This window comes from Chromatium okenii, from assembly GCF_002958735.1.
GTDB classification, from domain to species: domain Bacteria; phylum Pseudomonadota; class Gammaproteobacteria; order Chromatiales; family Chromatiaceae; genus Chromatium; species Chromatium okenii_A.
Window position 1 is genome coordinate 17,501 of the sequence record NZ_PPGH01000010.1, and the last position, 57,148, is coordinate 74,648.

General features: G+C 50.8%; 59 protein-coding genes, 2 tRNA genes and 3 pseudogenes (2 of these 64 cut by a window edge). 32 read left to right on the forward strand and 32 right to left on the reverse strand.

Going from position 1 to position 57,148, the window contains the following annotated elements:
* From trmD to surE, 3 genes are all read left to right on the forward strand, one after another.
* A protein-coding gene (trmD, locus tag CXB77_RS00975) for a tRNA (guanosine(37)-N1)-methyltransferase TrmD (RefSeq protein WP_105072452.1) crosses the window boundary here: on the forward strand, positions 1–138 show its end. Its footprint begins 594 nt before the window's first position; the window shows 138 of its 732 coding nt (coding positions 595–732); the start codon falls outside the window, past its left edge; the stop codon is at positions 136–138.
* Positions 139–171: 33 nt separating this feature from the next.
* A complete protein-coding gene (gene rplS / locus CXB77_RS00980; RefSeq protein WP_105072453.1) occupies positions 172–516 on the forward strand; it encodes a 50S ribosomal protein L19 in 345 nt (114 codons plus the stop codon).
* 170 nt (positions 517–686) lie between these two features.
* Positions 687–1,451: a 5'/3'-nucleotidase SurE gene (surE, locus tag CXB77_RS00985; RefSeq protein ID WP_105072513.1), complete on the forward strand. Its 765-nt coding sequence runs from the start codon at positions 687–689 to the stop codon at positions 1,449–1,451.
* 63 nt (positions 1,452–1,514) lie between these two features.
* Here surE and CXB77_RS00990 read toward each other — a convergent pair whose 3' ends face one another.
* Entirely contained in the window at positions 1,515–3,350 is a 1,836-nt protein-coding gene (locus CXB77_RS00990; RefSeq protein ID WP_105072454.1) for an asparagine synthetase B family protein, read from the reverse strand.
* Positions 3,351–3,462: 112 nt separating this feature from the next.
* On the opposite strand from CXB77_RS00990, the gene CXB77_RS00995 reads away from it, so the two are divergent.
* The 3 genes from CXB77_RS00995 (at position 3,463) to CXB77_RS01005 (ending at position 7,256) form a co-directional block, all read left to right on the forward strand.
* Positions 3,463–5,055: an NADH-quinone oxidoreductase subunit C gene (locus CXB77_RS00995; RefSeq protein WP_105072514.1), complete on the forward strand. Its 1,593-nt coding sequence runs from the start codon at positions 3,463–3,465 to the stop codon at positions 5,053–5,055.
* 107 nt (positions 5,056–5,162) lie between these two features.
* Positions 5,163–6,575 carry a BCD family MFS transporter gene (locus CXB77_RS01000; protein ID WP_105072455.1) on the forward strand — a complete coding sequence of 471 codons (1,413 nt, stop codon included), beginning with the start codon at positions 5,163–5,165 and terminating at the stop codon, positions 6,573–6,575.
* 105 nt (positions 6,576–6,680) lie between these two features.
* On the forward strand, positions 6,681–7,256 hold the full coding sequence (locus tag CXB77_RS01005) for a Tll0287-like domain-containing protein (RefSeq protein ID WP_105072456.1): 576 nt from the start codon (positions 6,681–6,683) through the stop codon (positions 7,254–7,256).
* A 58-nt stretch (positions 7,257–7,314) separates the two neighbouring features.
* Here the strand turns inward: CXB77_RS01005 and CXB77_RS01010 are convergent, their stop codons facing one another.
* The 5 genes from CXB77_RS01010 to ychF form a co-directional block, all read right to left on the reverse strand.
* Complete coding sequence (locus CXB77_RS01010) at positions 7,315–7,794, reverse strand: hypothetical protein (RefSeq protein ID WP_105072457.1); 480 nt, start codon at positions 7,792–7,794, stop codon at positions 7,315–7,317.
* The gene (locus tag CXB77_RS01015) at positions 7,781–8,278 is read right to left on the reverse strand and encodes a J domain-containing protein (RefSeq protein ID WP_105072458.1); all 498 of its coding nucleotides are present in this window, start codon (positions 8,276–8,278) and stop codon (positions 7,781–7,783) included. Before CXB77_RS01015 ends, CXB77_RS01010 begins: the two co-directional genes overlap by 14 nt.
* Positions 8,279–8,337: 59 nt before the next feature.
* Entirely contained in the window at positions 8,338–8,502 is a 165-nt protein-coding gene (locus CXB77_RS01020; protein WP_105072459.1) for a rubredoxin, read from the reverse strand.
* Between the two features lie 158 nt (positions 8,503–8,660).
* Positions 8,661–8,737, reverse strand: a tRNA-Met gene (locus CXB77_RS01025).
* A gap of 57 nt (positions 8,738–8,794) precedes the next feature.
* Complete coding sequence (ychF, locus tag CXB77_RS01030) at positions 8,795–9,886, reverse strand: redox-regulated ATPase YchF (RefSeq protein ID WP_105072460.1); 1,092 nt, start codon at positions 9,884–9,886, stop codon at positions 8,795–8,797.
* 171 nt (positions 9,887–10,057) lie between these two features.
* Here ychF and dapA point away from each other — a divergent pair, with 171 nt between their 5' ends.
* Genes dapA through CXB77_RS01060 form a run of 6 tightly spaced genes read left to right on the forward strand, consistent with a single transcriptional unit; the run spans position 10,058 to position 14,536 of the window.
* Complete coding sequence (dapA, locus tag CXB77_RS01035; protein WP_105072515.1) at positions 10,058–10,933, forward strand: 4-hydroxy-tetrahydrodipicolinate synthase; 876 nt, start codon at positions 10,058–10,060, stop codon at positions 10,931–10,933.
* A complete protein-coding gene (gene bamC, locus CXB77_RS01040; protein ID WP_242445308.1) occupies positions 10,933–12,159 on the forward strand; it encodes an outer membrane protein assembly factor BamC in 1,227 nt (408 codons plus the stop codon). The genes dapA and bamC overlap by 1 nt, the downstream gene beginning before the upstream one ends.
* Before the next feature lie 25 nt (positions 12,160–12,184).
* A complete protein-coding gene (locus CXB77_RS01045; RefSeq protein ID WP_105072517.1) occupies positions 12,185–12,430 on the forward strand; it encodes a BolA family protein in 246 nt (81 codons plus the stop codon).
* Between the two features lie 12 nt (positions 12,431–12,442).
* On the forward strand, positions 12,443–12,931 hold the full coding sequence (gene lspA / locus CXB77_RS01050) for a signal peptidase II (RefSeq protein WP_105072461.1): 489 nt from the start codon (positions 12,443–12,445) through the stop codon (positions 12,929–12,931).
* 43 nt (positions 12,932–12,974) lie between these two features.
* Positions 12,975–13,955 carry a FecCD family ABC transporter permease gene (locus CXB77_RS01055; RefSeq protein ID WP_105072462.1) on the forward strand — a complete coding sequence of 327 codons (981 nt, stop codon included), beginning with the start codon at positions 12,975–12,977 and terminating at the stop codon, positions 13,953–13,955.
* The gene (locus tag CXB77_RS01060) at positions 13,952–14,536 is read left to right on the forward strand and encodes an ABC transporter ATP-binding protein (protein WP_242445309.1); all 585 of its coding nucleotides are present in this window, start codon (positions 13,952–13,954) and stop codon (positions 14,534–14,536) included. Before CXB77_RS01055 ends, CXB77_RS01060 begins: the two co-directional genes overlap by 4 nt.
* A 101-nt stretch (positions 14,537–14,637) precedes the next feature.
* Here CXB77_RS01060 and CXB77_RS01065 read toward each other — a convergent pair whose 3' ends face one another.
* Positions 14,638–15,081: a cobalamin biosynthesis protein gene (locus CXB77_RS01065; RefSeq protein WP_242445321.1), complete on the reverse strand. Its 444-nt coding sequence runs from the start codon at positions 15,079–15,081 to the stop codon at positions 14,638–14,640.
* A gap of 73 nt (positions 15,082–15,154) precedes the next feature.
* Between CXB77_RS01065 and CXB77_RS01070 the strand changes: the two are divergent.
* The 3 genes and pseudogenes from CXB77_RS01070 (at position 15,155) to CXB77_RS01080 (ending at position 18,227) form a co-directional block, all read left to right on the forward strand.
* Positions 15,155–16,467, forward strand: a pseudogene (locus CXB77_RS01070) (cobyrinate a,c-diamide synthase).
* A gap of 107 nt (positions 16,468–16,574) precedes the next feature.
* Positions 16,575–17,812 (forward strand): annotated as a pseudogene (locus CXB77_RS01075) (glucose-1-phosphate adenylyltransferase family protein).
* Complete coding sequence (locus tag CXB77_RS01080; RefSeq protein ID WP_172452475.1) at positions 17,805–18,227, forward strand: hypothetical protein; 423 nt, start codon at positions 17,805–17,807, stop codon at positions 18,225–18,227. The pseudogene CXB77_RS01075 and the gene CXB77_RS01080 overlap by 8 nt, the downstream one beginning before the upstream one ends.
* Before the next feature lie 80 nt (positions 18,228–18,307).
* Here CXB77_RS01080 and CXB77_RS01085 read toward each other — a convergent pair whose 3' ends face one another.
* Entirely contained in the window at positions 18,308–18,634 is a 327-nt protein-coding gene (locus CXB77_RS01085; RefSeq protein ID WP_242445310.1) for a cyclic nucleotide-binding domain-containing protein, read from the reverse strand.
* A gap of 32 nt (positions 18,635–18,666) precedes the next feature.
* Positions 18,667–18,792, reverse strand: a complete 126-nt coding sequence (locus CXB77_RS22740) for a hypothetical protein (protein ID WP_277949319.1) — start codon at positions 18,790–18,792, stop codon at positions 18,667–18,669.
* Positions 18,793–19,234: 442 nt separating this feature from the next.
* On the opposite strand from CXB77_RS22740, the gene rpsF reads away from it, so the two are divergent.
* From rpsF to dnaB, 4 genes are all read left to right on the forward strand, one after another.
* On the forward strand, positions 19,235–19,621 hold the full coding sequence (rpsF, locus tag CXB77_RS01090; RefSeq protein WP_105072464.1) for a 30S ribosomal protein S6: 387 nt from the start codon (positions 19,235–19,237) through the stop codon (positions 19,619–19,621).
* 52 nt (positions 19,622–19,673) lie between these two features.
* The gene (gene rpsR / locus CXB77_RS01095) at positions 19,674–19,898 is read left to right on the forward strand and encodes a 30S ribosomal protein S18 (RefSeq protein WP_105072465.1); all 225 of its coding nucleotides are present in this window, start codon (positions 19,674–19,676) and stop codon (positions 19,896–19,898) included.
* 40 nt (positions 19,899–19,938) lie between these two features.
* Entirely contained in the window at positions 19,939–20,388 is a 450-nt protein-coding gene (gene rplI / locus CXB77_RS01100; protein ID WP_105072466.1) for a 50S ribosomal protein L9, read from the forward strand.
* 190 nt (positions 20,389–20,578) lie between these two features.
* Positions 20,579–21,976 (forward strand): replicative DNA helicase, encoded by a 1,398-nt coding sequence (gene dnaB, locus CXB77_RS01105; RefSeq protein WP_105072467.1) that lies wholly within the window; start codon positions 20,579–20,581, stop codon positions 21,974–21,976.
* 65 nt (positions 21,977–22,041) lie between these two features.
* Here the strand turns inward: dnaB and CXB77_RS01110 are convergent.
* Positions 22,042–22,129 (reverse strand) — tRNA-Ser (locus CXB77_RS01110).
* Positions 22,130–22,231: 102 nt separating this feature from the next.
* On the opposite strand from CXB77_RS01110, the gene pmbA reads away from it, so the two are divergent.
* The 3 genes and pseudogenes from pmbA (at position 22,232) to CXB77_RS20665 (ending at position 28,364) form a co-directional block, all read left to right on the forward strand.
* Positions 22,232–23,581, forward strand: a complete 1,350-nt coding sequence (gene pmbA / locus CXB77_RS01115; protein WP_105072468.1) for a metalloprotease PmbA — start codon at positions 22,232–22,234, stop codon at positions 23,579–23,581.
* A 103-nt stretch (positions 23,582–23,684) separates the two neighbouring features.
* Positions 23,685–26,093 carry a DNA topoisomerase (ATP-hydrolyzing) subunit B gene (gene gyrB / locus CXB77_RS01120; protein ID WP_105072518.1) on the forward strand — a complete coding sequence of 803 codons (2,409 nt, stop codon included), beginning with the start codon at positions 23,685–23,687 and terminating at the stop codon, positions 26,091–26,093.
* A 109-nt stretch (positions 26,094–26,202) separates the two neighbouring features.
* A pseudogene (locus CXB77_RS20665) lies at positions 26,203–28,364 on the forward strand (YgiQ family radical SAM protein).
* Here the strand turns inward: CXB77_RS20665 and tolB are convergent.
* From tolB to CXB77_RS01220, 19 genes are all read right to left on the reverse strand, one after another.
* Positions 28,284–29,723, reverse strand: coding sequence for a Tol-Pal system beta propeller repeat protein TolB (tolB, locus tag CXB77_RS01130; protein WP_105072469.1), 1,440 nt, complete (start codon positions 29,721–29,723; stop codon positions 28,284–28,286). The pseudogene CXB77_RS20665 and the gene tolB overlap by 81 nt on opposite strands.
* A gap of 8 nt (positions 29,724–29,731) precedes the next feature.
* Entirely contained in the window at positions 29,732–30,634 is a 903-nt protein-coding gene (tolA, locus tag CXB77_RS01135; protein ID WP_105072470.1) for a cell envelope integrity protein TolA, read from the reverse strand.
* Positions 30,628–30,807 carry a cell envelope integrity protein TolA gene (locus CXB77_RS01140; protein ID WP_105072471.1) on the reverse strand — a complete coding sequence of 60 codons (180 nt, stop codon included), beginning with the start codon at positions 30,805–30,807 and terminating at the stop codon, positions 30,628–30,630. Before CXB77_RS01140 ends, tolA begins: the two co-directional genes overlap by 7 nt.
* 3 nt (positions 30,808–30,810) lie before the next feature.
* Positions 30,811–31,254 carry a protein TolR gene (tolR, locus tag CXB77_RS01145; protein ID WP_105072519.1) on the reverse strand — a complete coding sequence of 148 codons (444 nt, stop codon included), beginning with the start codon at positions 31,252–31,254 and terminating at the stop codon, positions 30,811–30,813.
* An 11-nt stretch (positions 31,255–31,265) separates the two neighbouring features.
* Positions 31,266–31,940, reverse strand: a complete 675-nt coding sequence (gene tolQ, locus CXB77_RS01150; RefSeq protein ID WP_105072472.1) for a protein TolQ — start codon at positions 31,938–31,940, stop codon at positions 31,266–31,268.
* Positions 31,941–31,980: 40 nt separating this feature from the next.
* Entirely contained in the window at positions 31,981–35,448 is a 3,468-nt protein-coding gene (locus CXB77_RS01155; protein WP_105072473.1) for a GAF domain-containing protein, read from the reverse strand.
* Positions 35,449–35,561: 113 nt separating this feature from the next.
* Positions 35,562–36,626, reverse strand: a complete 1,065-nt coding sequence (gene fba / locus CXB77_RS01160; RefSeq protein ID WP_105072474.1) for a class II fructose-bisphosphate aldolase — start codon at positions 36,624–36,626, stop codon at positions 35,562–35,564.
* A gap of 79 nt (positions 36,627–36,705) precedes the next feature.
* A complete protein-coding gene (pyk, locus tag CXB77_RS01165) occupies positions 36,706–38,148 on the reverse strand; it encodes a pyruvate kinase (protein ID WP_105072475.1) in 1,443 nt (480 codons plus the stop codon).
* A gap of 51 nt (positions 38,149–38,199) precedes the next feature.
* Positions 38,200–39,381: a phosphoglycerate kinase gene (locus CXB77_RS01170; RefSeq protein ID WP_105072476.1), complete on the reverse strand. Its 1,182-nt coding sequence runs from the start codon at positions 39,379–39,381 to the stop codon at positions 38,200–38,202.
* A 94-nt stretch (positions 39,382–39,475) separates the two neighbouring features.
* A complete protein-coding gene (locus CXB77_RS24250; protein ID WP_105072477.1) occupies positions 39,476–39,697 on the reverse strand; it encodes a type II toxin-antitoxin system RelE family toxin in 222 nt (73 codons plus the stop codon).
* A gap of 53 nt (positions 39,698–39,750) precedes the next feature.
* Positions 39,751–39,948, reverse strand: coding sequence for a hypothetical protein (locus tag CXB77_RS01180; protein WP_105072478.1), 198 nt, complete (start codon positions 39,946–39,948; stop codon positions 39,751–39,753).
* Positions 39,949–40,020: 72 nt separating this feature from the next.
* On the reverse strand, positions 40,021–40,701 hold the full coding sequence (locus tag CXB77_RS01185) for a DNA-methyltransferase (RefSeq protein WP_197710943.1): 681 nt from the start codon (positions 40,699–40,701) through the stop codon (positions 40,021–40,023).
* A 221-nt stretch (positions 40,702–40,922) separates the two neighbouring features.
* The gene (locus CXB77_RS01190; protein ID WP_105072480.1) at positions 40,923–41,108 is read right to left on the reverse strand and encodes a type II toxin-antitoxin system HicB family antitoxin; all 186 of its coding nucleotides are present in this window, start codon (positions 41,106–41,108) and stop codon (positions 40,923–40,925) included.
* Positions 41,109–41,239: 131 nt separating this feature from the next.
* Positions 41,240–41,860, reverse strand: a complete 621-nt coding sequence (locus CXB77_RS01195) for a tetratricopeptide repeat protein (RefSeq protein ID WP_105072481.1) — start codon at positions 41,858–41,860, stop codon at positions 41,240–41,242.
* 161 nt (positions 41,861–42,021) lie between these two features.
* Entirely contained in the window at positions 42,022–42,309 is a 288-nt protein-coding gene (locus tag CXB77_RS01200) for a hypothetical protein (RefSeq protein WP_105072482.1), read from the reverse strand.
* A gap of 3 nt (positions 42,310–42,312) precedes the next feature.
* Positions 42,313–42,621 carry a hypothetical protein gene (locus CXB77_RS01205; protein WP_146108630.1) on the reverse strand — a complete coding sequence of 103 codons (309 nt, stop codon included), beginning with the start codon at positions 42,619–42,621 and terminating at the stop codon, positions 42,313–42,315.
* 15 nt (positions 42,622–42,636) lie between these two features.
* Positions 42,637–43,638, reverse strand: coding sequence for a type I glyceraldehyde-3-phosphate dehydrogenase (gap, locus tag CXB77_RS01210; RefSeq protein ID WP_105072484.1), 1,002 nt, complete (start codon positions 43,636–43,638; stop codon positions 42,637–42,639).
* A gap of 96 nt (positions 43,639–43,734) precedes the next feature.
* Entirely contained in the window at positions 43,735–45,741 is a 2,007-nt protein-coding gene (gene tkt / locus CXB77_RS01215) for a transketolase (RefSeq protein WP_105072485.1), read from the reverse strand.
* Between the two features lie 379 nt (positions 45,742–46,120).
* On the reverse strand, positions 46,121–46,678 hold the full coding sequence (locus CXB77_RS01220) for a thioredoxin family protein (protein WP_105072486.1): 558 nt from the start codon (positions 46,676–46,678) through the stop codon (positions 46,121–46,123).
* A 166-nt stretch (positions 46,679–46,844) separates the two neighbouring features.
* Between CXB77_RS01220 and metK the strand changes: the two genes are divergently transcribed.
* Together metK and ubiT are read left to right on the forward strand one after the other, a co-directional pair.
* Positions 46,845–48,035, forward strand: coding sequence for a methionine adenosyltransferase (gene metK / locus CXB77_RS01225; protein WP_105072487.1), 1,191 nt, complete (start codon positions 46,845–46,847; stop codon positions 48,033–48,035).
* A gap of 198 nt (positions 48,036–48,233) precedes the next feature.
* A complete protein-coding gene (gene ubiT, locus CXB77_RS01230) occupies positions 48,234–48,698 on the forward strand; it encodes a ubiquinone anaerobic biosynthesis accessory factor UbiT (protein WP_105072488.1) in 465 nt (154 codons plus the stop codon).
* A gap of 113 nt (positions 48,699–48,811) precedes the next feature.
* Here the strand turns inward: ubiT and CXB77_RS01235 are convergent, their stop codons facing one another.
* Both CXB77_RS01235 and CXB77_RS01240 read right to left on the reverse strand, forming a co-directional pair.
* A complete protein-coding gene (locus CXB77_RS01235; protein WP_105072489.1) occupies positions 48,812–49,465 on the reverse strand; it encodes a cytochrome b/b6 domain-containing protein in 654 nt (217 codons plus the stop codon).
* Positions 49,465–51,102, reverse strand: coding sequence for a tetrathionate reductase family octaheme c-type cytochrome (locus tag CXB77_RS01240; protein ID WP_105072490.1), 1,638 nt, complete (start codon positions 51,100–51,102; stop codon positions 49,465–49,467). The genes CXB77_RS01235 and CXB77_RS01240 overlap by 1 nt, the downstream gene beginning before the upstream one ends.
* A 228-nt stretch (positions 51,103–51,330) precedes the next feature.
* Here CXB77_RS01240 and CXB77_RS01245 point away from each other — a divergent pair, with 228 nt between their 5' ends.
* Positions 51,331–51,867, forward strand: a complete 537-nt coding sequence (locus CXB77_RS01245; RefSeq protein WP_105072491.1) for a TIGR00645 family protein — start codon at positions 51,331–51,333, stop codon at positions 51,865–51,867.
* A gap of 69 nt (positions 51,868–51,936) precedes the next feature.
* Here CXB77_RS01245 and CXB77_RS01250 read toward each other — a convergent pair whose 3' ends face one another.
* The gene (locus tag CXB77_RS01250; RefSeq protein WP_105072520.1) at positions 51,937–52,125 is read right to left on the reverse strand and encodes a YgaP family membrane protein; all 189 of its coding nucleotides are present in this window, start codon (positions 52,123–52,125) and stop codon (positions 51,937–51,939) included.
* A 398-nt stretch (positions 52,126–52,523) separates the two neighbouring features.
* Here CXB77_RS01250 and CXB77_RS01255 point away from each other — a divergent pair, with 398 nt between their 5' ends.
* The 7 genes from CXB77_RS01255 to CXB77_RS01280 all read left to right on the forward strand — a co-directional run.
* Positions 52,524–52,739, forward strand: a complete 216-nt coding sequence (locus CXB77_RS01255) for a hypothetical protein (RefSeq protein WP_105072492.1) — start codon at positions 52,524–52,526, stop codon at positions 52,737–52,739.
* A gap of 165 nt (positions 52,740–52,904) precedes the next feature.
* Positions 52,905–53,528 (forward strand): class I SAM-dependent methyltransferase, encoded by a 624-nt coding sequence (locus CXB77_RS01260; protein ID WP_105072493.1) that lies wholly within the window; start codon positions 52,905–52,907, stop codon positions 53,526–53,528.
* Between the two features lie 237 nt (positions 53,529–53,765).
* A complete protein-coding gene (gene ftsY, locus CXB77_RS01265) occupies positions 53,766–54,968 on the forward strand; it encodes a signal recognition particle-docking protein FtsY (protein ID WP_172452477.1) in 1,203 nt (400 codons plus the stop codon).
* Between the two features lie 12 nt (positions 54,969–54,980).
* Positions 54,981–55,649, forward strand: coding sequence for a cell division ATP-binding protein FtsE (gene ftsE, locus CXB77_RS01270; protein WP_105072494.1), 669 nt, complete (start codon positions 54,981–54,983; stop codon positions 55,647–55,649).
* A gap of 3 nt (positions 55,650–55,652) precedes the next feature.
* Positions 55,653–56,618: a permease-like cell division protein FtsX gene (gene ftsX, locus CXB77_RS01275; RefSeq protein ID WP_105072495.1), complete on the forward strand. Its 966-nt coding sequence runs from the start codon at positions 55,653–55,655 to the stop codon at positions 56,616–56,618.
* A gap of 107 nt (positions 56,619–56,725) precedes the next feature.
* Positions 56,726–56,830, forward strand: coding sequence for an SMR family transporter (locus CXB77_RS18985; RefSeq protein ID WP_146108631.1), 105 nt, complete (start codon positions 56,726–56,728; stop codon positions 56,828–56,830).
* Between the two features lie 289 nt (positions 56,831–57,119).
* A protein-coding gene (locus CXB77_RS01280; protein ID WP_242445311.1) for a DMT family transporter crosses the window boundary here: on the forward strand, positions 57,120–57,148 show its 5' portion. Its footprint extends 220 nt past the window's final position; 29 of the gene's 249 nt are visible here — the first part of the coding sequence; it begins with the start codon at positions 57,120–57,122; the stop codon falls past the right edge of the window.

The window sequence follows — 57,148 nt, forward strand, 5'->3', positions numbered from 1 at the left end:
GATCATGTCGCAATTGCCCGCTGGCGACTGCGCCAAGCATTGCGACGAACTTGGTTGCGCCGTCCCGAGTTACTCACCCGCCGTGGATTGAGCGCCAGCGAGCAAGCGTTACTCGATGAAGAACTGCAAAATCAGTAGCGGCGTTAAACATAAAAATCTGAGGAAATATCAATGAGCAACATTATTCAAGCAATCAATCAAGAACAAATGACGCGTCAGGTTCCGAACTTCGCGCCCGGCGATACCGTCGTCGTGCAAGTGAAGGTCAAAGAAGCCAATCGTGAGCGGCTTCAGGCCTTTGAAGGCATTGTCATCGCCATTCGCAATCGTGGACTCCATTCCGCATTTACCGTGCGCAAAATTTCTCACGGCGAAGGCGTCGAGCGCGTGTTTCAAACCTATAGCCCAGCGATTGGCGACATTGAAGTCAAGCGCAAGGGCGATGTGCGCCGCGCCAAGCTCTATTATTTGCGCGGACTCACCGGCAAGGCAGCCCGTATCCGCGAAAAGATTTAACGCAATTCGCCATTGTTGGCGCGATGACGCGACCCGCATGTTTCATGGGTCGCATCATTTTGATTTTCCGCTTATTCCTGCAATTCTTTTCGATCAATCCGCTGCCTCGCGCCAGCGCACAATGCGCAGCTTTTCCGGTCTAAACTTCTGTTTTTTTGATGGAAATCCCGATGAAAATTCTGGTCAGCAACGATGATGGTTATCAATCGCCGGGGCTGATTGCTTTGGCAGATGCACTTCGCACCATCGGTCAAGTGATGGTCGTCGCACCAGATCGAGATCGCAGCGGGGCGAGCAATTCATTGACGTTAGATGTGCCGCTGCGAGCGAGCCGAATGCCTAACGGCTTTTTGCGCGTGAATGGCACACCGACCGATTGCGTCCACCTCGCGCTCACTGGTTTAGCAGAAATTGACCCGGACATCGTGGTTGCCGGCATCAATCACGGACCAAATCTCGGTGATGACGTGCTGTATTCGGGAACAGTCGCTGCCGCGACTGAGGGGCGATTTCTCGGTTTGCCCGCAATGGCAATTTCCATCGCGTCCCACTCACCGCAGCATTTGGAAACCGCAGCGCGAGTCGCAGTGCAATTGGTCAAACGCCTGCGCGATCAACCACTGGAAGCCAGCATCATTCTCAATGTGAATGTGCCCGACTGTCCGTATGCGCAGTTGCAGGGATTTGTTGCCACGCGGCTGGGCAATCGCCACAAAGCCGAACCGCTGGTTCAGGCTGAAGACCCACGCGGTCAATGTATCTACTGGATTGGTGCTGCGGGACCGGAACAAGATGCTGGCGTGGGCACTGATTTTGATGCAGTGCGCAACGGTTTTGTCTCTATTACGCCACTGCAAGTTGATCTGACCCGTTATGCCGCGCTCACCACGCTGGGCAGTTGGCTGGTGAATTGCTGCGAAAAACCTGAAAATTGAATGATGTAGCGTTCAGCACCGCCATTTCAGCCAGCGGTGCAAGTTTGCGTTATTGTTTGAAATTCAGCGTGATTGACCGTGCGCTTCCAACCACTCCTCCAGCGTCACCAGCAGCCACAACATCCGCCCGAAATAGGTCGCGTGTTCGGTTTGATGTGCATGACGAATCCGCTCGATGTGTTCCGGCTGCAGCCAGCCGCGCCGACTGAAATCTGCCAACCGATCCGCCACTCGCTCGCGCAGCGGGGCGTGCTCGCGCAGCCATAATCCAAACGGCAGCCCAAAACCGTGTTTTTCCTTTTTGATAATGGCATCAGGCAGATAGCCGGTCAGCGCCCTTTTGAAAAACCAGCGCAGATATTGCCCCTTCACTTTCCAATCCGGCGGCACTTCGCCAGAAAAATCCATCAACGCATCGGACAGCAGCGGATAACGCACTTCCATTCCGGCTGCTTCTACCATTCCCGTGACTTTACGTAAATCGTTGTCTGCCAACGTGAATTTAATATCCAGATGCAGCATTTTATTGATGAAATGCGTCGTGGCAGCGCGTTCATACGGCTCTTTTAATAACAGCGCCGGAATCCCGGGATTGATCGTGGTGAGGAAATCAGGCTTGAACATTTCCGCCAGCGGCTGGCGATAAATGGCGTTGTACGATTCCATCCGTTCCGGCAGCGGAATCCGCGCTTGGCGCACATAACTTTGCAATTTGCGCGTCGGCAGAAACCGCGCCATGCCGGACAAACCGGCGATGGGTTCAATCAGCCCTTCGCGCAGCAGCGCCGGAAGCGCATGATAATGTTCAAATATCCGTTGTTTCGCGTAGCGTTCATTGCCGCCAAAAATCTCGTCACCGCCATCGCCGCCGAGCATGACGCTGTAGCCATCCGCTTTTGCCAATTTCGCGCAGAAATACGCGGAAACGGCGGATTCGTTGGCAAATGGTTCATCATACTGCTTGGCAATCAATGGGATAGCCGCGAGCACGTCATCCGGCGTCAAATAATACTCCTGCGCATCCAAACCAAAATGCCGCGCTGCCAATCGCGCATATTCCATTTCATCGAAACCGTCGGCAGCGAAGCCAATCGAATACGTCCGCGCTGGTTTCCCTTGAATTTCAGTGAGTAATCCCGCAACGGTGGAGCTGTCAGTCCCGCCAGAGAGAAACGCTGCCGTTTCATCATTACCTTTTGCTTGCGCTACGCCGTCGCGCAGCAGTTGTTTAAACCGCGCAGATTGTTGTTTGAAATCATCACGCGGCGCGTCGCGGTATTGCAGTTGCCAATAAAATCCACGTTCGAGCTTGCCGGCAGTGGCGCACACCCATTCGCCGGGCAGTAATTTGCTGACACCCTGAAAAATCGTGCCCGGCGCTGGCACGACGAAAAAGTAGAGATAATTAAAAATGCCTTGCGGATCAATGGCGGCTGCAACTGCCGGATGCGCGGCGACAACATCAGCGCGATTGGAAAATGCCAAACCCTGCTCGGCAGTCGGTGCAAAAGCGAGCGTTTGAATGCCGACGCGATCAATCGCCAAAAACGTGGTCTGGGTGCGGGTGTCGATCACCGCCAGCGCAAAGTTGCCGTGAATGTGTTGCGGCAATTCGCGTCCGTGATTGCGCCACAATCGCAACACCGATTGCGCTGAATTTTCATGGGCTTGCCGGCTGCCGGAGGCAAATTCCGGTCGTCCGACGATGAGCGCCAGCACGCCGTTTTGTTGCGCGAGACTGGCGTTGATGCCGGTGGCGACCACTGCGCCGTTGGCATGTTTCACGATCTGCGCCAGCGCCGGATTTGCGCCGCGCACCGCCAGCAGCCGGTCGAGCGTGTCCTGAACTGCCGATTCAGCTTGCGCTGCCGGAGTAAACCACCCGCAAAAGTCCTGCATGAGATAAGCCCTTGAGGTTATTATTGATTTGTACAAACAGCGGTCAAGCGTACTGCGCACCGACTGCTGCGACCCAAACATTGCCAATGATCCCAATTTGGAGGTTAAGCGATTGAAACGCTTTGATTGGCTTTCGGAATATCTCGCCCGTTTGGAAGATGAACACGTCATCGCGCATCACGGCGATGCGCAGATTATCGCCCCAGCACATCGGTTGATGCTCGATCCTGAAGATTGGGCGAGCGCCGCCAAACAAGCGGCGCGTCTCAACCTGCGTCATGCCGGGCTGTGGGTTGATCCGCACGATACCGATGCTGAACCGATGCTCTGCGTTCGCGCAGGTTTCGAGCACGGCGGCGATTATCTGGTGTTGGAAACCGTCGTCTCCTGCGAACGCCCGCACCTTCCTTCGCACACGCCGCATTTTCCCGGCGTGAATCGACTTGAACGCCATGCCCAAGATTTAACCGGCATTGTGTTTACCGATCATCCCGACAATCGCCGTTGGACGCGCCATCAAGCATGGTCGGCGGAACATTTCCCGCTGCGCCACAATTTCCCCGCAACGCCGCGCCAGCGCACACCGGCAGATGCGGATTATCCGTTTGTACGGGTGCAGGGCGCTGGCGTTTATGAAATTCCCGTTGGACCCGTTCATGCCGGCATTATTGAACCGGGGCATTTTCGGTTTCACGCGATGGGCGAAGACGTGCTGCGGTTGGAAGAGCGACTCGGCTATGTCCATAAAGGCATTGAAAAATTGGCAGTTGGACGCGATCCCAGCGCACTCATTCGACTGGCTGGGCGCGTGTCTGGTGATTCCACCGTCGCCCACGCTTGGGCTGCCTGCCAAGCGATAGAGCGAGCGACCGGTTGCAGCGTACCGCCGCGAGCACTGCATCTGCGGGCGCTATTCGCCGAACGCGAGCGCATCGCCAACCATCTCGGCGACATTGGCGCGATTTGTAACGATGTCGGTTTCAGTTTCGCGCAGGTGCAATGTTCGCGGCTGCGCGAGCAGTGGCAGCGGCGCAGTCAGTCATTATTTGGACATCGGCTACTGATGGACAGACTGATTCCCGGCGGTGTTGCAGTCGATCTCAGCGCCGAAGGTTTGCGGGAATTGCGCTTGGATCATGCCGCGCTGCGCAAAGCGATTGAACCGCTGTTTGACATTATTGACGATCATCCATCGCTCGATGATCGCCTGCTCACGACGGGCATTTTGTCGCTGCAACATGCCCGCGAACTCGGTTGCACCGGCTATGTCGGCAAAGCCAGCGGACTGTCATTTGATGTACGCCGCGATCACGCCTATCCGCCGTATGACCAACTGCGGGTTGAAGTGCCGGTGCAGCGGGAAGGCGATGTGGCGGCGCGAGTGCGGGTGCGCGTTGCCGAAGTGCGCAGCAGTTTATGGATGCTTGATCGCCTGCTCGACGCTCTGCCGAATGGCGACATCGTCGCGCCACTGCCGCCGGCAGCAGCGGGCGCGATTGGTTTGGGCATGATCGACGGCTGGCGCGGCGAAATTCTGTGTTTCATCCGTTTCGACGCTGCCGGACGCATTGCCCGCTACTTCCCGCGTGACCCGAGTTGGTTCACTTGGCCGGCGCTGGAACGACTCATTCTCGGCAACATCGTTCCCGATTTTCCGGTCTGCAATAAATCCGTTAACGGCTCCTACGCCGGACAGGATTTATAAATAAAACAATTGGTTGTTAATTCTAGCGCGTCCGATTGTGTAAAATAGCAGCGGTCGGTTAGACTGAAATCACGTTAATCTCAATTGGTATTTCATCGCAGGACATTATGAACAAACAGAAGATTATGAACTTTTTAATTGCACTTCCTTTTGCGGATGCTGCAACGACAGAATTACCTTTATCGCGGTTATTGCGCTTATCACTTTTTCAGATTTCTGTCGGCATGGCAATGGTGCTGTTATACGGCACTTTAAACCGCGTCATGGTCGTTGAATTACACGTTTCTGCATGGCTCGTTTCATTGATGGTGGCATTGCCGCTGGTATTCGCTCCATTACGCGCATTAATTGGTCATCGTTCCGATTATCATCATTCAGCATTTGGCTGGCGGCGTGTGCCTTATATTGCCTACGGCAGCATGTTGCAATACGCCGGTTTTGCCATCATGCCGTATTCCATTCTGATTTTATCGGATGAAACGAATAAGTTGATGGTGGTCGGTCAATTCTTTGCCGCAGCGTCGTTTTTACTCGTCGGCGCAGGATTGCATACGGTGCAAACCGCAGGATTAGCATTGGCCACTGATATTGCGCCAGTTGAAAAGCGTCCACGAGTTGTGGCGTTATTGTATGCGATGCTGTTATTAGGCATGGTTGCCAGCGCATTATTATTCGGTCATCTCCTGCAAAATTTCACGCATCAACGTTTAGTTGAAGTCGTTCATGGCGCAGCATTGGCGACAATTATAATGAACGTTATTGCGCTGTGGAAACAGGAAGCCATTGATCTAAAACGCGCTGTGGCAGATATTCCGCGCCCACCATTCCGCGAAACTTGGCAAGCCTTCATTCGTGGTGGTCGCGCTACGCAATTGCTGATTGTAGTCGGTTTAGGTACAGCGGGATTTAGTATGCAGGAAATCTTATTAGAGCCTTATGGCGCACAGGTGCTGGGTTTAACCGTATCGGAAACCACAGCATTAACCGCAATTCTTGCTGGCGGTACGTTTGCAGCTTTTGCATTGTCCGGTTATCTATTAACACGCGGCGGCAATTCGTATCAACTTGCAGCGGCTGGCGCATTCATTGGCATTATTGCGTTTGCCTTGGTCATTACTTCCGGCAACATTGAATCACCGCTGTTATTTAGAATTGGTACGGGCTTTATTGGATTCGGCGCGGGATTACTTGGTGTCGGCACGCTCACTGCCGCAATGGGATTGGCACAAAGCGGACACACCGGATTGGCGCTGGGCGCGTGGGGCGCAGTGCAAGCAACCAGTCAAGGTTTAGCGATTGCGATTGGTGGCGCATTACGCGACATCATTTCAGGCTTGGCGGTGGCGGGCGATTTAGGATCAACCTTAATTTCTCCGTCACTCGGCTATCGCTTGGTCTATAGCATTGAAATTGGTCTATTAGTTGTGGCGTTGATCGTGATTGTGCCGCTGGTGTTGCGGTCACGCCGTGAGGATGAGAAAACGGCTCCATCACAATTCGGTCTGGATCAGATGCTGTGAGTGGAATCTGAAAAATGCGATTTATCAAAGGATTGGCGGTGCAAATCCGTCACAATTATTCGCACAATCTGACTTGATCACAACCCAACGAGAAATCTAAACGATATGAAGAACTTGATCCGTTTGACCGCTGTTTCTGCCGTACTGAGTGCTGGGCTGGCGTGGGCCGACGAAGTGCCAACCAATCCCAATGTGAATGAGGCGAAGGAGGTCATCAAGACGTTCTCGATGCAGCTCAAAGGCGAGCTAAAACATGCACTTGAAGAAGGTGGTCCGCTCAAAGCCATCGCAGTGTGCAAGGAACGCGCTCCTGCCATTGCAACCGAAGTGGGCGCGAAAATGGGTTGGCAGATTGGACGCACCACGCTGAAACCGCGTAATGCCGAACTCAATACGCCGGATGCGTGGGAACAGAAGGTGTTGGAGGATTTCGCCAAGCGCAAGGCGGCTGGGGAAGATGTGCAGACGATTGCATTCGGGGAAGTGGTTGAAACTGAAGCAGGAAAAACGTTTCGGTTTATGAAGGCGATTCCGACGGTGGAGCTGTGTTTGGCGTGCCACGGAACGCAGGTTGCGCCTGAAGTCGCCAAAGCGATTGATGAAAGTTATCCGCAAGATCAAGCGCGTGGCTACAGTGAAGGCGATTTACGCGGCGCGTTTAGCGTTTCCAAACCGCTGTAATTGCTGATTAAAAATCGCCTGCGCCCGCCTAATTTGCAGGTTTGGCGCAGGCGGTTTTTTAATAACGCATTCTTAAAATGTGAAACGTCGCTGCCTGTTGTTCAAATAAAAATACAATCAATCCAACCCGCGTGATTTGCTGCAACTGTTCGTTTTGATAATTGACTTCGTAATTCGCCATCGCCAAACAATGGATGTTATCGGCAACAGATTTAATGCGCACCTGCGTAAAATGAATACTCCGCACCGAAGTTTTCTGAAACAATTCTGCATACGCTTGGCGAATACGCGACCAATCAGTTAATTCATTTTCCTGTGCTTCCGAGCTATACAGCGCCATTAACGCATTTAATTCGCCAGCGCGATAAGCGCGTTGAAAGTTGATCAATGGCAACAGAACGCTATTGCAATCCATGGTGCTGGCGCAGCAGTAATCATCGGCGGTGGTGCAATCAGTTTGGGCGGTGTATTCAGCAGCAGCGCAACGCTGCCGATAGCGACGCCAATCAGCACTAATCCCAGCGTCAAATGTCGCCAATATGGGCGCATCTGTTGCCACAATTGCTGCAACTGCGCTTGGCGCAGCGCGACAATTTTTGATAACGCGTCGGATGCGCCCAGCCGTGAGAGCCGCGTCGATGCGCATCAAACGCGAGGTTAATCCGTTCGGTGCGCTGCGTTGCCCACAGCGGTTTGGTGGCGTGGCGATCTGGGTGATACACCTGCATCAGGCGGCGATACCGCTGTTTGACGATTTCTGGCGCAGTGTTCGGCGCGAGACCGAGCGTCGTTGGTGCTGGCGGTGAACCGGAAAAAAGCTGTTGATCGAGAAGGGTATAGATGCGCCGCGAAGCAGTGTCACGACTGAGATCAACGCGAGAAAATGCTTCAGTTAAATCAGCGGACTGGGGATTTTCGGGATGACTGAGCCACAGCAGAATTGCGTCGAGATGCGCTGGCGGAAGGCGCTTTAACTGTTCGCGGCGCAGTGCTTGTGCGAATTGTTGAGTCCACAATGACATCAGAATTCAACATGATGCGCTGAAGTGGCGCAAGATGTGCGCCACCGAGAACTCAATCGTCACACGTTAACCAATTCAAATTCGTCTTTGCCAACTCCGCATTCTGGGCATTTCCAACTGGCGGGGACATCTTCCCAGCGTGTTCCTGGTGCGATGCCTTCTTCTGGCCAGCCTTTTTCCTCGTCATAAATCAAACCGCATACGACACATTGGTAGGCTTTCATGCACAACTCCTCAGCAGTTGACGATCAATGGCAGCAAGTATAGCGATTCCAGTTTAGGTTTCGCTGTAGGTATTAGTATTGCTGTTGTCAAAGATGGCGGCGCATTATTACAGACAAACAAAAGCCGCTTGAAAGCGGCTGATGGTTTTATTGAAAACTGGTGGCTACAGGTGGACTTGAACCACCGACCCCCGCATTATGAGTGCGATGCTCTAACCAACTGAGCTACGTAGCCAAGCAAGGTCGCGTATTCTATGCAGCTTTGATCTCAACGTCAACGCGCCAGCGCCAGCTACACGTTAAATCGAAAATGCACAATGTCACCGTCTTTGACGACATATTCCTTACCTTCCGAGCGCAATTTACCCGCCTCTTTCGCGCCTTGTTCGCCCTTGCAGGTCACGAAGTCGTCATAACCGATGACCTCGGCGCGAATAAAACCTCGTTCAAAATCAGTGTGAATTACTGCGGCAGCTTTGGGCGCTTTGGCATTTTTCGGAATCGTCCAAGCGCGAACTTCTTTCGGCCCAGACGTGAAATAGGTATCCAATCCCAGCAGACGATAACCCGCACGCACCACGCGATTTAATCCCGGTTCGTTCAGACCTAAATCCGCTAAAAATTCAGTGCGTTCGGCTTCTTCCAATTCAACAATTTCCGCCTCAATTGCCGCGCACACCGCGACCACTTCTGCGCCTTCCTCGGCAGCGAACGCAGCGACTTTATCCAGCAGCGGATTGTTCACAAAACCATCTTCAGCGACGTTGGCGATATACATCGTGGGCTTGGCGGTCAACAAAAACAGATCGCGCAATTCCAGCATTTCGTCTTCATTCCAACCCAGCGAGCGCACCGGCTTTCCGGCGTCTAACTGCGCTTGCGCCTGTTCTAACAGGGCTTTACGGGTGAGAATTTTTTTATCGCCCGTTTTCGCGGTGCGCTGGGCGCGATCCAACGCCCGCTCCACCGATTCCAAATCTGCCAGCGCCAGCTCGGTGTTAATCACTTCAATGTCATCGAGCGGATCAATCCGTCCGGCGACGTGCACCACGTCATCATCCACAAAGCAGCGCACAACATGCGCAATCGCATCGGTTTCGCGGATATTGGCCAGAAATTTGTTACCCAGCCCTTCGCCTTTGGACGCGCCAGCGACTAATCCAGCAATGTCCACAAACTGCATCGTGGTCGGAATAATTTTCTGCGGTTTGGTAATCGCCGCAATCACGTCGAGACGCGGATCAGGCAGCAACACCACGCCCACGTTCGGATCAATGGTGCAGAACGGATAATTCTCAGCCGCAATCGTGGCTTTAGTCAGCGCATTAAAAAGAGTTGACTTGCCCACATTCGGCAAACCGACGATGCCGCATTTGAATCCCATGATTTGAGCGTCCGCTTCAGAAAAGTTGCCGATCCTACAGGATTTGGGCGTGAATTTGCTAGAACTGCACTGCTTGCAGCAAACGATGATCGTTCTGCGCATTGGTTGTATCAGCATGGTTTGACAGGCTACCATGCCCACTTTCATCCAATTGTTACTTGGAGTTGGCGCATGTTTCGCGGCAGCATCGTTGCACTGATAACGCCCATGCACTCGGATGGCGAAATTGATGAAGTCAGTTTGCGACGTCTCGTTGATTTCCACGTCGCGGCAGGCACTACGGCTGTCGTCGCCGTTGGCACGACTGGCGAATCTGCCACGCTCGACGAGGATGAGCACTGCGCGGTTATTCGTCATACCGTCGAATATGCCGCCGGACGCATTCCGGTCATCGCTGGCACTGGCGCGAATTCCACCCGCGAAGCCATCGCTCTGACCCGCTGCGCGAAAGCTGCTGGCGCAGTCGCCGCGCTGTTGGTCACGCCGTATTACAACAAACCCACGCAAGAAGGGCTGTATTTGCATCATCGCGCTGTCGCCGAAGCAGTGGATATTCCGCAGATTCTTTATAACGTGCCGGGGCGCACCGCTTGCGACATGCAGCCGGAAACCGTCGCTCGGTTGTCCGTCATCGACAACATCATTGGTATCAAAGAAGCGACCGGCGATCTGACGCGAGTGGCGCGACTGCGGCAACTGTGCGGAGAGCAATTTCTGCTTTACAGCGGCGACGACGCGACCGGTTGCGAATTCATGCTGCTCGGCGGCGACGGCGTGATTTCAGTGACATCCAATGTTGCGCCGCAGCAGATGCAGGCGATGTGCGTTGCGGCACTGACTGGTGATCGGGAACGCGCCCAGACGCTCAATCATCCGCTAAATGTGCTGCATCAGGCGCTGTTCGTGCAATCCAATCCAATTCCGGTGAAATGGGCAGCGATGGCAATGGGATTGTGCGGCGTGGGAATTCGGTTGCCGTTGACGTGGCTGTCCGACGAATGCCAACCGCGAGTGCGTGAAGCACTGCAAGCAGCGCACCTAATTTAATGCTGCAAATCAACATGATGGCGCAATTTTTGACTTTGAACTCCAACCACAAACGCCTCGGCATGACGAGCGTACTGCTGGCAATGGCGGTTTTGACCGGTTGCAGCGCACTGGGTGTTGATGAGGCGCTGCCGGATCAGCGCCTGATTTACAAACAGCAGCGCGAAGCGGGCGTCAACCTCGAAATTCCACCCGATCTGGCGGGCAGCACTTTTAACGATGCACTCGATATTCCCGCCACCGGCAGCGCCACTTTTTCGCAGTATTCCGACACTCGCGCCCAGCAGCAGCCGCAAGTTGCCGCCAACAACGCCGTATTGCCGACCGTCGAAAATGTGGCATTGAAACGCACGACAACTGACCGCTGGCTGGAAATCCAAGTCTCGCCGCAGCAGGTGTGGCCGAAACTGGTCGCGTTTTGGCGCGAGCAGGGAATTTTATTGGTAGAACAAAATCCGGCGGTGGGGTTGATGCGCACCGATTGGCTCGATAATCGGGCGGAAATTCGCAAGGATTTCGTCACGCGAATGATGAGCAAAGTCATCGCTGGCGCGTATTCCACTGGCAACCGCGATCAATACAGCCTGCAAATCGAAGAAAGCACGCGCTCCGGCGCGACCGATATTCATCTGCACCATCGCGGAATGACCGAAAAGCTGCGCAACACCGCCATCGGCGATGTCGGGCAAACCATTTGGGAACCCAGCGGCAGCGATGCAGCGAAAGAAGCGGAAATGTTGCGGCGGCTGATGGTGTTTCTCGGCGGATCAAAATCGGCGGCGCAGGCGGTGACAGCGAACGCGGGCGCGGCTGAAACTGCGTCAGGCACTGCGCCAGCGCCAACGTCACGCGCCAAATTGGTGACCGAAAACGGCGAACAGCGCCTGCTGCTGGCGGAAGAATTGCGCAGCGCGTGGCGGTTAACCGGCTCGGCGTTGGATCGCGCTGGGTTTGCGGTGGAAGACCGCGATCAAAGTCACGGGCTGTTTTATGTGCGCTACGCGGGCAAGGATGAGGCGGAAAAATCTGCGCCCACCAAACCCAGTTGGGGATCGCGGCTGGCGTTCTGGCGCAAAGATGAGCTTGATCCCATTCAGAAATATCAGATTCAGGTCACGGGCACGGCGACCGAATCGCGGGTCAGTGTTCTGGATGCCAACGGCAAGCCCGACCAATCCGCCAGCGGGCGGCGCATTCTGGTGCTGATGCAAGAGCAAATGCGTTAATCGCTTGAATTATCAGGAGCATTCTGTGGAAATTGAAACCATTGCCCAACGCATCCGCGCTGGCATTCCCGATGCCGAGGTTCAAATCAGCGGCGACGACGGCAGCCATTTTTCGGCGCTGGTCATCAGCGATGAATTTGAAGGGTTGAGCCTGCTTCAGCGCCAGCGCCGCGTCATGGACACCGTCAAAGCCGAATTGGCCAGCGGCGAATTACACGCGCTGTCGCTCAAAACCCAGACGCGAGCGCAGGCAGCGGCGCTCGGCGCATAAACGGAGCGCATCGTGAAATCTTGGCTGTGGCTTTCGTTCGTGGTGCTGGCGCTCGATCAAGCGAGCAAGTGGTTGATTCTTACCACACTTGCGCCGTTTGAACCGCTGGCGCTGCTGCCGAATGTCAATTTCACGCTGATGTTTAACAGCGGCGCAGCGTTCAGTTTTCTCGCTGACGCGGGCGGTTGGCAACGCTGGTTGTTTGCGGCACTGGCGCTGGTGGTCAGTGGCATCCTAACGATTTGGTTGCTGCGACTGAAACCCAGCGAACGCTGGCTCGCCGCTGGGCTGGCGCTATTGATCGGCGGCGCGATTGGCAATTTAATCGACCGTGTGTTATTCGGTCATGTCGTTGATTTTATTCAGGTCTATTTGCCAGTGATTCCGCTGGCGCTGTTCAATCCCTGGCCCGCATTTAACCTCGCCGACAGCGCCATCACGCTCGGCGTTACCATTTTGTTGATCGTTACCCTCACCACCAACGACATGCCAAGTCGTTAACTTCAAACGGCATTTCCGTTCGTCCATTCGCTGTTTTTTCCACATGAATCTCAACCGCACGTTGCTGGCGCTGCTGCTGGCATTCAGCCTGCTATCGCTGGGTTTTGGCGCTGCGCCGCTCACGCTGCGCGAAGTGATCGCCGGATTATTTGGCGTCGGCAACGAACCACAGCAATTGATTATTCAGCAGATTCGATTGCCGCGAGTGGTGCTGGCGTGGTTGGTCGGCGCGGCACTGGGCGCGGCGGGCGCGGCGCTGCAAGGTTTACTGCGCAATCCGTTGGCCGAACCGGGTTTGCTGGGGATTTCGGCGAGCGCCGGATTTGGCGCAGTGCTGGCGCTGTATTTCGGCGCGACCACGCTGAGTTTATGGCTGCTACCGACGGTGGCGATGGGCTTTGCGCTGCTGGCAACGGCGCTGCTGTATGCGTTGACGCGAGTCGGTTCAACCAATTTAACGTTGATTTTGGCGGGAGTGGCGCTGTCCGCACTCGCCGGAGCCTTGACTTCGCTGGCGCTCAATCTCGCACCCAATCCCGCTGATTTACAAGACATTGTGCTGTGGCTGCTCGGCTCCATCAGCGACCGCAGCTTTGACGATGTGCGGCTGTGCGCTCCCTTCGTCATCATCGGATTGGCGCTGTTATTCAGCACCGCGCCCGCGCTCGATGTGCTGGCGCTGGGCGAAGACGAGGCGCGAACACTCGGCGTTGACGTGGTGCAAATACGCGGCTTGATCATCATCGGCGCGGCACTCGCAGTTGGCGCAACGGTCGCCGTGAGCGGAACGATTGGGTTTGTCGGTTTGGTGGTTCCGCATGTTTTACGGCGCTTTGTCGCCTATCGTCCGGGGCAATTATTGCTTCCGAGTGCGCTGGGCGGCGCAGTCTTGGTGCTCGCAGCAGATGTCACCGTGCGGCTGATTGATACGCCAAAAGAATTGATGCTCGGCGTGGTCACGGCATTGCTTGGTGCACCATTTTTTCTCGCGCTGGTGCTGCGCTCGCGGCGAGATTTGCTGTGAATTTGCTCAATGTCTCCGCTTGTAGCGTACAAATTGGCGAGCACACGCTGGTGCAGCCGCTGTCGTTGCGTCTCGCTGCCGGCGAATTGCTGGGTTTAATCGGCCCGAATGGCGCGGGAAAAAGCACGTTAATCAAAGCGATTGCGCAATTGCTGCCGTATCGCGGCACGATGCAGTTGCAAAATGCCGCGATGGAAACGTTAACCGCACAACAACGCGCTCGGCAGTTGGCGTATCTCAGCCAGAACGATCCGGTGCATTGGCCGATTGCGGTGCAGGATTTAGTCAGTCTTGGTCGGCATCCGTTTCGCGGCAGTTGGTGGCGCGGCGCGGGGCAATTGAGCGCGGCGGATGATGCAGCGGTTGAAACTGCGCTGCGCGTCACCGACGTTTGGGCGTTGCGCCAGCGCCGGTTTACCGAATTGTCCGGCGGTGAACGGGCGCGAGTGCGGCTGGCGCGAGTGCTGGCGGTGAATGCGCCGCTGCTGTTGGCGGATGAACCCTTTGCGGCACTTGATCCTCGGCATCAATTGCAAGTGATGGCGCTGCTGCGGAACAGTGTCAACGCGGCGCGGGCGTGATTTTAGTGCTGCATGATTTGACGCTGGCGAGTCGATTTTGTAATCGGCTGCTGCTGCTCAATCAAGGCGAATTGGTTGCCAGCGGAGCGCCCAGCGCGGTGTTAAATGCAGAAAATCTGCGGCGCGTTTATGGGATTGAAGCGGTGACGGGTGAACACGCGCAGCAGCGTTATCTCGTGCCGTGGACGTGCGCGACAGACTAAATTACTGTTGAAAGTCAACGACATGCTGCCACCGCCAGCGTGACGTTTTACCGTCGCTGCCGAAATAACGCATTTTTCGACCAGCAGCGTCGCATTGCCGCTGGCGAGCAGCGCGGCAGCTTCGGCGACGCTCGGCGTGACCATTTCCGCAGCAACTCGTGCCGACGGATTCGGCACAACAACGGCGCTCAATTGCGCAGCGGAGTAAAACTGAATCGGCCAGCCGCGAGCAGCAGCCAGCGCCAGCAACGCCGGTTCATCGGCTTTGCGTTCGTGGCTGGCGAGGCAGCGCACCGTGACTGCGCCGAGGCGAGCGAGCACTGCATCAATTGCCGTTTCCACCGTTGCTGGGCGACGCCGCGTTGACTGCCGATGCCGATGACGATGTTTTGATTCATGTCGATTATTTCCAATCATCCATTATCACGTTGATTCACATGCAAATTTACCACCATCGCGCAGTTGTCCGGCGCTGTTTGTCACCGCGACTGCTTCTGGGCAGGCAAAACGACGTTGGTTGCGGCGCTGGCGCGGTATCACCGCCGATTGGGGCGGCAAGTGCGCGTGTTCAAAACCGGCCGGATTTTCTCGATCCGATGATTTTGCAGTGCGCCAGCGGTGCGGAAGTCAAGCCGCTTGGATTTGTGGATGGTCGGCGAAACGACTGCCAGCGGGCGTGTATGACGCGGCGAAGCCGAGCTGATTCTGATTGAGGGCGCGATGGGTTTGTTTGACGGCAATCCGTCGGCGCGATTTGCCGAGCGGTTTGCGATTCCGGTCGCGGCGCTGCTTGATGCGCGGGCATGGGACAAACGTTCGGGGCGTTGGCGCTGGGGCTGGCGCAGTATCGCCCGACGCTGATTTGCTGGAGTGCTTGCCAATCGTGTCGCCAGCGCCCGTCACGCCGAGATGATTCAAGCCGGAATGCCGGCGACGGTGCGTTATCTCGGCGGTTTGCCGCGAATGCCGGAAGCAGCGCAGCTGCCGAGTCGGCATCTGGGTTTGGTGCAAGCGGAAGAAATTGCTGATTTGGAACAACGTCTTGATGCAGCAGCCAACGGAGTTGAGGCAACGGCGCTGGCGCAATTGCCGAAACCGATTGAATTTTTATCGCCGCCGGTCGCATTGCCGTTGCCGCAACTGCTCGCCGGACTGCGCATTGCCGTGGCGCGTGATGCAGCATTTTCGTTTTTGTACGCAGATAATTTGCGCACACTCAAAGCGTTGGGCGCGGAATTGCAGTTTTTTTCACCGCTCGCCGATCACGAGATTGATGCCGATGCAGTCTATTTGCCGGGCGGTTATCCCGAACTGCATTTGCCCGCGCTGGCAGCAAATACCGGCATGACGCAGGCGCTGCGGGCGCATGTCGCTGCCGGTCGTCCGCTGTATGCCGAATGCGGTGGAATGTTGTATTTGCTGGAGTATTTAACCGATCAAACCGGAAATGGCGCGGCGTTGACCGGCATTTTAGCGGGCGCGGACGGTTGCACACGCGGCTGGCGGGGTGGGAATGCAGGCGCTCGACACGCGCACGGCTGTTTGCGCGGCCACAGTTTTCACCATTCGACGCTGGAAACGCCGGTAACGCCGTGCGGTTTTAGTCGCCGGCAGCGTGACGGGCAGCCCGGCGAACCGTTTTATCGACTGGGCGCGGTGCGAGCGAGCTATTTGCATCTGTATTTTCCATCTGCGCCAATAGCAGCAGCCGCGTTGTTTCAAGCGTAAACTGCGAAATTAACCGTTAAATGAGAATAACGATTTATCAACTAAACAAGCGCAGCAGTTATCGCTAGACTGTGCGCCGCCTTTTTTCCCTTTATGGAATCATTACGATGTCTGCTGATACGTTAATTCTTGTTCTTGCGATTGATCGTGGAATAGGCCCGAATCCTTTAACACTACATCGCACAAAAGCAGCAGTGCCATTTGGCGGTAAATATCGTGTCATTGATTTTACGCTGCAAATTGTTTGCATTCTGGATTGCGGCAAGTTTTAGTATTAACGCAATATAAAAGTCATTCGCTGCATAAACATTTACGCGATGGCTGGTCACTATTTAATCCAGAACTGAGCGAATTTATTACGCCGGTTCCACCACAAATGCGCGAAAGCCAAGAATGGTATGCGGGACCTTTTGATGCCATTCGTCAAAACCGTTATCTTATTGAACGCAACCGTGCTAGCCACGTTTTAGTGCTTGATGGAAATGCGGTTTACCGTATGGATTATGCTGAATTGGTACGCGCACATCGTGAATCCAATGCGGAAATTACAGTAGCGGTTCGAGAAACCTCTGGATTGGATACGGGAACGCAAGCACGGGTTATTGTAAGCCAAGATGAACGTGTTGCTGAATTTCAGCAGCCGATCACCGTTGAAGAATTACAAAACATTGATAATGAAAATTATTTTGCGACGATGGGCGTTTATTTGTTCGATAAACAATTTTTATTAAATCAGTTAACAAGAATTGAGCGCGGAACATTACCAGATAACAATTTAGCACTCGATTTAATTGCGCCACTTACTTCAGAACATCGTGTTTATGCTTATCGTTTTGGGCAAATGCGCGGGCGGGTCACGCCAGATCGTTATTGGACCGATTTATCATCAATTGATGCTTATTATCAATCCAATATGGCACTGTTGCGTGCCGAGCCGCCATTAAATCTTTATCAACCCAATTGGACAATTAACACCTATCAAGGACAATATCCGCCAGCGCGTACCGTGCCCGGCGCAGCCAGCGGTAATGAAGGTGTTTTTATTAATTCGATGTTAGCTGCGGGTACGGTGATCAGTGGTGGTGGCGTGAATCACTCCATTCTATTTCCACGAGTAAAGGTGCAAGATGGCGCAATTGTCGAAGCATCAATTCTGTTTGATGGAGTGATTGTTGGTGCGGGTGCGTATTTGCGAAATTGTATTGTTGAAAAAGAAATTGAAATTTCGCCCAATGAGCAAATTGGTTGTGATTCTAAACGTGATCGTGAACGCTTTACGGTCTCCGATTCTGGAATCGTAGTGGTCACGAAAAAAGACCTGATGGCGGGAACTGGTGATGAATAACAACGCAATGGAATTCTTAGATGTTCCAGTGTTATTTGGACGCTTTTTAATACTGAATGGAATTTTAATGGAAAGAGATATTGTAGAGGCAGTACGAGTACAAAAAGATTTGAATGCAAGTCCGTTATTTCGTGTAGTTGAAAAAGGGTTGTTATCGTTGGAGGATGTGAAACGTGCTCGTGCTTATCAATGGGAAAAAATGACGACTTTTTGTCAGGCGATTGATGCGTTAAAAATCCTGCCATTTGATGATTGTAATGCGCTTCTAAAATCAGCAAATCAACAGCATATTCCCTTAGGCGAAATTCTTGTTAAGCAAGGTAAAATTACGCTGCAGGAATTAGCCAATGCACTTGAACAACATCGTAAACATCAAAGTCGTCAACGTACTGAGATCGTTGGTTGTAATCATTAAAGTTCTGGGCAAACGACGACATCTAATAGGAAAAAAATGAAGTATAGAAGTCCCGCTTGCCCGGTATTGTTGCTTTGTAATCAATACAAAGCGTGAGAGCTGCTAACATATTTAGTGAGTTCAACGTGTTGCGCGTTCATTCGTCGCAAAATATCTTGACTGACGCGCACAATAGTTTGCATGACGCGATACACCAGCCATGGATGCTCAATTAACAATGATTCAAATGCCTCACGCTCAACGGTGCAGATTTGTGTTCGTCCGAGCGAGCGCAGTGTTGCAGTGTGTGGTTTGCCGCTAATAAAACCCATTTCTCCCGCTAAATCACCAGTGTGCAATACATGAATGGTGGTGTATTCACCTTTTCCCATGTCACGGGTGACGGCAAGTGCACCTTCGGTAATCACATGCAGGCTATTCGTGACATCGCCTTCATGGATCAGGATTTCTCCGTCGGCGAGACGACGGCAACAAGCAATACCAGCAAGCGCCTCAACTGTTGGTCAGTGAGACCGCTACTGAGGCTGGAACTGCGCAGTGAACCAAAATCATGCTCAACGCTCATTATTATCCTCCGATATTCTAATGTACTGTGACGTTGCCAGTTTGGGCTCGGGTTGCTTTCCAATCAAGCCAGCGTTTAACCAAAATTATCTGGCTAGGCTGTTCAAAAAACGCTCATTTCAAGTATGACGTTCAATTCCCCGTTGTTTAAGGGCTCGTAACTGTTGACTAAAATCTGTGCTTTCTTAGAAAACATGGCTTTTTATCGTCACTTGACACGGGCTTAGGCGTATCGATATGCTGTTTTGTGTGCTTTTTGCACCGTCCAGACACGCTACGGTTGGACGCTAATCTATACGCAAGAGTCATATAAGACCTTGAAATCCTTTCAAGGCAATGGCAGGGACGGCGTATACAGACCTTTGAGACTTTCATAGGTTTTAGTAGCAGAATCTCCTTGCCTCACTGTTTCATGGGAGGCTGTCAATCCGAAGGGAGCAGCAATGCGACATTACGAAGTAGTTTTTCTGGTGCATCCAAGCCAGAGCGAGCAAGTACCAGGAATGATCGAGCGTTATCAAGGCAACTTGGAAAAGCGCGGTGGTATTGTTCATCGTATGGAAGATTGGGGTCGGCGTCCGCTGGCTTATCCAATTAACAAAGTGCATAAAGCGCATTACATTTTAATGAATGTGGAATGCGATCAAGAAGCGATTAACGAGCTTGAAAGTGCATTTCGTTTTAATGATGCGGTACTGCGTAACATGATTATTTTACGCAATGCGGCAGTGACCGAAGCATCTCCGTTAACGAAAGGCGGTGATGAACGTGAACGTCCTGAAATCCCTAGCGACGATTTTCGTCGGGATGATTCCAATCGTGATGATTGATCGTTCATTTGCGATGATTTCCGCTTAAATTTTCAGTTACGGAGAGTTCAATATGTCACGTTTTTTTCGCCGCAAACGCTATTGCCGTTTCACCGCTGAAGGCATTGCTGAGATCGATTATAAAGACCTCAATCTGCTGAAGGCTTATATCAGTGAATCGGGTAAAATTGTCCCGAGTCGTATTACCGGAACCTCAGCAAAGTATCAGCGCCAGCTCGCACAAGCGGTTAAGCGTGCTCGCTTCTTGGCATTATTGCCCTATACCGACGGGCATTGATTGCGCCGCTGATTTTAGCTTTTAACTGAGGAATCTATTTGTGGAAGTCATCCTATTAAAAAATGTCGCTCATTTGGGCGTCCTTGGTGACAAAGTCAAGGTGCGTGCTGGCTATGGTCGGAATTACTTAGTTCCGACAGGTTTAGCGGTTTCAGCGACTGTTGCGAACTTGGAAGCCTTTGAAGCACGACGCGCTGAATTGGAACGCACAGCAGCGGAATTGCTAGCTGCGGCTAAAGCACGTCAAGCGCAATTTAATGGTGTACGTTTAACGTTAGCGCGTAAAGCTGGAGATGAAGGTCGCTTATTCGGTTCTGTTGGCACTGCCGACATCGCTGCTGCAGCCCAAGAAGCTGGATTTGCACTCAACAAATCGGAAGTGCGCCTGTTAAATGGCCCATTCCGTATTGCTGGTGAATACGATGTAACATTACATCTTTACGCAGACATTGATGCAGTCATTAAGCTCGACATCATTCCTGAAGCCTAATAGTTTATCCCGCGCCCCAGCATTGCTGGGGCAAATGCCCGCACGTTTTTGATGCTCCCAGTATCTGTATTTGATACTGCACTCGCAATTCAGAATTTCAATTTTCCGCACAATCTAAAGTCACCTATTCACGCTGCTGGCATCATTCTGATAACGCTGCTTTGGCGGCTATTGCAATCGGAATGACACGATGAAAAACCCGTGGGAAATCACTTCTAACGACATTCGCATCCCCCCGCATAGCCTTCACGCCGAACAAGCTCTACTCGGCGGATTGATGCTTGATAACAATGCTTGGGAAAAAGTCGCCGAAATCGTTACGGAAAAAGACCTGTATCGGCAGGAACATCGCTTAATTTTTGGTGCAATTAGCACTCTCGCCACCGATAACCATCCATTTGATTTAGTCACATTGACGGAAACACTTGAACGCAAAAAACAAATCGAAAATGTTGGCGGTCAAGCCTATTTAGTCACACTAATCCGCGACACGCCGAGCGCAGCGAACATTCAGATTTATGCTGGTATCGTGCGGCAAACGTCGGTATTGCGGCAAATGATTGCCGCCGGGGTGACAATTTCTGATAGCGGCTATCATCCTAATGGGCGTAAAGCAGCCGAACTTCTCGATGATGCGCAACGACAGATTTTTGCGATTGCCGAACAGGAATCTCGCGGTGGTGGTGGTTTTCAACCATTAAAAACGCTGCTAAATAAAGCCATTGCGCGAGTGGATGCGCTTTATCAATCTGAAGAACATCTTACTGGATTAGCCACGGGTTTTACTGATTTCGATGAAATGACTTCAGGATTGCAACCTGCTGATTTAATTATTATCGCTGGGCGACCTTCAATGGGAAAAACCGCATTAGCGATGAACATTGCAGAATACGTTGCATTGAATTCTGAACGTGCGGTTGCAATTTTTAGTATGGAAATGCCTGGCGATTCATTAGCAATGCGAATGCTGTCTTCAGTTGGTCGTATTGATCAAAAAAAGGTGCGAACTGGTAAATTAAACGATGATGATTGGCCGCGTTTAACTGCGGCTGCGAGTCAATTGAATGCTGTGCGTTTATTTATTGATGACACGCCAGCACTTTCACCAACAGAATTACGCACACGCGCTCGACGCTTAAAGCGAGAATGGGACGATTTAGGTTTAATTGTGATTGACTATCTGCAATTGATGCAGGAGCCAAGTAGCAGTGAAAACCGCGCTACTGAAGTAGCAGCTATTTCTCGTTCACTGAAGGCTTTGGCAAAAGAGTTGAATATCCCAGTGATTGCGTTGTCGCAATTAAATCGCAGTTTAGAACAACGGCAAAATAAACGTCCAGTCATGTCGGATTTACGCGAATCAGGCGGATTGGAACAGGATGCAGACCTCATTGTATTTATTTACCGCGATGAGGTTTATAACAAAGAGAGTAAAGATGCGGGAACTGCTGAAATCATTATTGCTAAACAGCGTAATGGTCCAATTGGCACCACGCGCTTAACCTTTATTGGACACTATACGAAGTTTGAAAATTTTATCAGCAATGTCATTGATGACAATGATCAACCAAATCATCAGGATTTTTGAAGCACTGCGGAATCGTGCGGAGGAAAGGTGTTTTGTGGGAAGTCGTGCGGATGGTTCGGAATCGTTGGCGGAGAGAGAGGGATTCGAACCCCCGGACCCTTACGAGTCAACGGTTTTCAAGACCGCCGCTTTAAACCACTCAGCCATCTCTCCTGAAATTGCCGAATGGTAAACTGTCTACGCATCCGACTCGGTAATCATAACCGATGATTCGCTATTCTCAATAGTTCAAAATCGCATTTCAAAGGACCGTTCATGCCAATCACCAGCACCGAAGATACCGCCGAGCGCCTCGCTCGCCTGCAAGACATCATTGAAGACCTGTTGAAAGAAGCCAAACGCCAAGGCGCTAGCGCCGCTGAAGCCTCAGTCGGCAGCAGCGCCGGGCTGGATGTTGCAGTGCGGCTGGGCGAAGTGGAAACCGTGGAACACACCCGCGATAACGGGCTGGCCATTGCCGTGTATTTCGGTCATCGCAAAGGCTCGGCCAGCACTTCTGATCTCAGTCCCGCAGCAGTGCGCGATGCAGTCAAAGCGGCGTGTGTCATCGCCAGCCAAACCCAAGAAGACCGCTGCGCCCATCTCGCTCCACCAGAATTGCTGGCGACTGCCTGTCCCGATCTTGATCTTTATCATCCGTGGGCGATGCGCGTGGAAGACGCAATTGCACTCGCGGTCAATTGCGAAGACGCTGCTCGCAGTTACGATCCGCGCATCGTCAATTCGGAAGGAGCCAGCCTGTCGTCGCATTCCAGTATTCACGTTGTCGGCAACAGCCACGGCTTCATCGGCGGTTATCCGACCACGCGCCACAGCCTCGATTGCGCCGTGATTGGACAAGACGGCGACCAGATGCAGCGCGATGCGTGGTGGACAAGCGCCCGCTGCGCCCAAGATTTGGAATCCGCCCAGCAAGTTGGCGAACGCGCCGCTGCCCGCACCGTCGCTCGGCTCGGCGCTCGTCGCATTCCCACGCAGCAAACGCCGGTGTTATTTCGTGCCGACATCGCATCTGGATTATTGGGCGGTCTGATTTCCGCGATCAGCGGCGGCAGTATTTATCGCCGCGCCAGCTTTCTGCTCGACCAAGTCGGCGAGCGCATCTTTCCCAAATTTGTCCGCATTCACGAGCTGCCGCACTTGCCGCGTGGTCTCGCCAGCGCCCCGTTCGACGGCGACGGCGTTGCCACTCGCGCCAAAGATTTCATCACCAACGGCGTGCTCCAAACCTATTTACTCAGCGTGTATTCCGGCTGCCGACTCGGTTTACCGACCACCGGCAACGCAGGCGGCGTCCGCAATGTGCACGTCGTCATGGGCGAACGCGACCGCGCCGCCATGTTGCGCGAACTTCACACCGGCTTAATGGTGACGGAATTGATGGGGCACGGTGTCAACCTCGTCACCGGCGATTATTCACAGGGCGCGGCTGGCTTCTGGGTCGAACGCGGCGAAATCCAATATCCGGTCGAAGAAATCACCATTGCCGGCAACCTGAAAACCATGTTTGCGGGTCTGGTTGACATTGGCAACGACTGCGATTTTGTCGGCAGAATTCGCACCGGTTCATGGTTAATTGACCAGATGACCATTGCCGGTGAGTGATACTCTGTCTTAACGATTCATGTGTTTGCGTCATATTGTTTATTGATCTCAATTAGTGCAGATGCTATTGCACTAATCAAGATCGCTTATTAGGATTATGTTAATGACTTACGATTCAACCAATATCAAAGTGCTGCGTGGATTAGATGCAGTGCGCAAACGTCCGGGCATGTATATCGGTGACACCGATGATGGAACCGGTTTGCATCACATGGTCTTTGAAGTCGTTGATAACGCAATTGATGAAGCGCTCGCCGGTCATTGCACTAATATCAACGTCGTTATCCATGCCGACGGTTCCGTTTCTGTATTGGATGATGGACGCGGCATTCCCGTTGATATTCACGCAGAAGAAAATCGTTCGGCCGCAGAAGTCATTATGACCGTGCTTCATGCTGGCGGTAAGTTTGATGACAATTCTTATAAAGTTTCTGGCGGATTACATGGCGTTGGTGTTTCCGTCGTCAATGCGTTATCCGAACGGTTAATCATGCGCATTTATCGCGGCGGCTGGGCGTATGAACAGGAATATCAACTCGGCGTTCCACAATACCCACTGCGCCAAGTTGCCGAGACCACGCAAAAAGGCACTGAGATTCGCTTTTATCCCTCAGATATTATTTTTACCAATCTCGATTTTCACTACGACATTTTAGCCAAACGCCTGCGCGAACTGTCATTTTTGAATTCCGGTGTGCGCATTGCATTAAATGATGAAACGACGGAACGCAGCGACGTCTTTGAATATCAAGGCGGAATTCGTGCTTTCGTTGAAAATCTCAATCTGAATAAAGAAGCGATTCATCCCACGGTGATTTATTTCAGCACCGAACGCAATTCCATTGGCGTTGAATTAGCGATTCAATGGAATAGCAGTTATCAGGAAACGATTTTCTGCTACACCAACACCATTCCGCAGAAAGATGGCGGCACACATTTAGCCGGATTTCGCGCTGCATTAACGCGCACATTGAATGGTTATATTGAACGCGAAGGATTAGATCGCACTCAAAAAATTCGCCCCATTGGTGATGATGCGCGAGAAGGTTTGACCGCAGTCTTATCGGTGAAGGTTCCTGATCCAAAATTCTCCTCACAGACCAAAGATAAATTGGTTTCATCTGAAGTGAAAGGCGTTGTTGAATCGCTCGTGGTTGAGCAATTGAATTCGTTTCTTGAAGAACAACCTGCCGAAGCAAAAATCATCGCCAATAAGATGCTGGATGCAGCACGGGCGCGAGAAGCAGCGCGGAAAGCGCGGGAAATGACGCGCCGTAAAGGTGTGCTTGATATTGCAGGATTGCCGGGTAAATTGGCGGATTGTCAGGAGAAAGACCCAGCAAAATCAGAGTTATATTTGGTTGAAGGTGATTCGGCTGGCGGTTCAGCAAAACAGGGACGCGATCGTTCTTTTCAAGCGATTTTGCCATTGAAAGGCAAGATTTTGAATGTCGAAAAAGCACGTTTTGACAAGATGTTAGCCTCAGTTGAAGTCGGCACGCTCATTACTGCGCTGGGTTGTGGCATTGGTCGTGAAGAATACAACCCAGATCAGTTGCGTTATCACCGCATCATTATTATGACGGATGCGGATGTTGATGGTGCGCATATTCGGACGTTGTTATTGACGTTCTTTTATCGGCAAATGCCCGAGTTGATTGAACGCGGCTATATTTACATTGCCCAGCCCCCATTGTTTAAGATTAAAAAGGGTAAGCAAGAAGAGTATTTGCTGGATGAAGCAGCACTGAATCGAGCAATGCTGCAAGTGGCGCTTGATGGTGCGGATTTATTCGTCACTGCTGATGCGCCACCATTAGCGAGAACGGCATTGGAATCATTGGCGCGAGATCACAGCGTCATTATGAAAATCGTTCAACGGCTGGAACAGCGTTATGATGCAGTATTTTTAGGGCATCTCATTCATTTGCCGCCCGTCACCGATGCGCTGATTGCTGATGCCGAGCATTTTCAGAGTTGGTGCAATGTGTTAGAAGCACGATTGAATCAACAGGATTCGGTCGCATTGCATTATCGGATTCGCAGTGATATTGATCCGTTATTGAGTAAGCCAACCACGATTGAATTGACGCGATTGGTGCATGGCATTCCCGAATCACGTAGCATTCCAATTGAATTTTTCCGTTCGATTGATTACCACAAGATCATTGAATTCGGGCAAACGTTGAGCGGATTACTTCAGCCCGATGCGTACATCACTCGTGGCGAGCGCATGAAACCAATTACCGATCTCGGTGATGGTATTCGCTGGTTATTAGCAGAAGCGCAGCGCGGTTATAGCACCCAGCGTTATAAAGGTTTGGGTGAAATGAATCCCGAACAACTGTGGGAAACGACCATGAACCCAGAAATGCGGCGGCTATTGCGCGTGACAATTGAAGATGCAGTCGCAGCCGATTCGATTTTTACCACGCTGATGGGCGATCAAGTAGAGCCGCGTCGTTTATTCATTGAGAAAAACGCGCTCAATGTTGGCAATTTAGACGTTTAATTCAGAACGCTTCGGCATTCAATAAACCCAGTGTGTTGCTAATTCAAGCAAATAACACACTGGGTTTTTTATGAAAAAATATCATTTTTAATTGAGCAATTCCGCACCAATGACCACGCCAGCCGACATTTTTTCTTATCGTCCGTATTGGGCAAAACGTTTTGGTATTGCGCCAGAATTGCCGATTTCTCGTGATGAAATGGAGCAACTCGGCTGGGACAGTTGTGATGTGATTCTGGTCACTGGTGATGCTTACGTCGATCATCCGTCATTCGGTATGGCAATAATTGGGCGGCTATTGGAAGCGCAGGGTTTTCGCGTCGGCATCATTGCGCAGCCGGATTGGACTTCAATTGCCGATTTTCAGCAGTTGGGGCGACCAAATCTGTTTTTTGGTATTACCGCTGGCAATATGGATTCAATGGTGAATCGCTATACCGCCGACCGTCGCCCGCGTTCCGATGATGCGTACACGCCGGATGCAGCGCCCGGTCGTCGCCCTGATCGCTCGGTGACGGTCTACGCGCAGCGGGCGCGGGAAGCGTTCAAAGGCGTGCCGATTGTGCTCGGCGGAATTGAGGCCAGTTTGCGGCGGATTGCGCATTTTGATTATTGGTCGGAGACGGTGCGCCGCTCGGTGCTAGTTGATTCTAAAGCTGATTTATTGATTTTTGGCAATGCCGAGCGGGCAGTGGTGGCGCTGGCGCATCGGCTGGCGCGAGGCGAAGCGATTGGCGATATTCGTGATTTGCGCGGGACAGCGTGGATGAAGCGCCGTGAAGAAATCCCCCCTGCCCCCTTTTGCAAAGGGGGGATGAAGAGAAGCCCCCCTTTAGTAAAGGGGGGTTGGGGGGATTTGATGCAAAAGTAGAAGCGGGATTTCTTCACAATCCCTACGAAGAAGAACCAAATTGTCCACCCAGCGCGGCAATGGTCGCCGCACCCGAATCCCGCACTGCAACACGAGCACTGACCGTTGTGCGGCTGCCATCATTCGAGCAAGTGCGTGACGATTCAGTCAGTTACGCCCACGCCTCGCGGTTATTTCATTTAGAAACCAATCCCAGCAATGCGCGGGCGCTGGTGCAGGCGCACGGCGAGCGCGATGTCTGGTTGAATCCGCCGCCGATTCCGTTGACGAGCGCAGAATTTGATCGCGTGTATGAATTGCCCTACAGCCGCCGTCCGCATTCGAGCTATGGCGCGGCGCGGCTGCCCGCGTGGGAAATGATTCGGCACTCGGTCAACATCGTGCGTGGCTGTTTTGGCGGTTGCACTTTTTGCTCCATCACCGAGCACGAGGGGCGCGTCATTCAGAGCCGGTCGGAAGATTCGATCCTGCGCGAAGTGGCGGATATTCGTGACCGCGCACCCAATTTCACCGGCACGATTTCTGATTTGGGTGGGCCGAGCGCCAACATGTGGCGGTTGAATTGTGGCAATCCGCGAGCGGCAGCAGCCTGTCGGCGGTTGTCCTGCCTGTATCCCGATATTTGCCGCAATCTCAACACCGATCACGCGCCGCTGATTCAGCTTTATCGCAAAGCGCGGGCAGTGACTGGTGTCAAGCGGGTGCTGATTGCATCGGGCGTCCGCTACGATTTGGCGCTGCGTTCTCCGGCGTACATTCGGGAATTGGTGATGCACCACGTTGGTGGCTATCTCAAGATCGCGCCGGAACACACTGAATCCGGGCCGTTGAGCAAAATGATGAAGCCGGGGATTGAGAGTTTTGATCGGTTTCAGGAATTGTTTGATCGCTATTCCCGCGAGGCTGGCAAAGAGCAATATCTGATTCCGTATTTCATCTCCGCGCATCCCGGTACGACCGACGAGGACATGCTGAACTTGGCGCTATGGCTAAAACAACACGGGTTTCGGCTGGATCAAGTGCAGGCGTTTTTGCCGACGCCGCTGGCGCTGGCTTCGACGATGTATCACAGCGAACGCAATCCGTTAAAACCCGTCACGCGAAATTCTGAACGAGTTTTCGTAGTGCGCGGTGAGCGCCAGCGCCGTTTGCAGAAAGCCTTTTTGCGTTATCACGACCCGGAGAATTGGCCGCTGTTACGGCAGGCGTTGAAAGACATGGGACGGGCGGATTTGATCGGCAACGGCAAGCGACATTTGATTCCGTTGGATAAATCCCCCCAACCCCCCTTTTTCAAAGGGGGGCTTAAAGCCCCTGCGTCAGCCGCTTCGCCTCGGAAATCTGCTCATTCCCCTTTGAAAAAGACTCGCCATTTTCCCCCTTTGAAAAAGGGGGGTTAGGGGGATTTCCACCCACCGCTTGCCAGCAGTCGCGCCCGTTCCGCCATCGGTCCGAGCAAGCGGCGGCGGTGACCACGCTGGTTCGCGCATCTGTCCGCTGCTTTGCGACAACCGCAAACTGCTGCCGCCTTCAATCGCTACCGTTGCCAACACGCCGCGCCCGTTGTAGGTCGTGGCATAAATCACCAGCGCACCGTTGGGCGCAAAACTCGGCGATTCGTCCAGCGTGCCGTTGGTCAACAGGCGCGTGAGCTGGCGCTCTACATCCAATACCGCAATCCGCAATGCGCCGTTGATCCGCGTCACCATCACGATGGAGCGCCCATCGGGAGCGAATGACGCGCACACGTTGTAATCACCTTCGACGCTGATCCGTTCCGCTGCGCCACCGCTCGCTGGCATTCGATAAATCTGCGGATTGCCGCCGCGATTGCTGGTGAAAATCAACTGCTGACCATCCGGCGACCACGCTGGCTCGGTATCAATCGCAAAATGATCGGTCAGGCGTCGCAATTCGCGGCTGACTAAATCGAGCACATAAATCTCTGAATTGCCGTCTTTTGACAGCGTCATCGCCAGCCGCTTGCCGTCGGGAGAAAACGCTGGCGCACTGTTGATGCCGGAATAACTCGCCACCAACACGCGCTGCCCGCCGCGCAAATCCTGAATGTAAATCGCAGAACGTTGATTTTCAAAAGAAACATACGCGATTAATTGACCATCGGGCGACCACGCAGGCGACAAAATCGGCTCACCAGAGGACATGATGGTTTGCGGATTTTCGCCGTCCGCATCCGCCACGCGCAGACTGACGGTTTGCTTTGCGCCGCTGCCGCTGGCGGTGACATACGCGATGCGCGTTGCAGCAACGCCGGGTTGACCAGTCAATGTTTTATAAATTAAATCAGCGATTTGATGTGCGGTGTGACGCAGCCCAGCGGTGCTCGTCACCAACTCAGTGGCGGTCAATTCGCTGCCGCGCATCACGTCATAAATCACCACGCTGATCCGCAATCCGCCCTCGGTCGGCGTGAGTTGCCCGATGACCAGCGTGTTTACGCCCAGCAGTCGCCAATCGCGGGGATCAATCGCTTCACGAGTGCTCGGCTGGGTCAACATGTCCGCGACCGGCAGCGGTTTGAATTTGCCGGTGCGCGCGAGATCGGCGCTGATGACGGCTGCAACATCCACTGGCGCATTTTGCCCGTCGGTCATTCCGAACGGCACAACCGCAATCGGTTGGGCGGCTTCGACGCCGCCAGTGATTTCGATGTTGAGCCGAGGCGCAGCGTGGCTCGAATTAATACCGCCAAACATGGCGATGAGCGTGAGCAGCAATAACGATAAGTCTTTGCGCATATTGATGTTTATTCCGCTGAAAAGGTGAAATCGAAATCTCGGAAGTGTTCAAAAGTTGCGCCAGCAGGCACGGGCAGCGGAGATGCCTGATACACCGCAGCCAGCACCGATTGATCAAATGCCGCATTGCCGCTGCTTGTGACGATGCGCACGCTGTTGGGCACGACATCGCCGCCGGGAATCAGTCGTACCGAAACGACAGCGACTAAATTACGGTTTGACGCTGGCGGACGCAGCCAAAACTGGCGGACGCGATCCTGAATTGCTGGCGTGTAACGACCGACTTCTCGCGCCAATTGCTCCGATTCCAGCGCCGCTAATAATTCGTCTTCCCGATCTTGCTCGCGCTGCTGCTGTTGCGCGAGGTCTTCCATAAACCGTTGTTTTTCCACAGCAACCATCTTTTCAGCTTCTTCAGCGATTTTCTGCTGGCGCTCGGTTTCAAGTCTAGCGATTTCAGCAGATTGAAGTTGCTGTTCGATTTGGCGTTCACGCTCGGCAGCTTGCCGCGCTGCATCTTCAGCTTGTTGACGTTGAGCCGCCGCGACGCGAGCAGTTTCGGCTTCGCGTTCGGCAGTAGCGCGACGTTCAGTTTCTTCGGCAATTTGGCGCTGGCGCTTCAACTCAGCGGCAGCAGCTTGACGTTGTTGTTCAACCTGACGCGCCTGTTCAACCGCAAGACGTTTGGCAGCAGCAGCTTCTTCTGCATCACGCTGTGCCGCTGCAACGCGAGCAGCTTCAGCGGTTTGGCGTTGCTGTGCGATTTGGCGTTGACGTTCCGCAGCACGACGCGCTGCGTCTTCAGTCTGTTGACGCTGCGCCGCAGCAGCGCGAGCGATTTCAGCGGCTTGACGTTGCTGTTCGGCAGCGCGGCGAGCTGCATCATCGGGAGGATTAGCCCCCCTTAGCAAAAGGGGGGTTGGGGGATTTCTACCAAACGCGCTTTCACCGTATGAAGACGCGCATCGGGTTTGCTTTTCGGTGGCGTGAAGTACGCACTAATCAACAGCAACGCAGCGAAAACCAGATGCAGCGCGACTGATGACAGCAATGCAGCACGTTGACGGCGGAGAAATCGCCACATGGTTTAGGGATTGCCGCGCTCTGGTGGCACGGTAATCAGTCCGACATCCGGGGCGCCAGCGGTTTGCGCAATCACCATCGCCCGCACGACGCGCCCGTAATCCACCCGATGATCGGCGCGTACCAAAATTGGCGTCTCGCGTTTGTGATCAAGCACTAATTTGAGCCGGTCATGCAGCGCCTGATCGCCGGTCGGCAAATGTTTGTCTGTACCGATGTCGATGAAATAGCTGCCGGACGCATCGACGGTAATGACGACGGATTCCGTCGTTGGGCTGGCCAAACCGCCCGCTTTTTCCTGCGGCAGATTGACTTTAACGCCCATCGTGATCAGCGGCGCAGTGACCATGAAAATGACCAATAACACCAGCATCACGTCGATATAAGGCACGATGTTGATTTCTGCCAATAACGGGCGGCGACGCTGACGGCGCGATGATTTCAACATGATGACGCCGCTCAACCGCGCCCTTGTCGTTGCAGTAACGCCACAAATTCGTCCATGAATTCCTCATAACGGTTGGCGAGCCGTTCGACCTGATTGGCGTAACGGTTGTAAGCAATCACTGCCGGAATTGCCGCAAACAAGCCAATCGCAGTGGCAATCAACGCCTCAGAAATGCCCGGCGCAACCAGTGCCAGCGTCGCTTGCTCCACGTTACCAAGCGCATGAAACGATTGCATAATTCCCCACACCGTGCCAAACAAGCCGACATACGGACTGGTGGAGCCGACCGTCGCCAAAAAGGTCAAATTGCTTTCCAGCCGATCCAACTCGCGGCTCAATGCCACGCGCATCGCCCGCTCCGAGCCGTGCAAAATCGTCGCTACATCGTTGTCCTCGATTTTGCGCATTCGCACATATTCTTTGAATCCCGCGCAGAAAATCGCCGGTAATCCGCGTTGCTGGCGCTTGTTCTGACTCAGGTTTTGATACAGCGCACCCAAATCGCCGCCCGACCAAAATTGCTCCTCGAACGCGCTGGCGCTTTTGCGGGCAGCAGCAAAAATCCGCGCTCGATCAAAAATCATCGTCCATGAAATGATCGACGCCAGCAGCAGCACCAGCAGCACCAGTTGCACCACCAAACTGGCGTGTAAAACCACATAAAACAGCGATAAATCAGAAGTCATCGGACGTTATTGTCTCTAAAAACGTGCTCAAAATTGAGCGTTATTGATTACTAAACGTGATGTAGTTCGGCAATTCCACAAAAAACGTCGTGCCTTCACCGCGCACACTCTGCGCCCAAATCCGTCCACCCATGCGCTGCATCGCTTTACGCACAATCGCCAACCCAATACCCGTACCGGGATAATCTTCGGCGCGTTGCAGCCGTTGAAATATCTCAAAAATTCGGTCATGGAATTGCATATCAAAACCAATGCCGTGGTCTTGAATCGCAAGAATCAGCGATTGCTCGCCGGTTTCTGCGGTAATGGTAATCAGCGGTGGCGTGTCAAGACGGCTGAATTTCAACGCATTATCCAGCAGATTTCGCAGCACCAGCGCCAGCCCGTCAGGATCGGCGGACACCAGCGCCAGCGGATCGAAATCCATCACCACACGCCCGTGGCGAGCGTCAATATCCGCTGTGCGTTCGGCAATGATTCGCGTGAGCAGATCGTGCACATTTAACGCCACGCCGCGCAAATTGCGCCGCTCCATGCGTGAATACGCCAGTAAATCTTCAATCAATTGCCCCATTTGCTCAACGCCATGACGCACGTTGTGCAGAAATAATCGCCCTTCTTCATCCAATTGTTGCAGATGATCTTCTAATAGCAAGCGACTATAACCATCAATGCCGCGTAAGGGCGCTTTAAGATCGTGTGAGACTGAATAAGTAAAGGTTTCTAATTCAGCATTTACTGCGGCAATTTCAGTAGTGCGCTGCGTGACACGTTGTTCTAATTCGGCATTGAGTTGTGAGAGTGCGGTCTCGGCATGTTTGCGCTCAGTAATATCACGCACTACAGCAATCAATTGCGCTGTTCCCGGCAAACGATTGATCCGCGACTCAAAATGCCGCAAACCATTGGACATTAACAGCGAATATTCATACGTTACCAATTTCCCGTGCACTAATACCAGTGCAATGCTGTCATCGAATTGTTGCGCAACTTCTAATGGTAAAACTTCACTGATGCGTTTACCGAGAAAAACCGCTGGCGATACATAAAGATCAGCGTCACGGCTGGCGCGATAGTCGCGGATGGTGCTGTCTGGATCAATCAGGAAAAACAAATCCGGCAGCACCTGAAACACGGAATCGAGCAAAATTTCACTTTGTCGCGCTCGCAGTTGGGCGTGTTTACGACTGCTGATGTCCTGAATCGCGCCCTCCATCCGCACCACCCGCCCGTTTTCCACAATCGGTTGCCTAACGGTGCGTATCCATTTATGCGAACCGGCTGAAGTGGTAATTTCTAATTCTAATTCATAGGGTTGTGCATGTTTAATCGCTGTATCCAGTGCACGTTCAAGCCGCTGGCGCATCTCGCCGTGGAACATCGTCAAACCTGCGCTCATGGTGGCGGAAACATCCGGCGTCACGCCAATAATCCGCATCGTTTCCGCAGTCCAAAAACCGCTGCCGGTCGCCACGTCAAACTCCCAACCGCCGACCTGCGCCAGCCGACTGGTGCGATCCAGAATGTCTTTTTGCTGCTGCAACGCCGTTTCTGTCTGTTTGCGTTGCCGCTCGTTTTCCATTGATTCCATAGCAAAACCAATGTCTTGCGTGAGTTCATCCAGCAGGTTTAATTCGGTTGTATCGAAAAATTCTGCGGTGTCGGCATACAAATTGAAAACGCCGAGCACCTGTCCGGCAACTCGAATGGGAAAGGCAGCCGAGGCTCGATAACCGAGTGCCAGTGCTGCATCGCGCCATGGTTTCATGCGCGGATCAGCAGCGATGTCATTGCACACGACATGTTGCCCTTGACGCAGCGCCACTCCGGTGGGACCGCAACCTTGTTCGTCTTCATTCAGCGAAATGTGCAGATGATCAAGATAACCATCTACTGCGCCTGCCTGTGCCGATAAACGAATTTCGCCATTGACGGCATCGGCAAGCCCCAACCATGCCATGCGAAAACCGCCCACTTCTACCGCAATCCGGCAGGCTTCTTGATAAAGCGCCGCTGGTTCGCGCAGTCGCACGATCGCGCCATTGATGCCGCTCAACACGGCATAAATGCGATTCAAACTGCGAATGCGCTCCTCGGCATGTTGGCGCTGGCGCAGATCAACGCTGGTGCAGCGGATCATTTGGGTAAATCCGCGTTGGTCGGTGATCTGAGTCACGGAATGCAGCACTGGCAGCCGACTGCCGTCAGTGCGGGTGAAATGCAGTTCAATCGGTGCGGCGGCGCCACGTTTAAGCGCCTGAATTTGTTCGGCTAACAGCGCCTGCCCTTTCGTGGTGAGCAGGTCATTGACGTTGAGTTGATCAATAGTGTCCTTGCGGGTGCGTCCGAGCAGCGCCAGCGCCGTCTCGTTCATTTCGATGATGCGTCCGTCTGGAGTGATGGTGTGATAACCGCATGGCGCATTTTCATACAGTGAAATCAAACGATTGCGCGATTCCACCAACTCGCGCTCCGATAGAAATCGCGCTACTGCTGCGCCGTAAATATCCGCAAATGCCTGAACGATGCTGAGGTCTTGGTGGTTGTAATCGCTGTCTTTATTGGCGAGCGCAATCATGCCCATCAATTGCCCTTGCGAAACACAAGGCACACCCATGAATTTGCGAATCGGTAAATGTCCGGGCGGAGTGCCAACACTCGCCGGATGTGAAAACGGGTCATTGGCAATAATGGGAAAACGGTTGTCGAGCACCCAGCCACCCAAACCGCTAGGCTTTTCAAAAACCACAGTTTTTCCTGCAACTTGACACTGCGCAAAGATGTTGCGGGTCATGGTCGGTGTGACGAGAAAACCGGTAGCGGGATCACGATAACCGACAAATCCAAACTCGCTGCCGGTCAGAGTGCGGCAGTGATCGAGCGTTAAATGCGACAGTTCTTCGATGTTTGAGGTATTCAGGCAGGCGTGTAACGCAGTAAATAATTCAGTTTGCCACGGCAGTTGTTCAGCAGTTTTACGCTCTGGAAATGCGGGAATTGGCGCAAGACGCGGCAGATGTTCCGCAAAAATACGGCAAATGTGTTCTAAAACCGCAATTACTGCTGGCGTGGTGTCGTCAAAGATGCGTGGAACCGCAATCAGCAATCCACTGGTCAATGGGAAATGGTCTGCTGCCGCGCTAAGAGGAATGTGCACCGCGCCGCTGATACGCAAATACTCTTCCAAATCAGTCGCTTGATAACTGCTGGCGGCGTAGTTTTTCACCCACAGCGTATGCCCGCTGGTGTAAGCCTGAAACGCCGCAACCGTTCCGGGCGCACTGGGCGCTAACACCTTGTTACTCGCACCCGCCATGCCCAGCGACAATCGCACCACCAATTTATCGTCAATTGCCGGATCAGGCAGACAGAGCGCCGCTCGCGGAATGCCCAAGCTGCTGGTCGTGCGAATAACTAAATACAGTGCATCAAGCAATTTACCGCACACCGCAAGTGTCTCGGTGAATTCATGCACGAGTGGGTGAGTTGCAGCGATTTCAGGAGTCATGGGAAGGTGATTTGTCGGTAATGCAGCAGCGGATATTTGAATTATCAACCGACTATAACAAAAAGGGGCGCTGTTGCGCCCCGTGCTTATCGTTTAATTAACGATGAAAGCGATTAGTTGATCTTGGGATCAAGTTCGCCTTTGATGTAGCGATTGGTCATCACTTCTAATGACAGCGCGGTCATCTTGCTGGCATTGCCCGCAGTACCAAAGGCTTCATAACGCGCCTTGCAAATGCCTTTCATTGCTTTGGTTGCAGCAATGAAATACTTGCGTGGATCGAATTCTTTTGGGTTATCCGCCAAGAACTTGCGAATCGCGCCAGTGGATGACATGCGCAAATCGGTATCAATGTTGACCTTGCGCACACCGTGTTTAATGCCCTCAACGATTTCCTCAACCGGAACGCCATAGGTCTCACCCATTGCGCCGCCGTATTGATTGATAATCGCCAACCAATCCTGCGGAACTGATGATGAACCGTGCATTACCAAATGCGTGGCGGGAATACGAGCGTGGATTTCTTTAATCCGGTTAATCGCCAAAATGTCGCCAGTGGGCGGACGCGTAAATTTATACGCGCCATGACTGGTTCCAATTGCAATTGCCAGCGCATCCACGCCAGTTTTCTTTACGAAATCTGCTGCTTCTTCAGGATCAGTCAATAATTGACTGTGATCTAAAGTGCCTTCTGCACCAACGCCATCTTCTTCGCCAGCCTGCCCAGTTTCTAATGAACCAAGGCAGCCCAATTCACCCTCAACCGATACGCCGCAATCGTGCGCCAATTCAACCACGCGGCGGGTGACTTCCACGTTGTATTCATAAGTCGTTGGAGTTTTACCATCGACGCCGAGCGAACCATCCATCATGACTGATGAAAAGCCCAATTGAATAGAACGTTGGCAAATTGCTGGCGAAGTGCCATGATCTTGGTGCATACACACCGGAATATGCGGCCACTCTTCAATTGCGGCCAAAATTAAATGGCGCAGAAACGGTGCGCCAGCGTATTTGCGAGCGCCAGCAGACGCTTGCACAATCACTGGAGAATCGGTTTCATCAGCCGCTTCCATAATGGCGCGCATCTGTTCCATGTTATTCACGTTATACGCAGGAACGCCATAACCGTATTCAGCGGCATGATCAAGCATTTGACGCATTGAAATTAAAGCCATGCAATTTTTCCTCGTTGGTGGATGAATCAATCAGTGGTTATTCTCCAATTGGAGATAACATTATTTTTACCAAAAACGTTCAATCTTCATTCAATAAGCGATGCTCACCAACACGCATAATCTTCATAATGTTGGTTTGCCCTTCCACGCCAGAACGGTCGCCTTTAGTAATGATGACCAAATCACCATTGCGCACCGTGCCTCGCCGCAGCAATTCTTCAATCACTTCATAATTCACTTCGTGCATGTCGGTACTTGCTACATCGAAGCTCACCGGATACGCGCCGCGAAACAATTTCACTTTGCGGCGCGTCGGTGCGAATCGCGTCATCGCATAAATAGGAATGCCGGAGCGAATACGCGACATCCATTTCACTGTGGAACCAGTTTCGGTTAATGCGGCAATTGCTTTGACGCCCAAATGATTGGCGGTATACATCGCTGCCATTGCAATGGCTTCATCCACACGACCGAATACTGAATCAAGCCGATGTCCAGAGCGTGTCGTGCCTTTTTCCGCTTCGATGCAAATACGATCCAATGCTTCTACAACCTTGACCGGATAGCGCCCAATCGAACTTTCTGCCGATAACATCACTGCATCAGTACCATCGAGCACTGCATTGGCAACATCGAATACTTCAGCGCGAGTTGGAATGGGATGCTCAATCATCGACTGCATCATCTGTGTCGCAGTAATCACAACACTATTCAATTCTCGTGCGCGACTAATCAATCGTTTTTGCACTGCTGGCAATTCCGCATCGCCAATCTCAACGCCTAAATCTCCGCGAGCAACCATAATGGCATCGGAAGCGTTAATGATGTCATCAATTTGATTGAGTGCTTCGGCACGTTCAATCTTGGCAATGATTCCACCGCGTCCACCGGCAGCATAAAATAATTCTCGCGCCAGCCGCACATCATCGCCATTGCGCACGAAAGAAACCGCTAAATAATCTGCGTCAATTTCAGCCGCAAAACGAATATCATCTTTATCTTTATCGGTTAAGGCCGGAGCGGATAATCCGCCACCTTTTTTATTGATACCCTTGTTATTCGATAGCGTTCCACCGACAACCACAGTGCAATCAATACGACCATTGGCGACTGCAACCACCTTTAATTCAATAGCGCCATCATCAAGTAATAGCGTATCGCCTGAAGTGACATCATTTGCGAGTTCAAGATAGGTTGTGCCAACTTGCGTGCTATCACCTGCATTAATTGCACAAGCAGAATCAATTGCAAACGTAGCGCCGGGCATCAGTTCAATCTTGCCTTCAGTGAATTTGCCGATGCGAATTTTTGGCCCTTGCAAATCCATCAGCACCGCCACTTCGTGATTGATGGCGAGCCCCCGTTCACGAAAACGCTCGGCGCGTTCGCGGTGACGGGCGTGACTATCATGCGACAGATTGAGACGAACCACATCGACGCCTGCTGCGATGAAGTTGTCCATAACTGCCGGATCATCCGTCGCTGGACCGAGCGTTGCGACAATTTTGGTACGTCTTGGCATGATTAATTTTCCGTTAGCGGGCGCCGGCTATGCCAGCGCACCTGAATGCAATCAACTCTTTGCGCGTTCTTCGAGCATCGCTACTGCTGGCAATGTTTTTCCTTCCAGATATTCAAGGAACGCACCGCCAGCCGTGGAAATGTAGGACACCTTGTCATAAATATCGTATTTCTGAATTGCAGCAATGGTGTCGCCGCCACCCGCGAGACTAAAACCAGCGGCATTTGCAATTGCCATTGAAACGGTTTTTGTACCCGCACCGAATTGATCGAATTCGAATACGCCAACCGGTCCATTCCACACAATTGTTCCGGCTTTAGCAATGATGTCAGCCAATTCCTGCGCGGATTGCGGACCAATATCAAAAATCATATCGTCTTCTGTAACATCAGCAGCAGCTTTAATGATTGCAGGTTCATTTTCATTGAATTGCTTGCCGCACACCACATCAACTGCAATAGGAATAGTCGCGCCCCGCGCCGTCATTTTTTCCATTAACGCCTTGGCAGTTGGAATTAAATCGTGTTCACATAATGATTTGCCGACCGGAAAACCAGAAGCTGCGAGAAAAGTATTCGCAATACCGCCACCAACGACCATCTGGTCAACCTTTTCTGATAGGGCTTCTAATACCGTCAATTTGGTTGAAACTTTCGAGCCACCAACAATAGCAACCATTGGGCGAGCAGGATTTGCCAGCGCCTTTTGCAACGCATCCAATTCTTCAGCCAATAGCAAACCAGCACACGCAGTCGGTGCAAATTTACCTGCGCCATGCGTTGAAGCCTGCGCCCGATGTGCAGTACCAAACGCATCCATTACGAATACATCGCACAGCGCAGCGTATTGCTTGGACAACGCCTCATTATCCTTGCCTTCGCCCTTATTAAAACGCACGTTATCCAGCAATACTAATTCGCCATCAGCTACATCTGGCGGATTATCAAGGTAATCTCGAATTAAACGAATCTCACTTCCCATCTTAGCACTGAGCATATCTGCGACGGGTTTAAGCGAATCTTCTTCCGAGAAGACACCTTCTTCTGGACGACCTAAATGCGACATCACCATCACTTTCGCACCGGCTTTAATGCAGTGTTCAAAGGTTGGCATGGATGCAGTAATTCGCGCATCGGAAGTAACCTTGCCGTTTTTAATAGGCACATTGAGGTCAGAACGAATTAAAACACGCTTGCCAGTCAGATCAAGATCGGTGAGTTTAATGAATGACACGATGGTATTTCCTCTTGGGTGTGGCCATGTTGTTGTAAAAGCAATCCGCAAAACCTTGGGGTTTGGCGCATCACTTTTAATGAATGTTTTTCGCTTATAGAAATAGACGATAGATGTCACTACGGTGTAAGCATCGCACAAACTCAACTTCGTTTGCTTCAATGATGATACCAATTCGATAATCACTCACCTTAATTCTGTAGAAGTTTTCGCTGCCAGTCATTTTTTTGAGTTTACCAATTCCCTGATGGTTAGTTATATTTTCTACTTCTTCAATCACCTGACGAATTTGCAACAGCGTTAAACGGTCTTTAATTTTTTCAAATCACGTACAAAGCTAGTGCGAAATACTGTTTTCACGACAGCCCCTCACTCAAAGAGGTTAAACACTTCACCACGATCTACTTGTTTTGTTTGTTGTCCTTCACGGATCGCTTTTGCAAGACCGACATCTTCTAAGACATCTGTAAAAACTTCATATAGCAATTCTCGCTGTTCGTTCAACGTTTCTGTTAACACTTCTTTCAGTAGTTGTTTTAGTTCTGAATCACTAGCTGTCTGAAACATAATTTTTTACCGTGAGTGAAATATAAATTAAAACAATCCGCGAAACCTTGGGCATTACCTTTAGCTGCGTTTTTAGAAAAGCAGTGACATAGATGAAAAATCTTTCAACCGTTTTTTAGCAAGCTCAATATATTCTGGAGAAATTTCAATGCCAATAAAATTTCGACCTAGTTTTTTAGCTGCAACAGCAGTTGTACCGCTGCCCATAAATGGATCAAGAATTAATTGCGCATTTGTGCTGTTAATAATTCTTTCAATTAAAGCAACTGGGAAAGGCGCAGGATGTTCGTTTTTCATTTCTTGCATAAATTCCCAGATGTCACCCTGAGCATTTGCACCTTGCGCTAGTTCAAACTCTGGTTTACAAATTAAATAAATCACTTCGTAAGTTGGCAAAAAATATCCTTTATTAAAATTGATCCCACCTTTTCGCTTCCAGATGATAATTTGCCGCACTGGAAAGCCGGAAACAATATCTTGCCTGTCTTGCAACAAACCTGCTTGCACGCGCCATTTGTGGTTGTAAAAAATAGCGCCGTTATTTTTAGTTAAGCGGAACATCTCAGTAAGACAGGCGCGTTGCCACGCCGTATATTCATCGTGGGGCATATTATCGTGATAGTGCGAATAACCATGAATCAGACTCGCATTTGACCATTTGCCGCCACGACCATCTTTCATGCCGTTGCCCGTTGAATTTTTAAGATTATACGGCGGCGAAGTGACAACTAAATCGACAGATTCATCTGGCATTGATTGCATTACAGTGAGGCAATCGCCGCATAGAAACTGATCTTGAAAATCTGAAGATTTTACTACTGACTCACTGACATTCAAGCAATATAACCCCACGTTTTGAATTGTTCTTGCAAATCTGGTTCATCCTTAAATTAATTTTATACTCACCAAGGTAATCTGCTTTTTTGATCTCTAACATAATGAAGTAACCTACACCAAAGGCATATTTTTATCCTTCAGTAACCCGCTCTTTTTATCATTGGTGTTTCAATACGTTCTGCGAGTACGCGCAGCGCAAGTATTTCAGCTTTTGCCATTGCTTCATCAGCAGTTACGCCATACGCCAGCACACCGGGAATTCCAGAAATTTCCGCTAACCAGCGCCCATCTTCTTCAAGTTCGGATTCAATAAAAAAGTTCATGCTGGCAAACTCTTTGGTTATCAATTACTGATTGCAGTGAGTTCTGCTTTCATAAGTCGTTTTTAGCTATTGATTCAACCAAGAACTAAGTTGTCAAAAGCAACAACTCAATCATCTTATCGTGCGACCATCTACACAAAATAGCCAGACGTAAAAAGACCTATAGCTATCGGAAACAATAACAAAGCCCACACCATTTTTTCACCGCTAGAATAGTGACGATCCATACCCATACGATTTATAGCGTCAGTCATATCAAGAAACGACGTATATCCTTCACTACTATTAAGCAGTATAATAGTAAAAATTACAGTTATTATGGCTAGGATGTACATTAAGTATTTTGCTAACCAATTATGCCAAATGACGTATTCTGGTGTAAAAAAGTGTTCAAATAAAGAACGATTTTTATCAAAAAGCAATCCATCCGCAGAGTCCTGAACTAAATCCGAACCTGAAAGTCTATTATGCTCTGACTTAATAAATCTCGCATATAATGCGTCTGCTTCCTTGACCTGTCCTAATTGACGTAAAGTAAGAGACAGATTAAACAACATCTCAGGATGACTTAAAGAAGCGTCTTTTTTCATGGCGCTTTGATACGCAATTTTTGCTTCCTCAAACTTACCCTGTTGATAACTCTCGTTTCCTGCTTTGAAGTCTGTTTCAGCAGAACTAACCTGATCGCAAAACGCATTACTAGACAACAAGATAAAGCAAAAAAACAGCACACTATTTATTGATAGCCGCATCTCAAGTTACTCCATGTTTTAATCATGCTGATCGGTATTAACACGCCATTCGGCAATAAAAAGATCGTTGGGTAAAGCAGTCTTAACCAGTTGTTTTGAATCTACCTGCTGTGTTAATAGCACAGCAGGCGAGTCGTTAGCCATACATATCATCTGGCATGTTATTTGTGCTCCACCCAAGTTGACAGCAAAAACAGAGGCGGATGATTAAATGTAGCAGGTAACTCTTGAGTTTGTACAAGAGCTTCTGTTGAAAATAAAGTTGCTCCCGCAAACATAACCGCCAATTTAGTGATTAAGTTTGCAAAGAAAGCTGTCTGCGCTAAACGAAGCTCTATTTTAGAAGCCTTCAAAGAACGTTGGGCAAGATCCCGATCCCTTTGGGCTTCTCTTTTACTTTCAGCAGTCGCGATTTTTTCTCGTCCACCGTATAAATCAGAAAGCCCCATTCATCACCTCCAAAAAAATAGTCCTAAAATAATAGTTGCAATTACCCAAACAAAAGATTTCATTTTGTTATTCAATGCCTCTTCGTTTCTATTATTCTTATCCCGATTTATTTTATTGATTTCAACCGTATCGCTGTATATTTTTTGCTTATTGATATGAGTTACTGTAGTAGTGACAACAGTAAATAAACCAGAAGCTAATTGAGCAACTGCAGGAATCAATGGAGGCATAAAGACTTGACCTATGTTTAGTTGAGGATAAAAACCGTTTTTAACACACCAAAATGGGTGCTGCATTGTTGCAACACCCATTCAACTCAATCTAACTTACTTGGCGACGTGCTCAACCATGCGCAGCATGTTGCAAGTGTAGCCGTATTCGTTGTCATACCACGCGACAACCTTCACAAAGGTCTTATCTAATGCAATGCCAGCCTCGGCATCGAAAATCGACGGCGTTGATTTACCACGAAAATCAGTGGAAACCACCTTTTCATCGGTATATGCCAACACGCCAGCCAAATCGCCCGTCTCAGAAGCAGCTTTCATTGCCTTGCAAATGTCGGCGTAATCCGCTTCTTTATTCAATTCAACCGTCAAATCAACGACGGAAACATCAGACGTGGGAACACGAAACGCCATGCCGGTCAGCTTCTTATTCAATTCCGGCAATACCACGCCCACTGCCTTCGCTGCGCCAGTAGAAGACGGAATGATGTTTTCTAAAATACCACGACCGCCGCGCCAATCTTTCATTGATGGACCATCGACAGTTTTTTGCGTCGCAGTTGCGGCGTGAACGGTGGTCATCAAGCCGCGCTTAATGCCCCAATTGTCATTCAGAACTTTCGCAACTGGTGCCAAGCAATTGGTGGTGCAGGATGCAGCGGAAACAATCGCTTGACCGGCGTAGGTATTGTGATTCACGCCATAAACAAACATCGGCGTGGCGTCTTTCGACGGCGCAGATTGCACCACTTTCTTCGCTCCAGCCTGAATATGTTTCTGGCAGGAAGGTTCATCAAGAAAGAAGCCGGTGCATTCAATCACCAATTCTGCGCCAATCTCGTCCCATTTCAAATTGGCAGGATCGCGTTCTGCCGTTAAACGAATGGATTTGCCATTGACGATCATGGTGTTGCCATCAACAGCGATGTCACCGTTGAAATTGCCGTGTACTGAATCGTATTTCAGCATATAGGCTAAATAGTCAGGGTCGAGCAGGTCGTTAATGCCAACAACTTCAATTCCGGGGAAATCCTTGGCAATTGCACGAAACGCCATGCGACCAATCCGACCAAACCCATTGATGCCAACTTTAAGTGTCATGCGGTCAAGCTCCTAAATGGAATGAAAAACAGATGAAAAAATCAATCAAACTTGCGTGAACAAATTTGATTGATGTCATAAACACGAGTCTGGAATTTAGAGCACGCCTTTTACAACGGCGACCAGATTCTCAACGGTAAAGCCAAACTCTTTGAATAATGCGCCAGCCGGTGCGGATTCACCAAAGCGATCAACACCGAGTATCGCGCCTTGGGTGCCAACATATTTCCACCAGCCATCAGTCACTGCGGCTTCAACTGCAACCCGCGCCGTCACTGCTTTAGGCAATACGGCTTCTTTATAGGCGGCATCTTGCGCATCAAACGCATTGGTGCAGGGCATTGATACCACGCGGATTTGTTTATCGCTCATGGCATCGGCAGCTTTCATTGCCAATTCCACTTCGGAACCGGTGGCAATAATGATTGCATCGGGAGTGCCAGCACAATCACGCAATACATAACCGCCCCGCGCAATATCGGCAATTTGCGTTGCCGTGCGCGGCATGTGGGCGAGATTTTGCCGCGAGAAAATTAAACAACTCGGACCGGTTTTGCGCTCAATTGCGAGTTTCCACGAAACTGCTGATTCCACTGCATCACACGGACGCCAAACGCTCATGTTTGGAATCATGCGCAGCGTTGGAATCTGTTCAACGGGTTGATGCGTTGGGCCATCTTCGCCTAAACCAATTGAATCGTGCGTGTACACAAAAATCGACGGCACTTTCATTAACGCTGCCATGCGTAACGCATTCCGAGCGTATTCGGAAAACATTAAAAAGGTTGCGCCATAAGGAATAAAACCGCCATGCAGCGAAATGCCGTTCATCATTGCCGACATGCCGAATTCACGCACGCCGTAATAAACGTAATTGCCAGCCTCGCTGCCTTTACCAACGCCTTTGCAGCCGCTCCATAACGTTAAATTGGAACCGGCTAAATCCGCAGAACCGCCGAGTAATTCCGGCAGCAATGGACCAAATCCATTCAACGCATTCTGCGAGGCTTTGCGCGAGGCGATGGTTTCGCCTTTATCAATCACTGACTGCACAAATGCGCCAGCTTGTGCTTCCCAATCGGCTGGCAAATCGCCCGCCATGCGGCGCTTGAATTCCGCAGCTTCCGCCGGATAAGCGGCAGCGTAGGCGGCAAACTTGTCGTTCCACGCCGTTTCAGCCGCTGCGCCGCGTGCTTTCGCATCCCAGCCCTGCGCGACATTCTCTGGAATCACAAACGGCGCGTGGTTCCAGCCGAGGTTGGCGCGGGTCAACGCAATTTCAGCATCGCCGAGTGCTGCGCCGTGACATTCTTCTTTGCCCTGCTTGTTGGGCGAGCCGTAGCCGATGATGGTCTGGCAGCAAATCAAACTCGGTTTATCGGTGACGGCGCGAGCCTGCTCAATCGCCGCTTTGACTGCCGCTGCATCGTGCCCGTCAACCTTCGGAATCACATGCCAGCCGTAGGCTTCAAACCGCTGCGGCGTGTTATCGAGGAACCAGCCGGGCGTGGTGCCGTGACCGCGCACTTCGCCGTCAATCGAAATGTTGTTGTCGTCGTAAATCGCAACCAACTTGCCCAAACCCAACGCGCCAGCCAGCGAGCAGGCTTCATGGGAAATGCCTTCCATCAAACAGCCGTCGCCGAGAAAAACGTAGGTGTTGTGGTCAACGATGCTGTGATCGGGCTTATTGAATTGATTGGCCAGCGCGTGTTCTGCCAGCGCCATGCCGACGGCGTTGGTGATGCCCTGCCCCAGCGGGCCGGTGGTGGTTTCCACGCCGGGCGCGTAGCCATATTCGGGATGGCCGGGCGTTTTGGAATGCAACTGGCGAAATTGCTTCAAATCCTCGAGGCTTAACTCGTAGCCGGTGAGATGCAGCAGCGCATAAATCAGCATGGAGCCGTGACCGTTGGACAGCACAAAGCGGTCACGATCAGCCCACTGCGGGTTGGTCGGGTTGTGGCGCATAAAATCGTTCCACAACACTTCGGCGATGTCCGCCATGCCCATCGGTGCGCCCGGATGACCGGAATTAGCCTGTTGCACCGCGTCCATTGCCAGAGCACGGACAGCATTGGCGAGTTCTTTGCGTGAGGACATGAAGCCCCTCCTGAGAGTGATGAAAAAAAATCAAAACTGACTGACCGTGACCAGCGGCAGCAGGTTTTGAGACGAGACAATAACCAAGTTGCAATTTTACGCGATTGGAAACACAAGTGGCTGATTTTTATAAAAACCCTATTGTGCATTGCACAATAGAATTCTTGATTGATCATGCGCAATGTTAATGATGCAGCCGCGTCATTTTGCGCAAATGCTGGTGCGAAACGATAACACGCTCAAAAGATGCGCATTTTGAGCTAAAAACCCGTCATTCGGAATTCAAACAAACTGATACCAGCACAAGCTATTTTATCAGTTGCTTATATTAGCGCCGCACTAATCTTCGTGTACTCGCGCCTTGACTGAACTGGCAGCTTTAAGCACTGCGCCACTTGATCGAACAGCCGATGCTGGGAATTTGCTCGGCGGGACCGCTGCCGGTTTCGGCGACCTGTTTCATTGCTTCAAACAGATCGCGGCGCACTTCTGGCGGTGCGGTTTCGGTGCGACTGGCATCAAACCGCCCCCGATATTGCAGCGCGAGGTCAGCGTTGTAGCCGAAGAAATCCGGCGTACACACTGCGCCATAAGCACGAGCAACTTCCTGACTTTCATCGAATAAATATGGAAATGGAAAATCAAATTCGGCCGCAATGCGCTGCATGTTCTCGAACGAATCTTCAGGATAATCCTGCGGATCGTTCGACATGATCGCCACGCAGCCAATGCCGAGCGTCGCCAACTCCCGCGCCTCGCGGACAATCCGCTCCCGTATCGCTTTGACGCAGGGACAATGGTTGCAAATAAACATTACCAGCAGTCCGCGCTCGCCGACGCAGTCAGCCCGAGACCACGTTTTGCCATCAATCCCGAGTAGTGAAAAATCCGGTGCAGCTTGACCAAAGTCGCACGCTGGAGTTTCGAGAGCAGCCATAAATTCCTCCAAATGAATGCGTTAGTGAAAAAATGAAGTCGAGGCTGGTTGAGTGATTCTTGTAACCGAACGCAATTTTGCACATTCCTAACACCCAGCAAGTCGTTATCATAGATCGTTCTTTCAACCACGCTGCATAGCGTTGCGATCAGGCTACCGAACAACTATGAGCAAGGATTATATTTTCACTTCCGAATCTGTTTCCGAAGGTCATCCCGATAAAATGGCGGATCAGATTTCTGATGCAGTTCTCGACGAGATTTATCGGCGCGATCCCAATCATGCCAAGGCGCGAGTCGCCTGTGAAACGCTGGTGAAAACCGGCTTTGTCATGCTGGCTGGCGAAATCACTGTCACCGATGCCAATCTCAAAATTGACTATGAAAAAGTCGTGCGGCGAGTCGTGAAAGACATCGGCTATGACAATTCAGATGTTGGTTTTGATGGCAATAACTGCGGCGTATTGATTGCACTCGGCGAACAATCAAAAGACATCAATCAGGGTGTGGATCGAGCAACCGAAGAAGCGCAGGGTGCTGGCGATCAAGGGTTGATGTTTGGTTATGCCACCAACGAGACCGATCTATTAATGCCAGCGCCAATTGATTACGCGCATCGTTTAGTCAAACGTCAAGCAGAAGTGCGCAAAAACGGCACTCTGCCTTGGCTGCGTCCCGATGCCAAATCACAGATCACCATTCGTTATAGCGATGGCAAACCAGTCGCCATTGATGCGGTGGTTTTATCGACGCAGCATAGCGATACAGTAAGTGAACGCGATCTGCATGAAGGCGTGATGGAAGAGATTATTAAACCGGTATTAACTAGCACCGGCTGGCTGAATAGCAACACGCGCTATCATATCAATCCAACAGGTAAATTTGTGATTGGTGGTCCAGTGGGTGATTGCGGATTAACTGGGCGCAAGATCATTGTGGATACCTATGGCGGAATGGCGCGTCATGGTGGCGGTGCATTCTCTGGTAAAGACCCCTCAAAAGTAGATCGCTCCGCTGCCTATGCTGGGCGTTATGTGGCGAAAAATATCGTTGCCGCAGGTCTCGCAGATAAATGCGAAATTCAGGTGTCCTATGCCATTGGCGTTGCGGAACCGACCTCGGTTTCTATTGAGACGTTTGGCACTGCAAAAGTGAGTGAAGAACGTATTATTGAACTCATTCGTGCGCATTTCGATTTGCGTCCCTATGGCATTATGCAAATGCTCGATTTAACTAACCGCGACCTGATTAAATATCAGGATACTGCTGCCTATGGTCATTTTGGTCGTACCGAACCGGGCTTTACTTGGGAACGTACCGATAAAGCGGAGATGTTGCGTGCTGCTGCTGGTTTGTAATTAAACCAGTATCGCTAAACCCCAATACGGGGTTTAGCGAGCGTTACTACTTTTAACCTATTCAAATACAAATCTTCATCCTTTAAGTAAATCTCTCAATTCATCACAAAATATATGATGCGTTTTATTTACTTGTGTCAATCTGAAATAGAGTAGAAAATTATCATATTCCATTGACCATTTTGATTGAGAATACTGATGCCTAATCTTCCAAATGTATTGTATCCATTGACTTTTCCACTGCGTTTAGTGCCGGGCGTGATGCACAGCCGCGCATTAGCAACGATGCTCAATCAGGTAATGAAAGAAGCAATCGTTGAAGGCGAACTGGATTTTTTACAAGGTCGCCGCGTAGCGATTGAAATTGATGATATTGGTGTGCGCTATTTGTTGGGATTGACGAATGGGCATATTCAAGGTTACGGCAATGATGCGCCAGCAGATGCGAGTATTTCCGGTGGATTGCGGGAATTTTTGTTGCTGGCAGCGCGTCGTGAGGACGCAGATACACTATTTTTTCAGCGGCGTTTACGCATGTCAGGTGACACCGAACTGGGCTTATATTTGAAGAACTTTTTTGATGCGTTTGAACCACCAGCACGCTGGCAACCGTTAACGCGAGCACTGGATCGAATCGCAAATATGCGGTTTCCAGGGAGTTAATTTTAATGGATAAAAGCAACGTAACTTGTTGCAATATCTAATTGAAAAAAAGCCGATCATGGTCAGTAAGATGCACCATAATCGGCTTTTTCATGCACTCAAAAACGCGCTATCTAACGAATGTTTTCTGGCTCATCATTTTGTAAATAAGCCTCTTCTTCTGGTGTTAAATCCACTTCGTCAAACCCGTCAATCATCGGCATAACATGAGCGCGGAATGAATGACCAGTGGTTAACATATACACATGAATTAACACAAAAGTAAGAATGGTAAATGCTGCGCCGGTATGCACCAACGCCACTCCATCCAACAACTGTGTTGCATGAGGAATATCGCGCCACACAAAGTAGAACAAATAAATCAATCCTGATCCCCAAATTAACGGGAATAAGACGATTTTGAGCATTAAATAGGTGAGCGCCTGCAAGGGATTGTGTTTGCGCCAAAATGCCTTGCGATAAGGATGATGTTCACCTTTGAAAATGCCAAGAATATAAAAGCGCAGTACGCCCCACATGCCTTTCACTGTTGGAATGAAATGCCGCCAATTACGCGTAGTGAACAGCCAGAAAATACTGAATGCCCACAATAAGAGCAACGCAAACGCAGCGAGCGTATGTAAAGTGACGGCATGTTCAAAGTTGAGTATATGGTGGAAGCCATGCACACCAAATCCAGTGAACATTAAGAACATAATTAGCAGCATTTGTGACCAGTGCCAAAAACGTTCAAAGAGCGTGAAAATTCTGACGCGACGAGTAGCCATCAGTGTTGTGCTCCTTTCGATGAGAAAATGCGAATTAAAGCGTGACCAATAATGGCTAATACAGTGCCAAGCACGGCAATCACACCAATTAAATCAACCCAGTAATTTTGATCGCGCCCGGGTAAATAAAGACCTTCAACGCCATTTAACCGCCCATTTTTAGAATGGCAGTTTTCGCAGGTTAACGCATTTTCTTTGGGCGCAACCATGTGTGTAATTGGCCAATAGGACAGCGTTTCGACAAAACCGAATTGACCGGAATAAGGCAAACCGAATTCTTTCATGCCATGTGCAATGGCTTTTCCCATATCGTAATTACCCCAATAAGAATCGGTATCTTCTCCCCACAAATGGCTATAAACCAAGGTACCATTACCAATATCGGCGGGCATCCATGTGCGCATTTGTTTAAATGGCCAAATACGCGAACGACCATCATCACGCGAACCAGTAAAATCATTGATCGCAACTGGTTTGGTGACATCGAACTTGGTATCAATTGTGGTGTATTGCATTTGACCATTAAACCAACGATATAAAGGCACTAAATTTTCACCATAGGTAAACGTGCCTTTAATTGATTTATAGGTATAGCGATGGCTGCCATTACCCTGAGTATAACCGTGCTCGTGATAGCCTTCGCCATTGCGAGTTTTACCGGCAGTGCGCCAATCCCAATCAGTAATAGTTGCAACACCACCACGCGCAAATTCAGGAATATGGCAGGTCTGACAGGCAACGCTGGAAATGTGATCGTTACGTTTGAAAGCAGCAAGAGAATCAACGGGATGTGGTTCAAGACCGTGACAAGATTCACAGGTTGCGACATCGCGGCGCTGCCCTGGTTTGCCCATACCATCATGATCCTTAGCTTCTAATTGATAACGACTTCCTGCCCAAATATGTTGTTTAGTGACATGACAGGCAGTGCAAGCGAAGTTCAGACCGTCCACACCCATGTGTATATCAAGCTGGCGAGTTGGACTTTTTAATGCTGAAGAAAGATCGCCATGTTTAACGTTATCGCCGCCGCCACCATTAAAATGACAAGTGCCGCAATTGGCGCGCTGCGGTAAATTAACGCTCTGCGCAACCAGTGCTAAATCAATTGGAGGTTTACCTTCAAACATGACCGTACAGGCTGGACTGCCGGCACTATTTGGCATTTTATAATAGGTGCCGGTTGTTTCATGGCAGACTAAACAGTCGATATTAGTTTCATTGGTAAAGTCAAAGTTTTCATCTTTCCAACCATAACCTGCATGACACTGAGCGCACATGCCTTCATTCCCGCGTGCATTGGTGCAGAAGTTGTTAATAAGATGTTTTTTACCCAAAAGTTGACCAGTTTCTGGATTACGCCATTCCCATGTCCAATGGATGTTTTTCATAAAATGCTTGCCAGTTTCAGTATGGCAACTGAGACAGGCTTTAGTCACTTCCGGTCCTGAAGCAAATGGTTTTTTCAACGCTTCAAATTTGCTGTGATCCGCTGTCCCGCCGGTAAGTGGACCGGAAATTTGCGCCGATACTGGCTCCACTGTCGCCGGAGGTGTCGGCCAATTATCTGTCGCTGGGATTGAAGTCACTGCGAATAATCCTAGCAATGCTAAGAGGATTCCGATGGTAGATCGCATAAAACACGCTCCAATTGAAATCGTAAAACCAAGGCGATCAAGGCATTTGCGCTCGCCAATTGCGCATCAAAAGCCGGATCATCCTGCAAGGAATCAATCACGATTTCCATGATTTGCGGCAAGCGCAGCGGTGAATCGACAAGATGCCGAGCTTGACGTGCCTGATCGTGATTCGGAAACTTGCGTTATCCATGAATTAAAACTGAGCTTTTCATTTGGAGAACTGATGTGCTAGAACAAATCATTGAACGTTTGCTTTATGCCAGCCGCTGGCTATTAGCGCCGATTTATCTCGGATTGTCATTAACGCTCATTGCGTTGGCTTTTCGTTTTTTCCAAGAGATTTATCACCTATTCAGCCACATTTTGGAAATTAGTGAATCTGATATGGTATTAGTTGTGCTGGCGCTAATTGATCTTTCATTAGTTGCCAGTTTAGTGGTGATGGTGATGTTTTCGGGTTATGAAAACTTTGTTTCACGGATTGATGTACGCGAAGGCGACGATCAATTAGATTGGCTGGGTAAACTGGATTCTGGAACGCTGAAACTCAAGGTTGCTGCATCAATTGTGGCGATTTCTTCAATTCACTTGTTACAAGAATTTGTGAATATCCCGCAGGTTCCAAATGATAAACTGATGTGGTATGTGATCATTCATTTAACCTTTGTGGTCTCTGCGCTGCTCATGGGTTTTTTAGATCGTATTGCTTTTGCATCACATCGCCCACCTAGTAGCCATGAGGTCAAAGATTCATCGCATTAAATAGCGATTTTTAACCATAAAAAACGCCGCATTAGTGCGGCGTATCATCATCTCTAAAAACGAAATACGTTACTTTTTGTTGGTGTCAAAGTTGATCAGTGTATAAGCAGGGCAGCTCCGTAAATACGCAGTCCCAACCAACACCAGACCGAGCAAACCCAGCCAGTCGTGCGTGATCAACCCAAACAAAATCACTGCTGCACCCGCCGCAAAACGCACATTCCGATCCGTCTCACCGATATTCTTAGGCATATTCATGTTTTTGATTTCTCTTTCATTTTGAGTGAATGTTAGCTGCATGGTGGTTAACCACGCGGTTTGAGTGTACGCGAATCGCCGTGATAAATCCTTGTTATTTTGCATTGCTGCGTTTGGTCGTTTCACTCCTTGTTGTATTGAATGCGTCGTTACGACAATTTAGCAGTAGATAGGACTCAGAAATCGCTTTTTAAGTGCACGTTTTAATCTTTGTCGTATTGGATTAAGGCGAATTTAAAAGTTGTCTGTTGTCAGTACAAAACGCCATGCCCACTGAGCACTGGCAATTTTTTCAACTGCGTAACGCCTAGATTTTCGGAACAGGAAAGACGATACAAATCACGATCTGGTAGCATGGTTCAATCGTTAATTCGCTAACGTCCTGAATCTGAGCACCTATGTTTGAATTTAGAAAAAAAGGCAAAGCGCCTGATTCCTCCGTTGTCGTCTCGACTCGCCCAGAGCCAGCAGATGCTGCACCAGAGACCGCCGAGTCTGACTCGTGGTTTGGCAAAAAGTGGTTCAAATCCAAAGCCGAAACTGAACCTGCCGCCGAAATCGCTCCGCCTGCGTATTACGGCACTGCGCCAGCCGCTCGCTGCACCAAGCCATGAATTGCCGGCTGCGCCAGTATTTCATCCGCTTGATCAGAATTAACTGTTTAACACATATCACTGCGGTGCTTTTAGTGCCGCAGTGTTATCATAAAACTATGATATGTTTAATCAGGTTTTTATAACGCATTTTGTGAAAAGCACTCACAATAGACAAGGATTGATATGGTTCAAGCAACCGAATTAACAACACCCACTTTTTTACATGTTGGCTGCGGTATGAAATACAAAGATCGCACCACTCGCGGATTTAATACCGATGCTTGGCGTGAGCTGCGTTTAGATATTGATCAAAAAGTAAAACCTGATGTTGTGGGAACGATGTTAGATATGACAGAAATTCCAGATGGAACAGTTGCTGCTGTATATTCATCGCATAATATCGAACATCTTTATCCACATGAAGTGCCTATTGCTTTAGCCGAGTTCCGGCGCGTATTAAAACCAGATGGTTTTATCGTGATTACTTGTCCTGATTTGCAATCAGTTTGTGCCTTGGTTGCAGAAGATAAACTCACAGAAACTGCGTATAGTGCGCCTTCAGGGACAATTACTCCGCTTGATATTTTATATGGTTATCGTCCATCTTTAGCGAAGGGTAATTTGTATATGGCACATCGCTGCGGTTTCACTGCTAAAGTACTCATTGGTACATTGCGGGAAAATGGGTTTACAACCGTTGTGAGTCGCCGCCGAGGTGCTCCATATTATGATTTATGGGCATTAGGCACGTTAATACAAAATGATGAAAAAACGATGAGAGCACTTGCTGCTGAACATTTTCCGTAATCAACTATTTTGCGTATTGTATGGGCAGTGACTGTGTTATTGATGCTGGTTTTGTATTCAGTTTTGCTCACACCAAGCTATTTATTTTTGCAAGTTTTTATAATAAATAAAGCACACTTCCGTATTGCAATGTGCTTAATGCAACGCTAAATAAAAGCGGTAAAGCGCAGCACCGGAAACGCTAATCTGGTAGCATCAAGCGCATCGTGATTCCTCAACTTGTGAATACAAGCATCTATGTTTGGTTTCGGTAAAAAACACAAAACTCCCGCGCCGCCACTTCCCGACGTTGGCGCTGACGCTCCCAAAGCTCCAGGTCTGTTTAGCAAGTTATTCAAATCCACTCCCGAAGCTGACGCGCCACCCGCTGCGCCAGCGCCAGTTGCGCCGCCACCAGTTGTCGCGCCAGCCGCAGAAAGTGACGCTGCGCCCGGTTTGTTCAGCAAATTCTTCAAATCCAACAAGATAGACGCTGAGATCGCGCTGGTCGCTGCGCCGGAGCCAGAACCGGAAGACGAACCCAAACGCGGCGTTCTGTCCCGATTGCGCGAGCGGCTGGCGCGTTCCCGTTCCAATTTGGGCGACGGTCTCGGCACGCTGTTTCTTGGACGCAAACGCATCGACGATGAATTGATGGAGGAGCTGGAAACGCTGCTGATTACTGCCGATGTCGGCGTGACGGCAACGGCGCGGATCATTGCTGATTTGACCGAGCGGGTGAAACGCAAAACGCTCGCCGATCCCGCCGCGTTATTGGTGGCGCTGAAAGCGGATTTGCGTGAATTGCTGCTGACTGCCGAGCAGCCGGTGCGCCAGCCTGCGCTTGGAAAACCGCAAGTGATTCTGATGGTTGGCGTCAATGGCGCGGGCAAAACCACGACCATCGGCAAACTCGCCAAACGGCTGCAAGCCGAGGGCAACAGCGTCATGCTCGCGGCCGGTGACACTTTCCGCGCTGCTGCGGTGGAACAATTGGAAGCGTGGGGCGAGCGCAATCAGATTCCGGTGATTGCCCAGCACACCGGCGCAGATTCCGCCTCAGTAATTTTCGATGCGCTGCAAGCTGCGACCGCTCGCGGCGTGGATGTGCTGATTGCGGACACTGCCGGACGTTTGCACACCAAAACCAATTTGATGGACGAATTGAGCAAGGTTGCGCGGGTGTTGAAGAAAATTGATCCCGACGCGCCGCACGAGGTGATGTTGGTGGTGGACGCGACCACCGGGCAAAACGCGATTAACCAAGCCGAGCATTTTCATCGCGCCGTCGGACTGACCGGCATCACCCTGACCAAACTGGATGGCACCGCAAAAGGCGGCATTCTGTTTGCGATTGCCGAGCGGTTGCAGCTACCGATTCGGTTCATTGGCGTTGGCGAATCAATCGACGATCTGCGACCGTTTGATGCCGATGAATTTGTCAATGCCCTGCTGGGCTAGGAGCGCCAGCGCGTGATTCTGTTCGAGCACGTTTTCAAGCGTTATCCCGAACGCGGCGAGGCGCTCACCAACATCAGTTTCGAGATGAAAGTCGGCGAAATGGCGTTTTTGACTGGGCATTCCGGCGCGGGCAAAAGCACGTTGCTGCGGTTGATCGGACTGTTGGAGCGTCCAACTCGCGGGCAAATTCTGGTCAATGGGCGCGATTTGGCAACGCTGCCGCAGGCGCAAATTCCGTATCACCGCCGCGAGGTGGGAATGATTTTTCAAGATCATCGGCTGCTGCCGGATCGCAGCGTGTTTGACAACGTGGCGCTGCCGCTGGTGGTTGCCGGATTGCCGCATAAAGAAGTCGGGCGGCGCGTGCGTGCGGCGCTCGATCAAGTCGGATTGCTCAAACGCGAGCGGGCGATTCCGGTCGCACTTTCTGGTGGCGAGCAGCAGCGCGTGGGCATTGCGCGTGCGGTGGTCGGGCGTCCGCCGGTGCTGCTGGCGGATGAACCGACCGGCAATCTCGATCCAGAACTGTCGAAAGAGATTTTTCAGCTATTCGAGCGGTTTCAATATGTTGGCGTCACGCTGCTGATTGCAACCCACGATCTGGCGTTAGTAAAAAATATGCACCACCGCACCTTCACGCTCGGCGACGGGCGCTTAATCAACGACACTCGTGGCTGGTAAATCATGCTGAAACCGCGTTTCCGCCGTCGCCGTCTGCCCAATCTCGCCGATCAATTCGCGATCTGGTTAAACCAGCATGTGCAAAGTGCGCTGGCGACGCTGGGGCGGTTGTTGGATACGCCGCTGCCGACCGGAATGACGGTGGCGGTGATTGGCATTTCGCTGGCGCTGCCCGGCGCGTTGTACGTGCTGGCGGATAATTTGCGCACACTGGCGGGCGGCTGGGATCAAACGGCAGCGATTTCGCTGTTTTTGCAATACGACGTTGATGATGCAGCGGCGAATAATCTTGCCGACCGTTTGCGCAAATTGCCAGAAATCGCGCAGGTGCAGGTCATCACCCGCGAAAGTGCGTTAGATGAATTTCGGGCGCTCGGCGGATTTGAGGAGGCGCTGGAGCAGTTGAAAAACAATCCGTTGCCGGTGGTGCTGGCGATTTATCCGCAGCCGGGCTATTCCACGCCAGAACAATTAGAAGTGATGCAAGACAAGCTGTTAAAGCTGAAAGAAGCTGATTTTGCGCGGATGGATACGGTGTGGTTGCAACGGTTTCAAGCCATTTTAGATTTAATTCAGGTCGGCGTTTTGCTGCTCGGTGTGCTGCTTGGAATCGGGGTGCTGTTGATTATCGGTAACACGATTCGGTTAGAAATTCTCAATCGCTGCATCGAGATCGAAATCATGGAGTTGGTTGGTGCGACTGCCGCATTTATTCGACGACCGTTTTTATACGCTGGTGCGTGGTATGGACTCTTGGGCGGATTAACGGCGTGGTTGCTGGTGACGCTGGCGCTGGTGCTGCTGCAACCTCCAGTGTCGCGGTTGGCAAGTCTGTATCGCAGCGATTTTGAGCTGGCGGGGCTGGGTGTTACGGCGACGTTCATCGTTCTCGCTAGCAGTATTTCGCTGGGTTTAATCGGCAGTTGGGTTGCCGTCAATCGTCATCTGCGCGGCGCAGAACCGAGTTAAATGTCACCACGAGCAGTTTGCGCAACGGTTGCTACAACGCCTCATCAATTGGGGCGTTTTTTATGTAAACGATTGAAATATCGCAAAATCAAGACACGAGGCAGATCATGCAACACTGGTTTTTTCTGGCAGGCGCCATCGCACTGGAAGTCGTGGGCACAACGTTTATGAAACTTTCTGATGGATTGACCAAACCGATACATTTTTCTTAACTTTCGTTAACTGCGACAACTTGATCCGTAACCGGCGTTGTCGGGTGTATCTACCAAGGCACGAAATAAACACTTCGTGCTCTAACTCTTAAGATGTGTTTCAAGTTTTACGCTAACAACTCGTGTTAGCAACCACATACTCGAACTTGTTAAAGAGCTCAATTAACAACGCGGGCTTGGTTATCGCCATAAGGTACACGTTGTTATAAACATACTAACCATGATGTGGCGATGATGTCAAACCAGTGATTAGTAGCAAATGGTAAAAATTAGTAGGTTATTGAGTACTATGTATCAACCGCTGCCGATTGCGCTGAT

Excerpts from the sequence above, each read along its gene's own strand:
- rplS (WP_105072453.1), top strand. The coding sequence starts at position 172 with ATGAGCAACATTATTCAAGCAATCAATCAAGAACAAATGACGCGTCAG.
- surE (WP_105072513.1), top strand. The coding sequence starts at position 687 with ATGAAAATTCTGGTCAGCAACGATGATGGTTATCAATCGCCGGGGCTG.
- CXB77_RS00990 (WP_105072454.1), bottom strand. The coding sequence starts at position 3,350 with ATGCAGGACTTTTGCGGGTGGTTTACTCCGGCAGCGCAAGCTGAATCG.
- CXB77_RS01000 (WP_105072455.1), top strand. The coding sequence starts at position 5,163 with ATGAACAAACAGAAGATTATGAACTTTTTAATTGCACTTCCTTTTGCG.
- CXB77_RS01005 (WP_105072456.1), top strand. The coding sequence starts at position 6,681 with ATGAAGAACTTGATCCGTTTGACCGCTGTTTCTGCCGTACTGAGTGCT.
- CXB77_RS01015 (WP_105072458.1), bottom strand. The coding sequence starts at position 8,278 with ATGTCATTGTGGACTCAACAATTCGCACAAGCACTGCGCCGCGAACAG.
- CXB77_RS01020 (WP_105072459.1), bottom strand. The coding sequence starts at position 8,502 with ATGAAAGCCTACCAATGTGTCGTATGCGGTTTGATTTATGACGAGGAA.
- ychF (WP_105072460.1), bottom strand. The coding sequence starts at position 9,886 with ATGGGATTCAAATGCGGCATCGTCGGTTTGCCGAATGTGGGCAAGTCA.
- dapA (WP_105072515.1), top strand. The coding sequence starts at position 10,058 with ATGTTTCGCGGCAGCATCGTTGCACTGATAACGCCCATGCACTCGGAT.
- bamC (WP_242445308.1), top strand. The coding sequence starts at position 10,933 with ATGCTGCAAATCAACATGATGGCGCAATTTTTGACTTTGAACTCCAAC.
- CXB77_RS01055 (WP_105072462.1), top strand. The coding sequence starts at position 12,975 with ATGAATCTCAACCGCACGTTGCTGGCGCTGCTGCTGGCATTCAGCCTG.
- CXB77_RS01080 (WP_172452475.1), top strand. The coding sequence starts at position 17,805 with ATGAATAACAACGCAATGGAATTCTTAGATGTTCCAGTGTTATTTGGA.
- CXB77_RS22740 (WP_277949319.1), bottom strand. The coding sequence starts at position 18,792 with ATGAGCGTTGAGCATGATTTTGGTTCACTGCGCAGTTCCAGCCTCAGT.
- rpsF (WP_105072464.1), top strand. The coding sequence starts at position 19,235 with ATGCGACATTACGAAGTAGTTTTTCTGGTGCATCCAAGCCAGAGCGAG.
- rpsR (WP_105072465.1), top strand. The coding sequence starts at position 19,674 with ATGTCACGTTTTTTTCGCCGCAAACGCTATTGCCGTTTCACCGCTGAA.
- dnaB (WP_105072467.1), top strand. The coding sequence starts at position 20,579 with ATGAAAAACCCGTGGGAAATCACTTCTAACGACATTCGCATCCCCCCG.
- pmbA (WP_105072468.1), top strand. The coding sequence starts at position 22,232 with ATGCCAATCACCAGCACCGAAGATACCGCCGAGCGCCTCGCTCGCCTG.
- gyrB (WP_105072518.1), top strand. The coding sequence starts at position 23,685 with ATGACTTACGATTCAACCAATATCAAAGTGCTGCGTGGATTAGATGCA.
- tolB (WP_105072469.1), bottom strand. The coding sequence starts at position 29,723 with ATGCGCAAAGACTTATCGTTATTGCTGCTCACGCTCATCGCCATGTTT.
- CXB77_RS01140 (WP_105072471.1), bottom strand. The coding sequence starts at position 30,807 with ATGTGGCGATTTCTCCGCCGTCAACGTGCTGCATTGCTGTCATCAGTC.
- tolR (WP_105072519.1), bottom strand. The coding sequence starts at position 31,254 with ATGTTGAAATCATCGCGCCGTCAGCGTCGCCGCCCGTTATTGGCAGAA.
- tolQ (WP_105072472.1), bottom strand. The coding sequence starts at position 31,940 with ATGACTTCTGATTTATCGCTGTTTTATGTGGTTTTACACGCCAGTTTG.
- CXB77_RS01155 (WP_105072473.1), bottom strand. The coding sequence starts at position 35,448 with ATGACTCCTGAAATCGCTGCAACTCACCCACTCGTGCATGAATTCACC.
- fba (WP_105072474.1), bottom strand. The coding sequence starts at position 36,626 with ATGGCTTTAATTTCAATGCGTCAAATGCTTGATCATGCCGCTGAATAC.
- pyk (WP_105072475.1), bottom strand. The coding sequence starts at position 38,148 with ATGCCAAGACGTACCAAAATTGTCGCAACGCTCGGTCCAGCGACGGAT.
- CXB77_RS01180 (WP_105072478.1), bottom strand. The coding sequence starts at position 39,948 with ATGTTTCAGACAGCTAGTGATTCAGAACTAAAACAACTACTGAAAGAA.
- CXB77_RS01185 (WP_197710943.1), bottom strand. The coding sequence starts at position 40,701 with ATGCCAGATGAATCTGTCGATTTAGTTGTCACTTCGCCGCCGTATAAT.
- CXB77_RS01190 (WP_105072480.1), bottom strand. The coding sequence starts at position 41,108 with ATGAACTTTTTTATTGAATCCGAACTTGAAGAAGATGGGCGCTGGTTA.
- CXB77_RS01195 (WP_105072481.1), bottom strand. The coding sequence starts at position 41,860 with ATGCGGCTATCAATAAATAGTGTGCTGTTTTTTTGCTTTATCTTGTTG.
- CXB77_RS01200 (WP_105072482.1), bottom strand. The coding sequence starts at position 42,309 with ATGGGGCTTTCTGATTTATACGGTGGACGAGAAAAAATCGCGACTGCT.
- CXB77_RS01205 (WP_146108630.1), bottom strand. The coding sequence starts at position 42,621 with ATGGGTGTTGCAACAATGCAGCACCCATTTTGGTGTGTTAAAAACGGT.
- gap (WP_105072484.1), bottom strand. The coding sequence starts at position 43,638 with ATGACACTTAAAGTTGGCATCAATGGGTTTGGTCGGATTGGTCGCATG.
- tkt (WP_105072485.1), bottom strand. The coding sequence starts at position 45,741 with ATGTCCTCACGCAAAGAACTCGCCAATGCTGTCCGTGCTCTGGCAATG.
- CXB77_RS01220 (WP_105072486.1), bottom strand. The coding sequence starts at position 46,678 with ATGGCTGCTCTCGAAACTCCAGCGTGCGACTTTGGTCAAGCTGCACCG.
- metK (WP_105072487.1), top strand. The coding sequence starts at position 46,845 with ATGAGCAAGGATTATATTTTCACTTCCGAATCTGTTTCCGAAGGTCAT.
- ubiT (WP_105072488.1), top strand. The coding sequence starts at position 48,234 with ATGCCTAATCTTCCAAATGTATTGTATCCATTGACTTTTCCACTGCGT.
- CXB77_RS01235 (WP_105072489.1), bottom strand. The coding sequence starts at position 49,465 with ATGGCTACTCGTCGCGTCAGAATTTTCACGCTCTTTGAACGTTTTTGG.
- CXB77_RS01240 (WP_105072490.1), bottom strand. The coding sequence starts at position 51,102 with ATGCGATCTACCATCGGAATCCTCTTAGCATTGCTAGGATTATTCGCA.
- CXB77_RS01250 (WP_105072520.1), bottom strand. The coding sequence starts at position 52,125 with ATGAATATGCCTAAGAATATCGGTGAGACGGATCGGAATGTGCGTTTT.
- CXB77_RS01255 (WP_105072492.1), top strand. The coding sequence starts at position 52,524 with ATGTTTGAATTTAGAAAAAAAGGCAAAGCGCCTGATTCCTCCGTTGTC.
- CXB77_RS01260 (WP_105072493.1), top strand. The coding sequence starts at position 52,905 with ATGGTTCAAGCAACCGAATTAACAACACCCACTTTTTTACATGTTGGC.
- ftsY (WP_172452477.1), top strand. The coding sequence starts at position 53,766 with ATGTTTGGTTTCGGTAAAAAACACAAAACTCCCGCGCCGCCACTTCCC.
- ftsX (WP_105072495.1), top strand. The coding sequence starts at position 55,653 with ATGCTGAAACCGCGTTTCCGCCGTCGCCGTCTGCCCAATCTCGCCGAT.
- CXB77_RS18985 (WP_146108631.1), top strand. The coding sequence starts at position 56,726 with ATGCAACACTGGTTTTTTCTGGCAGGCGCCATCGCACTGGAAGTCGTG.